General features: G+C 57.3%; 46 protein-coding genes, 1 rRNA gene and 1 pseudogene. 22 read left to right on the top strand and 26 right to left on the bottom strand.

Annotation, left to right across the window (positions count from 1 at the left end; genetic code table 11):
* The 9 genes from KGA83_RS20035 to KGA83_RS19995 all read right to left on the bottom strand — a co-directional run.
* On the bottom strand, nucleotides 1–724 hold a 724-nt coding region (locus KGA83_RS20035), incomplete at its 3' end, for a head maturation protease, ClpP-related (RefSeq protein ID WP_223530633.1).
* Nucleotides 663–2207 carry a phage portal protein gene (locus KGA83_RS20030; protein WP_223530632.1) on the bottom strand — a complete coding sequence of 515 codons (1545 nt, stop codon included), beginning with the start codon at nucleotides 2205–2207 and terminating at the stop codon, nucleotides 663–665. The genes KGA83_RS20030 and KGA83_RS20035, both read right to left, overlap by 62 nt.
* A complete protein-coding gene (locus KGA83_RS20025) occupies nucleotides 2204–2416 on the bottom strand; it encodes a primosomal replication protein PriB/PriC domain protein (protein ID WP_223530631.1) in 213 nt (70 codons plus the stop codon). The genes KGA83_RS20030 and KGA83_RS20025 overlap by 4 nt, the downstream gene beginning before the upstream one ends.
* Complete coding sequence (locus tag KGA83_RS20020; RefSeq protein ID WP_223530630.1) at nucleotides 2407–4488, bottom strand: phage terminase large subunit family protein; 2082 nt, start codon at nucleotides 4486–4488, stop codon at nucleotides 2407–2409. Before KGA83_RS20020 ends, KGA83_RS20025 begins: the two co-directional genes overlap by 10 nt.
* On the bottom strand, nucleotides 4451–5005 hold the full coding sequence (locus KGA83_RS20015; protein WP_223530629.1) for a terminase small subunit: 555 nt from the start codon (nucleotides 5003–5005) through the stop codon (nucleotides 4451–4453). Before KGA83_RS20015 ends, KGA83_RS20020 begins: the two co-directional genes overlap by 38 nt.
* A 162-nt stretch (nucleotides 5006–5167) precedes the next feature.
* A complete protein-coding gene (locus tag KGA83_RS20010) occupies nucleotides 5168–5908 on the bottom strand; it encodes a hypothetical protein (protein ID WP_223530627.1) in 741 nt (246 codons plus the stop codon).
* Between the two features lie 81 nt (nucleotides 5909–5989).
* Complete coding sequence (locus KGA83_RS20005; RefSeq protein ID WP_150755794.1) at nucleotides 5990–6313, bottom strand: phage holin family protein; 324 nt, start codon at nucleotides 6311–6313, stop codon at nucleotides 5990–5992.
* A 449-nt stretch (nucleotides 6314–6762) separates the two neighbouring features.
* Nucleotides 6763–7620, bottom strand: coding sequence for a TauD/TfdA dioxygenase family protein (locus tag KGA83_RS20000; RefSeq protein WP_223530625.1), 858 nt, complete (start codon nucleotides 7618–7620; stop codon nucleotides 6763–6765).
* A 349-nt stretch (nucleotides 7621–7969) separates the two neighbouring features.
* Nucleotides 7970–9007, bottom strand: coding sequence for an AraC family transcriptional regulator (locus KGA83_RS19995; RefSeq protein WP_223530623.1), 1038 nt, complete (start codon nucleotides 9005–9007; stop codon nucleotides 7970–7972).
* 507 nt (nucleotides 9008–9514) lie between these two features.
* Here KGA83_RS19995 and KGA83_RS19990 point away from each other — a divergent pair.
* The gene (locus KGA83_RS19990) at nucleotides 9515–9892 is read left to right on the top strand and encodes a hypothetical protein (protein ID WP_223530622.1); all 378 of its coding nucleotides are present in this window, start codon (nucleotides 9515–9517) and stop codon (nucleotides 9890–9892) included.
* Nucleotides 9893–10186: 294 nt separating this feature from the next.
* Here the strand turns inward: KGA83_RS19990 and KGA83_RS19985 are convergent, their stop codons facing one another.
* The 9 genes from KGA83_RS19985 to KGA83_RS19945 form a co-directional block, all read right to left on the bottom strand.
* Complete coding sequence (locus KGA83_RS19985; protein ID WP_218497425.1) at nucleotides 10187–11638, bottom strand: DUF1254 domain-containing protein; 1452 nt, start codon at nucleotides 11636–11638, stop codon at nucleotides 10187–10189.
* Between the two features lie 557 nt (nucleotides 11639–12195).
* Entirely contained in the window at nucleotides 12196–12585 is a 390-nt protein-coding gene (locus KGA83_RS19980; protein WP_218497427.1) for an antiterminator Q family protein, read from the bottom strand.
* 4 nt (nucleotides 12586–12589) lie between these two features.
* The gene (locus KGA83_RS19975) at nucleotides 12590–12910 is read right to left on the bottom strand and encodes a hypothetical protein (protein WP_223530621.1); all 321 of its coding nucleotides are present in this window, start codon (nucleotides 12908–12910) and stop codon (nucleotides 12590–12592) included.
* A gap of 39 nt (nucleotides 12911–12949) precedes the next feature.
* A complete protein-coding gene (locus KGA83_RS19970; protein ID WP_223530620.1) occupies nucleotides 12950–14227 on the bottom strand; it encodes a tyrosine-type recombinase/integrase in 1278 nt (425 codons plus the stop codon).
* Complete coding sequence (locus KGA83_RS19965) at nucleotides 14224–14433, bottom strand: hypothetical protein (RefSeq protein ID WP_217838397.1); 210 nt, start codon at nucleotides 14431–14433, stop codon at nucleotides 14224–14226. Before KGA83_RS19965 ends, KGA83_RS19970 begins: the two co-directional genes overlap by 4 nt.
* Nucleotides 14434–14462: 29 nt before the next feature.
* Complete coding sequence (locus KGA83_RS19960) at nucleotides 14463–14963, bottom strand: hypothetical protein (protein WP_223530619.1); 501 nt, start codon at nucleotides 14961–14963, stop codon at nucleotides 14463–14465.
* The gene (locus KGA83_RS19955) at nucleotides 14963–15745 is read right to left on the bottom strand and encodes an ATP-binding protein (protein ID WP_223530618.1); all 783 of its coding nucleotides are present in this window, start codon (nucleotides 15743–15745) and stop codon (nucleotides 14963–14965) included. Before KGA83_RS19955 ends, KGA83_RS19960 begins: the two co-directional genes overlap by 1 nt.
* Nucleotides 15726–16577 carry a hypothetical protein gene (locus KGA83_RS19950; RefSeq protein WP_223530617.1) on the bottom strand — a complete coding sequence of 284 codons (852 nt, stop codon included), beginning with the start codon at nucleotides 16575–16577 and terminating at the stop codon, nucleotides 15726–15728. The genes KGA83_RS19955 and KGA83_RS19950 overlap by 20 nt, the downstream gene beginning before the upstream one ends.
* 1 nt (nucleotide 16578) lies before the next feature.
* Nucleotides 16579–17076 carry a YmfL family putative regulatory protein gene (locus tag KGA83_RS19945; protein WP_223464323.1) on the bottom strand — a complete coding sequence of 166 codons (498 nt, stop codon included), beginning with the start codon at nucleotides 17074–17076 and terminating at the stop codon, nucleotides 16579–16581.
* 168 nt (nucleotides 17077–17244) lie between these two features.
* On the opposite strand from KGA83_RS19945, the gene KGA83_RS19935 reads away from it, so the two are divergent.
* The 7 genes from KGA83_RS19935 to KGA83_RS19905 all read left to right on the top strand — a co-directional run bounded on the left by KGA83_RS19935 (nucleotide 17245) and on the right by KGA83_RS19905 (nucleotide 20683).
* Entirely contained in the window at nucleotides 17245–18096 is an 852-nt protein-coding gene (locus KGA83_RS19935; protein WP_317850596.1) for an XRE family transcriptional regulator, read from the top strand.
* 161 nt (nucleotides 18097–18257) lie between these two features.
* Entirely contained in the window at nucleotides 18258–18503 is a 246-nt protein-coding gene (locus tag KGA83_RS19930; protein WP_223530616.1) for a DUF1654 domain-containing protein, read from the top strand.
* A gap of 233 nt (nucleotides 18504–18736) precedes the next feature.
* Nucleotides 18737–19336 carry a tellurite resistance TerB family protein gene (locus tag KGA83_RS19925; RefSeq protein WP_223530615.1) on the top strand — a complete coding sequence of 200 codons (600 nt, stop codon included), beginning with the start codon at nucleotides 18737–18739 and terminating at the stop codon, nucleotides 19334–19336.
* Nucleotides 19333–19536 (top strand): hypothetical protein, encoded by a 204-nt coding sequence (locus KGA83_RS19920; RefSeq protein WP_223530613.1) that lies wholly within the window; start codon nucleotides 19333–19335, stop codon nucleotides 19534–19536. Before KGA83_RS19925 ends, KGA83_RS19920 begins: the two co-directional genes overlap by 4 nt.
* A gap of 65 nt (nucleotides 19537–19601) precedes the next feature.
* A complete protein-coding gene (csrA, locus tag KGA83_RS19915; RefSeq protein ID WP_223530611.1) occupies nucleotides 19602–19802 on the top strand; it encodes a carbon storage regulator CsrA in 201 nt (66 codons plus the stop codon).
* 150 nt (nucleotides 19803–19952) lie between these two features.
* On the top strand, nucleotides 19953–20225 hold the full coding sequence (locus tag KGA83_RS19910) for a hypothetical protein (RefSeq protein WP_223530609.1): 273 nt from the start codon (nucleotides 19953–19955) through the stop codon (nucleotides 20223–20225).
* A complete protein-coding gene (locus KGA83_RS19905) occupies nucleotides 20222–20683 on the top strand; it encodes a hypothetical protein (RefSeq protein WP_223530608.1) in 462 nt (153 codons plus the stop codon). Before KGA83_RS19910 ends, KGA83_RS19905 begins: the two co-directional genes overlap by 4 nt.
* 114 nt (nucleotides 20684–20797) lie before the next feature.
* Here the strand turns inward: KGA83_RS19905 and KGA83_RS19900 are convergent, their stop codons facing one another.
* On the bottom strand, nucleotides 20798–21418 hold the full coding sequence (locus KGA83_RS19900) for a hypothetical protein (RefSeq protein WP_223530606.1): 621 nt from the start codon (nucleotides 21416–21418) through the stop codon (nucleotides 20798–20800).
* A 222-nt stretch (nucleotides 21419–21640) separates the two neighbouring features.
* Nucleotides 21641–22342, bottom strand: a complete 702-nt coding sequence (locus KGA83_RS19895; protein ID WP_223530604.1) for a hypothetical protein — start codon at nucleotides 22340–22342, stop codon at nucleotides 21641–21643.
* 188 nt (nucleotides 22343–22530) lie between these two features.
* Here KGA83_RS19895 and KGA83_RS19890 point away from each other — a divergent pair, with 188 nt between their 5' ends.
* The 6 genes from KGA83_RS19890 to KGA83_RS19865 all read left to right on the top strand — a co-directional run bounded on the left by KGA83_RS19890 (nucleotide 22531) and on the right by KGA83_RS19865 (nucleotide 28098).
* Nucleotides 22531–22809: a hypothetical protein gene (locus KGA83_RS19890; protein WP_223530602.1), complete on the top strand. Its 279-nt coding sequence runs from the start codon at nucleotides 22531–22533 to the stop codon at nucleotides 22807–22809.
* Between the two features lie 43 nt (nucleotides 22810–22852).
* A complete protein-coding gene (locus tag KGA83_RS19885) occupies nucleotides 22853–23095 on the top strand; it encodes a DUF4224 domain-containing protein (protein WP_150756586.1) in 243 nt (80 codons plus the stop codon).
* A 1-nt stretch (nucleotide 23096) separates the two neighbouring features.
* Nucleotides 23097–24146 (top strand): tyrosine-type recombinase/integrase, encoded by a 1050-nt coding sequence (locus KGA83_RS19880; protein WP_223530601.1) that lies wholly within the window; start codon nucleotides 23097–23099, stop codon nucleotides 24144–24146.
* A gap of 952 nt (nucleotides 24147–25098) precedes the next feature.
* Nucleotides 25099–25659 (top strand): YSC84-related protein, encoded by a 561-nt coding sequence (locus tag KGA83_RS19875; RefSeq protein ID WP_115947818.1) that lies wholly within the window; start codon nucleotides 25099–25101, stop codon nucleotides 25657–25659.
* A gap of 240 nt (nucleotides 25660–25899) precedes the next feature.
* Nucleotides 25900–26199: a hypothetical protein gene (locus KGA83_RS19870; RefSeq protein ID WP_115947964.1), complete on the top strand. Its 300-nt coding sequence runs from the start codon at nucleotides 25900–25902 to the stop codon at nucleotides 26197–26199.
* A 159-nt stretch (nucleotides 26200–26358) separates the two neighbouring features.
* Nucleotides 26359–28098: a dipeptidase gene (locus KGA83_RS19865; protein WP_223530599.1), complete on the top strand. Its 1740-nt coding sequence runs from the start codon at nucleotides 26359–26361 to the stop codon at nucleotides 28096–28098.
* Between the two features lie 145 nt (nucleotides 28099–28243).
* Here the strand turns inward: KGA83_RS19865 and KGA83_RS19860 are convergent, their stop codons facing one another.
* Nucleotides 28244–28594, bottom strand: coding sequence for a DUF6124 family protein (locus tag KGA83_RS19860; protein ID WP_115947816.1), 351 nt, complete (start codon nucleotides 28592–28594; stop codon nucleotides 28244–28246).
* 635 nt (nucleotides 28595–29229) lie between these two features.
* Between KGA83_RS19860 and KGA83_RS19855 the strand changes: the two genes are divergently transcribed.
* The 6 genes and pseudogenes from KGA83_RS19855 to KGA83_RS19830 all read left to right on the top strand — a co-directional run.
* On the top strand, nucleotides 29230–30225 hold the full coding sequence (locus tag KGA83_RS19855; protein ID WP_115947815.1) for a TRAP transporter substrate-binding protein: 996 nt from the start codon (nucleotides 29230–29232) through the stop codon (nucleotides 30223–30225).
* Between the two features lie 63 nt (nucleotides 30226–30288).
* The gene (locus KGA83_RS19850; RefSeq protein ID WP_115947814.1) at nucleotides 30289–30921 is read left to right on the top strand and encodes a TRAP transporter small permease; all 633 of its coding nucleotides are present in this window, start codon (nucleotides 30289–30291) and stop codon (nucleotides 30919–30921) included.
* Nucleotides 30918–32201, top strand: a complete 1284-nt coding sequence (dctM, locus tag KGA83_RS19845; protein WP_115947813.1) for a C4-dicarboxylate TRAP transporter large permease protein DctM — start codon at nucleotides 30918–30920, stop codon at nucleotides 32199–32201. Before KGA83_RS19850 ends, dctM begins: the two co-directional genes overlap by 4 nt.
* A gap of 86 nt (nucleotides 32202–32287) precedes the next feature.
* On the top strand, nucleotides 32288–33238 hold the full coding sequence (locus KGA83_RS19840) for a TAXI family TRAP transporter solute-binding subunit (RefSeq protein WP_115947812.1): 951 nt from the start codon (nucleotides 32288–32290) through the stop codon (nucleotides 33236–33238).
* 79 nt (nucleotides 33239–33317) lie between these two features.
* Nucleotides 33318–35345 (top strand): TRAP transporter permease, encoded by a 2028-nt coding sequence (locus KGA83_RS19835; RefSeq protein WP_115947811.1) that lies wholly within the window; start codon nucleotides 33318–33320, stop codon nucleotides 35343–35345.
* Nucleotides 35342–35719 (top strand): annotated as a pseudogene (locus KGA83_RS19830) (DUF1850 domain-containing protein); the annotation flags it as partial. The gene KGA83_RS19835 and the pseudogene KGA83_RS19830, both read left to right, overlap by 4 nt.
* 132 nt (nucleotides 35720–35851) lie before the next feature.
* Here KGA83_RS19830 and KGA83_RS19825 read toward each other — a convergent pair.
* From KGA83_RS19825 to KGA83_RS19815, 3 genes are all read right to left on the bottom strand, one after another.
* Nucleotides 35852–37789: a feruloyl-CoA synthase gene (locus KGA83_RS19825; RefSeq protein WP_223530598.1), complete on the bottom strand. Its 1938-nt coding sequence runs from the start codon at nucleotides 37787–37789 to the stop codon at nucleotides 35852–35854.
* A gap of 89 nt (nucleotides 37790–37878) precedes the next feature.
* Nucleotides 37879–39327, bottom strand: coding sequence for an aldehyde dehydrogenase (locus KGA83_RS19820; protein ID WP_223530596.1), 1449 nt, complete (start codon nucleotides 39325–39327; stop codon nucleotides 37879–37881).
* An 83-nt stretch (nucleotides 39328–39410) separates the two neighbouring features.
* Nucleotides 39411–40241, bottom strand: coding sequence for a p-hydroxycinnamoyl CoA hydratase/lyase (locus KGA83_RS19815; protein ID WP_115947808.1), 831 nt, complete (start codon nucleotides 40239–40241; stop codon nucleotides 39411–39413).
* A 213-nt stretch (nucleotides 40242–40454) separates the two neighbouring features.
* On the opposite strand from KGA83_RS19815, the gene KGA83_RS19810 reads away from it, so the two are divergent.
* Complete coding sequence (locus tag KGA83_RS19810) at nucleotides 40455–40943, top strand: MarR family winged helix-turn-helix transcriptional regulator (RefSeq protein ID WP_115947807.1); 489 nt, start codon at nucleotides 40455–40457, stop codon at nucleotides 40941–40943.
* A gap of 60 nt (nucleotides 40944–41003) precedes the next feature.
* Here KGA83_RS19810 and KGA83_RS19805 read toward each other — a convergent pair whose 3' ends face one another.
* Complete coding sequence (locus KGA83_RS19805; protein WP_223530634.1) at nucleotides 41004–42311, bottom strand: OprD family porin; 1308 nt, start codon at nucleotides 42309–42311, stop codon at nucleotides 41004–41006.
* A gap of 343 nt (nucleotides 42312–42654) precedes the next feature.
* On the opposite strand from KGA83_RS19805, the gene mhpT reads away from it, so the two are divergent.
* A complete protein-coding gene (gene mhpT, locus KGA83_RS19800; RefSeq protein ID WP_115947805.1) occupies nucleotides 42655–43863 on the top strand; it encodes a 3-(3-hydroxy-phenyl)propionate transporter MhpT in 1209 nt (402 codons plus the stop codon).
* Nucleotides 43864–44053: 190 nt separating this feature from the next.
* Here mhpT and rrf read toward each other — a convergent pair.
* Nucleotides 44054–44169 (bottom strand): 5S ribosomal RNA (gene rrf, locus KGA83_RS19795).
* Nucleotides 44170–44171: the final 2 nt, after the last annotated feature.

The raw sequence follows: 44171 nt of genomic DNA, 5'->3' as shown, positions 1-44171 counted from the left end.
GTGCTGGGGTTGGGGTCGGTGCTGGGGTTGGAGCGGAAGCCCGCGGATCGAACAGATTTTTTGCCGAGGTAGGCATATTGGTGAACTCCTGCATTCGTTTTGAAGTGAGTTGAGCAGCCGCCTTGAACGGATTAAGCACCTTGTCAGCGAAACCGGCGGCCACCGCTTCGTTGCCATCCATCCAGGTTTCAGCCTTGAGCAGCACCTGGATGTCCTCGATCGATTTGCCTGACTTGCGCATGTACGCCTGAATCAGCGTGCTCTCGACTTTGTCGAGTAAATCGGCGTACTCGCGCATGGCATCGGCATCACCGACCTGACCACCCCACGGCTTGTGAATCATCATCATGGCGTTGGCCGGCATGTTGATTTCATCGCCGGCCATGGCGACCACGCTGGCCATCGAAGCGGCGAGACCGTCGATGTACACCACGACCCGGGCCGAATGGCCGCGCAGCAGGTTGTACATGGTGGTCCCTTCAAACACGTCACCACCCGGCGAGTGGATGTGCAGGTTGATCTGAGACACATCGCCCATGGCGGCCAGATCGCGGGCGAACTGTTTGGCCGTAATGCCCCACGCGCCAATTTCGTCATACAGCATCACCTCGACCACCCCGCGTTGCAGCGCGGCGCTCAGTGAATACCAGCTTTCGCCGGGTTTATTCGTCGGGGTTATCGAGGCTCTCGGCCTCATCAACGACAGGTTTTTTTGGCTGTTCATCGGTTTGCGTTTTTCCATAAATCTCGTGATAGAAGTCCGAACTGAAGACCAGTCCCTGCTCCCGGTTGGTTTTGATTTCCGAAGCCCGGGAACGCTTGAGTTCCTGCGGATTGCGCTGCCGCGCCCGCGCCACTTCCGACTCGTCGGCAAAGCCGGCCTCGACCAGGATCTTCCAGGCATTGGCCTCATGGATCGGGTTGATCCAAGGCATCACCGGCCCTTGGTAAATCGCGCCAAACACCGTGTCCGGATCGACGTCGGCCGGCACCTGGATCACCCCGCTGGCAATCGCCATGTGCAGCCATTCGCGATAGACCGGGCGGCTCCAGTAGTCGATAAATTCGTGCTGCAGCAGGTCATAACCTGCCTGCCCCTCGACCAGCTCCTGACGCTGTGCGGAATAGGTGCCGTCGTAACTGCGCGCCACACTGGAGTAGGTGCCACGGGTGCCGGCGGCCACGGCCTTGAGCTGACCGTTGCGGAAGCCTTCCAGAAAAGGGTTGGGTCGATTGCTTTCGATCATGCCGACGTCTTCGCCGGGCAGCAGGCCGTCGAACACCATGCCCGGACCGATGGGAATGCTGCGAGCAGCGGCGGCCTGGCCATTCACCGCCGATGGCGTGGTGTAGTCGTCCGGTGTGCCTTTTTTGATGTACATCGCCAGTGCCGCGCTGATACGTGCAGCAACCCGTTCGCTTTCCTCGTAATCCTTGATGTCCGCCAAGCGAATCAGCACCGCATGTAGCAGAGGTTGACCACGGTTTTGACCGATGCGCTTACGGTGCGCGATGTGAATCATCTGTTCGACCGGCACGCGCTTGGTGGTCAACGTCAGCTGGAAACCGGCAGCATGCCCCGGGTGATGCTTGATCAAGTGATAGGCCCGGACTCGTCGCCACTGATTGCGCTCGATCCCCTGCACAATGCCCTTGGCTTCATCGTTGTATTCCCACGGCAGATAATCCGGCTCCAACAACTCCAGGGCGAAGGGCACTACGTTCAAATGCTCATAGCTGGGCACTCGCCCCTTGAGCTTCTGCGCCAAGGCTTCGCCATCGCGCAGCCAGGTACGGCACACCTGTCGCTCCATCTGCGGGCGGGACAGCTCGCCGGACGTTTCCGGGTGCAACGACCATTCGGCCCAGCGGGCCTTGATCTGCGCTGCAAACTCCAAGTGCACTTCCCCGGCGTAGCTCAAGGGAAACGGCTCGACCGCGATGCCCATGCCGCCCACCACGCGCTCTTCCAGGCGATCGAACAAACCAGTAACGATGTCGTGGTCTTCGTCCAGCTTGCGGCATTGCTCGCGCAGGGAACGCGCCGAACGCTGCAGCGAGCGGTCCGCGCTGGCGGATTGTTTCTTGGCCTGGTGCGTGCGAGTCATCTGCGCGGCTTCAAAGGCCATGATCTTGTGACGGGCATGCAGACGTTCAGCCACCAGCCCCGGAAACACCGGGGCCAGCACGCGATCCAGCAGGTTCATCGGAATGTCGCCAGGGCGTACGGCGGCTGCCCCGCCGCCGCTGCCTGTTGCGCTAGCACCCGGCGCTCCCATTCCAGTCGGCCGGCGCGGATTTCTTCCAGGTCATCCATGATCAGCTTGCGACCGTTAAAGAGGATTTCCTTGCCCTGCAGGATGGCCAGCTCGGCCTCCAGATAGCGGTCCACCATGTCTTGAGCGGTTATAGCCATGCGCCTTGTCCTGTATTAAGCCAGCCGCCCGACTCGGCAGGCTGGTCGGGTGAATGTTCAGGCTCTACCTCAGGTACCGACACCGTGGCCGGTGTCAGAGCGGCAACGGTGGCCGGTTTGCTTTTCTGCTCGTGACTCATCGGCACAGTCCAGGTGCCTGACGGCAACTGCTGCGCTAACAGGTCGAGATTCATGCCAAAGCGCTGCTGCGTTATGCGTAACGCCGCCAAGGCGTACACCAGGCAATCGAGCGCTTCGTTTCGTCGCCCTCCTGCGTCCCAGCGCTGGACGCGCTGGTGTTTGACGATCACCCACTTGCGGCGCTCGGCAGTCAGTTGCCGCAACTCGTCCTCGCCGCAAATCATCTCGTTAGCAGGCAGGTGGATACAGCCATGCACAGGCGCACCCGAACCGTCCGGCTGCATCTTGAGGCGGCCATAAATCAGCTCTTTGGCATTGTCGGTACCCACTTCGACCAGATACGCACGTCCGCCTTTGACCTTGGTTTTCTTACGCGGCCAGGTCGCAATCGGCTTGCCGTAGGTCGAGGCACCGAACACAGGAATCACCCACTGGGTGCCGTGCTTGATGCATTCCTCACGTACTTCATCGCAGTAGTGACCACCCTGGTCCCAACACCAACGCTCGACGCCCATCACCGTGCCATCTACCCGGGTGAAGGTCTTGTGGATCTCGATACCGACCTTGGCCCGTAGCTCGATGCTGGCAGGGTCACCTTGAAGCACGAACTTATGGACCAGCCACGCTTCCTCTCCCGCGCCAAACGCCCAGACCCGACCTTCATAGCGGTCATCCTGGGTATCAATACCGCCGAACAGGGCAACAGCTTTAGCCGGCACTTGCGGGTAAATTTCCCGGCGCGCGTGCAGCTGCTGCCATTCCAACTGCTCGCCTTGGTCCTCTTCCCATGCTTCGCCCAGAGTGGTGTTGACGAAGGTTTTGAGCTTCCCCCGATCCTTCTTGATCTTGAGCCATTCCGTGACGACTTCAGCCCAGGTCACAAACTCCGAGTACACCGTCCAGATATGGAAAGTCACCGAACGCGGCGGCTGTATTGATTCGTCTGCAGCGCTGAACCAGGCCATGCCGTCGCGCGTCCAGATCCCGGTCCGCTCACAGATGTAGCGGCCGTTGACGGATGCCGCGACCATTTCGTGGTATTCGAAGGTACAGCCATGGCCGGACTCGCACAGGTACCAGGCCTTCACCACCTGCCCCAGTTCGTCCACGGCCCACTTGATACCGAACGGCGTAGCCGGGTCACCCCACTTCAGATACTGCTCGGTACCGCAGCACGGGCACTTGATGTTGAAACGCAAAAAGTGCGGGGAATCATTGGCCGCCCGCGTGATCTGGCAGCCCTCCCCCGAGGTTTCCTCATTGTCGTCAGCGACAACCACTGTCGTCGGGGTCGATCCGCGTATGGACTTTTTGAACGTGGCACCTTCCAGGCGCTTGTCGCCAAGAATGGTCGGGGCGCCCTCGCCCTCGATGTCCGCGTTGAACTTCGACAGCTCGTCATAAATCACTTCATCCGGGCTTTTCTCCCGGTAGTTTTTCGCCGCCGTGCCACCCAGGCACCACAGCATTTTGGCGTTATCAAAGCGCTTTTCATCCAGCGTGTTATCGCGATGCTTGACCCCATACCAAGGTGCCAAGGCACGCACCACAGGGCTGTCACGAATCATCGTTTCGATGTGCCGCTTCATCATGCCGTCAGCGTCGCCATCGGTTGGGCACCAGACGATGACGTTGCGTTTCTTGTGCTGGACCTTGTAGCCCATGTTGGCCACCAGCATTTTGGTGTAGCCAACCCGCGCCGATTTCAGCACGTTGACTTCACGGATCAGGTCGTTGCCCATTGCGTTGAGAATCGCGACCTGAAAAGGCGCTGTCGTCCAATCGCCTTCCTGATAGGACGACTCGGACGACAGATAGAAATGCTCATCGGCCCATTCAACCGCTGTGCGCGGCGGCTCTTTATAGAGGCCGGCGAGTCCCTTGCGGACACCCTCAACCAGCGCCCTCATCCAAGGTGTCGACAAACTCATCAAGCAACTCCGGCAATAGATCAGCCAAGCCGACCGCATCGTTACGCGTCACGGCGACTTCGCGCTGGATCGCCTCAAGGTGACGCACCTCGATGTCGGGACACTTGCGCTTGACCTTCAAGTGCACGGTGTCGAGGGTTGATCCGAGCTTTGCGCTCAGACGAGACAATGCGAACAAGCAAAAATCAACCGGTACCAGCCTCTTGGCCTTAACTTTGTTTCGCATTTCCTGAGCGTCCGCCTGCTCAGTTGTCAGTCGCAATTTTTGCTGCGCCTGTTTGTATTCAATGAGCGGATCGAGCGGATCACCGTTGTCGTCGACAGGTTGGTCTTTTGTCACCTGATGCTTGAGTCGGTTATCCAGCACAGACCGGACGTCGTAGAACACGTCGCGGCCGATCTTCGCAACGGGCTGAACGCCCCATTTATCAAAGGCCTGAGTCGTGATACCGAGGCTGGTAGCCATGCGCGACTTGTTGAGCCAATGAGGCTCGCGTGAGATGGTCGGATTGGCCATGGACTAAACAACAACCTCGATTCAAAAATGGGTCATATATAGCGAAGCAGCGGGGCCCGAATTACCCCCTAGGCCTCCCCCCTCGGGAGGACCCGTTGAATTCACGCCAAACTCAGCAGGTCAAGTAATAACGGTACAGAAACAGCTTTTTCCTGCTGTCTGTCAGAGCTTGGCGGTGGTCATAGCATCGGCAAATGCACCGCGGAACTCCGCGCTGTAGTTAGCCTTGACGATGTTGTTCGCGATCTTGAAGAACGGGAAGATCGTGCGGTACATCGGCGCGCTCCGGCTGAAGACAAACATCGGCCTGACAGCATCGCCGAACGCCGTCTCTTTGCGCTCCCACACACCAGCCGTTCCCCCGACAACGCCCGAGAAATAACTCCTGGCATTGCCCTTGCGCTGACTGCGCTTGCTGTTGGAGGCGTTGGCCTGATAGCCACGCGAGGTTTCGGCAGCCCCCAAGCCCGACAAGATCCGAGTCATCGTTCCTCGGGAAACGTTGCCATGCTTGTCGAGCACGTTGGGATTAGGGATTGCGAACTGGCTGGACTTCATAAAGCCGCGCGCGATCAGGGCTTTTTCAAAGCGCTTATGCGGTCGTGGCCCGCCCCTGACAGTCTGCTGAAGGTAGGTATCAGCGGGAATGCCCGAGGTCCAAGAGTCCTTGAAAAAGACTTCGGCCGGCTTACTTTTGGTGGCCATTCTGACAAACAAGCTGTTCATCGTAGTCCGAGTTGGCCGATCCAGACGCTGCGCCATGACAGTCAGTTCGCCCTTCTTGACCCGCTGGGCCAAGCGGGTCGCGGTCAGGGCAAGCACATGCGGAATGTGCTTTTTCTCCAGCTCCAGCAGCGCCTCGGACACGGGCAGCAAGTCGGGTGTGATTTTGACTTTGACCATTTAGTTTTCCGCGATAGCCGAGCCGTAGCTGTCTGGCTGCCCGTTGAGCGAGTCATAGCAGGCCATCACTGCTTTACCTCGCTATGAATTACGGGAGTTGATACCAGCTTTCCTGGCCAGAAACTGGGTGTACAAACCGCCGGTTACATCAGCACCGATGACCGCGATTACGATGCCCAGGCCGGCGGCAAGATAAAAGTTGCTCCACAGCGCCATCGCGAGCAGCAGCGTGGCCATGCCCAACAGGCCAGACGCAAGAAAACGCAGCGCTACACGCTGGAGGATCTGCCGAAGACCAAGGTCAGTACCTGATGCTCTCAACATCTCCCCAGATAAACCGGCCATGCTTAACAATACCAACAGCCAAAGAGGCACGTCGGCGAGAGCCTGATGCTCTGTGTTCATCTGTAGTCCTCGAATAGGTCCGGCCTCCATGTCACTGTCATCCGCTCGGAGCAAAGAGCCAGGCATAGGGCCGAAAACGAAAAAGCCCCGCTCGATGGCAGGGCTTATAAAAGGGCACAAAAAACCGACTCAATGGTCGGGCTCTTGAAAGGCGTCTCGCTGCGTTCACAGCAACACACGCTGCTATAAAAGCAGGTCTATTCCGCGCGGAAAAGGTTTTTCCGCAGCGTATGCGAAATTGCACCCAACTTGACCACACGTTTGCATTCGACCTAACCATCAGATGCATGGAATTTGCCCATCATGTTTTAACCATGATGGACAGAAAACAACGCACGTTAGTCCTGCGCGACAGGCGGCAATCGGCCAAAAGCAGCCTGTTGCTTCAGGCAAAAGCGCCCCAAAGGAGACGCTCGAAAGCGTCTATGGGCTCTGGGCCGATTTACTTTTCAGTAGGGTTTGTCGCCGACGATGGCCGCGCGCTCCATCTGGCGGTGGCAGGGCGGATAGTCCATGACTGCGTAGTGCTGGGTACAGCGGTTATCCCAGATCGCCACGCTGTAGGGCTTCCAGCGCCAGCGCACCTGGTACTCGGGATTGTAGGCCTGGCTGATCAGGTACTGCAGCAGGTCGGAACCGCCCCTGTTGTAGTCCTGGCCGTAACGCACGTGCGCCGTGGTGTGGTAATTCACAAAGTGGGTCGCGAAGCCATTAACGAACAGCACCTTCTCGCCGGTTTCGGGATGGGTGCGCACGACAGGGTGCTCGGCATCCGGGTATTGCGCTTTCATCGCCAGGCGCTTTTCCTGCGGCATGGCAGCGGCCCAGGTAGAGTTGAAGCTGTGGCTGGCGATCAGGCCGTCGATTTCTTTCTTGACGTATTCCGGCAGTTTTTCGTAGGCCAAGACCATATTGGCCCACATGGTGTCGCCACCGACGGGCGGGCATTCGATGCAGCGCAGTACGGCACCCATCGGGGGAGCTTCGCGAAAGGTGGCATCGCAATGCCAGGCATTCTCGTAGCGATCCGCTGGCTTCTCCGGGGTCTTGTAAATTTGCACAAGGCCTGGGGCGTCCGGGTGGCTCGGGACCATCGGGTGGCTTTCTAGTTCGCCCATGCGCATCGCGAAGGCTATGTGGTCTTTACGCGAGAGCTTGTCCAGGTCTTGGTCGCGCAGGAACAGCACCTTGTGCTTTAAGAGCGCAGCATAGATTTCCTTGAACAGGTCGTCATCGCGCACTGCGTCGCCTAGGTTCACATCGAGCAGTTCCGCGCCAATGGCACAGGTCAGTTGTTCAACTCGCATTACTTCTCCATTTCGATTGTTTATGGCCGGCCGTGGGCGTGGCAGGTGAAGTCGTGCCTTGATTTACGCCGGCTATTGTTATTGTTGGTCCAATCTGTGCTGATGCTGCGGCGCGGGATACATGTATCCGGCAGATGTTGCTGGCCGCTACCAGCAGAGCAGGGCTCGCGAGCCAATAATAAATTGCACGATGGGGAAGCCATGTGCATCGCGGGACAATTTCTTCGCGTATTGGGACATCGCTAGTAGCTATGACTAAATAGCGGCGTCAGAAACGTCGAGGATGCGAAGGTTCAGGCAATGTTGTTGGCCAGAGGCTTGAGAGCCAACCAGGAACCTGTCTTTCTATTTATTTCGGTGATACGGGCTCGGATGCCGCCTTGCTCTCACGGTAGGAGGCGACCCAATCCGAGGGCGTTTTGCCAAACCGACTGCGGAACCAGCGTGAAAAGTCACCGGCCGAGGAAAAGCCGAGAAGTTCGGCGACCTCATACAATCGGCGCTTGCTGTTGGCTAGATATTCTTCGGCGAGTTCCGCGCGTACAGCATTTATGATCGTTGTGACACTCTCACCCTCGACCGCCAGGTGCCGATTAAGCGTGCGTCGATGCACGCCAAGATGCTGGGCCACCCCATCGACGGAACACAACCCGCTTGGCAACAGCATCTTGACGATCTGGCGCACCCGCTGCGCCGGCTCGTCGCGCAAGTTAGCCAGCAACATGTCCAGCGTTCGCTTCACTTCGCGGTGCAGTGCAGGATCTGCCGCAGGGATTGGCTTATCCAGATCGCACCCGCGGCAAACGATGGCATTGAATTCCTGGGAAAAATCGATAGCTGTTCCCAGCACGCGGTGGTGCACCTCCAGGCTGGCAGGACATTCGTGAGTGAAGCAGACCCTTACCGGCCTGAAGATATAGCCGCTCAGAATGCTCAGCGTCCGCAGCATAATACCGGTCGCTTGTTCAATAGCCTGGCGCCAGACGCCATGATGACCCTGCACAATCACACCCACATGCAGCAGGGCCAGGTCGCTTACATCCTCAAGCCGCAATTGCACACCGGCGTTATGCAGTCGCATATAGCGGAAGCAAGATTGCAAGGCTGCCCGAAGTGTTGGCTCTTCGCGGATAAGCAGCGCTACCATGCCAAAGTTGGAAAGGTGTTTCTTTTCCGCGAGCAGCAATCCGAAGGCCTCTTGGCCGGACAGGCGCGCTGATTCCTCCAGCAGCCACCCCACCGAATCGCTACTGATCATGATATTCGGGTCGTCGAGAGCACTGGCTGGCAGCTTGGCCAGCCGCAACATATGAAAAGGATCGAGCCCTACCGAACGGGCAACCTGTTCATAGTTTGTAAGGCTGGCACTTCGCGTCAGGGTATACACGCTTTACCTCATGTCCCAATATCACCAGATTGTGTCCTGAAAAGTTTAGTGCAGGACACCCCGTCAGGGCTACCTCCAGGCCGACAATAGAAAATAGAAAATAGATGGCGGTAGATAATGGATACGAGCACTGCAATGCGCATCGGTCAGCAATATTTGTAAACACGCTTCGAGCGTCTGCCTTTGGTGATTGCTGCCCGGCGCCGCCACCGGCAGCAATGGGTCGTTTTTAGCCGGTCGCGACAGGCAAAAACCGGCCAAGTGCAGACGTTGGCACGTGAGAGGTCAAACGTCCGAAACGTGGCAGAAGCCTTGGGCATGCTTGATTCAGCAGGTTAGCCAATAAAAGTCTCAGTATGATGCCCCGACTGTCAGGGCCGTTCGATTGCCTCTCAGTCGGGTTGCTTGGTTGTTATAAATTGTCTCGATCAGGGCTAAAGTAGGACTTGGAGTAGTGGCAGGTTGCCGGTATCACTAAGTTTCGATAAATCACATGGAGAGCTGATTTTGAATAAATTTCGCGTCGTGACGTCAAACCCTGAGTGGTACAAGGGCGGCAAAGGAACGATCTTCACGATCCACAACGAATCATTGCCTTTACGCGGCCTGACTTATGAAGTTGAGAGCGACGCATATTCAGTTTGCGATGCGCTCAACCGTGGCGAGCAGCTTTCTGCCGAGTTGAAATTCAAGCATGACAACTTGCCCCAGACGGTCACAATCTTAACGGCGCTAGCGCCAGCTCAGGATGTCCTTTACTACCATGTCCAGGACAAGCTAAGTGGCACCGCCTCTATGTCGCTCGATAATGACTTGCACAAAGCTCAGGCACTCAGAGAAGCAGGCTATTCAGACCCTGTCGTTTATTGGAGAGTCGCCAAGTAACGCTTCCGTGCTGCACTCACCTGCGGCACACCTACTCTTCACTCGACAGCATCACGTCGATCAGCTTCTGCTCACCCAATCGGAACAGGGCAAGCGATTGCATAACGACCGACTTGGGGCGCAAAGAAATCATATGTCGCGACGTACATAAACGTCCGAGAAGGGTCGTTTTTAGCCGGTCGCGACAGGCAAAAACCGACCAATAGCAGCCCTTGATGATTGGCTGCTATTGGCAAAAAAGGCACCACAAGCCGACACCGACCTACGGCGAGTGTCAGCAATGGGCCGCAAGATTTACTTCGTGACCACCAGCGCCGGTGGCTGCCAGCTGCCGTCGCCAGCGGGAAGAATCGAAGGCGGTGCGGTCTTCGGCCAGTAGAGGCGCATTACCAGAAAGACCGTGTCGTCAGGCGCGGGCAACCAGTTTGCCTCCTTAGCCTTACCGGGGGAGTCTTTCTGAATGTACAGCGTCAGTGAACCATCCGTGTTTTTCTTCATTGCCGACAGCATCGGCGAATTGATCAGGTAACGGTTGAGCGGATTCTTGACCAGCAGTTGGCTCTTGCCGTCGTACATGGTCACCGACCAGAAGGCATTGACTGGCGGCAGTTTGCCGGCTGGGAAAGTCAGCGTGTACTTGCGCTTGCTGGTATCGAGAGTCTGGCCGGTGCCGTCGGTGCGCGTGTTGGGATACATCGCCTCGACGGCGTCGTTGCCGTAGAGGCCGCCTTTCGCGGCACCAGCACGCTTTAGCCAGTCGGCCTTGTAGAACGTTTGGTCGCCGAAGTACGCGCCGACGTTCCAGCCGTTGATTATCTTCGTCCCGCTCGCGAGGAACTTGTCGACCTTCTCGTCACCGGCCTTCATCCCGAGCAGGACCGCGGCCTTGTGCTCGAGCGAGAGGTCCTTAAATTCGAAGGTGCGACCAGGGCCTACGCCGATGCTGGCCAGCTTGGCCCGGATCTCCTGGTCGTCAGCCGATGGCGGCACATACTCCATCGCGGCCGACAAGTACTCGAAGAAGTTGGCCTTGATGCCTTCTGTCGTAGCCGGCACGAAATCAATCTTCGGCGCAGTGGGCGGCGCGGGTTGATGGAGGAAGGCGGACAGCGGCTGGACCTTGTAGCCTGCTTGCACCTTCTCGACATTCGGCATGTCCTTGGCATTGTAGAGCTGAGTCCGAATGGCACTCACGGCGAAGGGAGTGGTCGAGGTGAAGACTTTTTTGATACCGGGAGGGGGCGCGCCTTTCCAATCGGGACCGACCACCATGTAGTGGCCTGGCTCGTTGCCGGTAGCACGGCTGCCGATGTAACCGTAGTTGTAAGTGTTGCCGTCGATCATCTGCACCGAGTAGTAACGCTGCTTGTCCACTGCCGGCACCGAGATCACCATCGGCTCCGCGCGCAGGTCCAGCCAGACAAACGAATACGGGGTGTCGCTGTTCGGAGTGATGATGGCCGTGTCTTGGTAGGTGAAGACGCGAGGCTCGTTCTTGATCTGGTTGAACGGCGCCTTGTATTGCGGGCCACCCTTGTCCACAGCATATTCGTGCATAACGGCGTAGTTCATGACCAGCGGTAAGCCGTAAATAAAGCCTTCCTCGGCGATCGCCTTGGTCTGCTCGAGACTCGGCGCGGGTACGCCCTTGGTCACATCCGTCTTGTCTGCCTGCGTGATCGGATCGTTCTTGCTCGCACACCCTGCAAAAAGCGTTGAACCCACTACGACGAGTGCCGCAGCCATTGTCCAGCCCCGGTTAGACTTCCTGTTCATTTCTACCTCGTTAGTTTTGAGCAAGCTGGCACCGTGAGCCTTCATGGCCACGGTGAAATAATTCGAATGCTTGAAACCCTCCCGACTTTTTTCAGTAGTGCCAGGTCATGTGGGCGATCAGGGCTTCAATCCAGGCGTTGTCGAACTCGCCTGATACACGATTGCCAGACAAGGTTTTTTGCTGTTCGACTGGCATGCCCCCACCCAGACCGCGACCCACTGAAATTCAGGTCTGTCTCTTTACTTAGCGACTGAGTAAATCCTGTGGCGAAGCGCCAACTCACACGCCCAGGGAGTGTAGATCACAATAAATGGACTTACCCCTACAAAACCGGACACCAGCTCCCCGTTATTTGTACGTCTTATCGCCACGATGAATACGAGATGCAGCTCAGATTCAGTTCCGTAACATTTACTCGCCGCCGTTAAGGACCATTTGGCTTCGAGAACAGCCAATCTGTTGCATCGACCGGTTGAATCCACAGTCGATTGCTGCCTTTCGCGACAGGCAGCAATCGGCTAATAGATTAAGCAGCTTGCCGCATTGCATCGACAGCACAATCGATCCACGCGATGCCTGCTCTCGCCAATTCCCTCGCCTTCCCTTCACTTATGCCGTAGTGCTTACCAACCCGAACCATGGGCCATTTAGCACCGTAGTAAAGCCAAATAATATCGCCCATTTGTCGATCACGGTGTGAGAGCCGCGCAACTGCGCTATCAATAGCTCCAGCCCATTCATCAGTAATGCAATAGCTTTTGCTCGCCGACACTTGCGGCATTGCCTGGCGCATTAGCGCCAAAGTCGGTGAGATGTAGATGGGGACGCCAGCCCCATCCATCCGCCACCAGCCCCACTGCTCCAGCAGGTATTCGGTATCGCCCAAAGGTCGGCCTGCCGGCTTTCGAATCATCATGTTCTCAATCCCCTGTGAAATTTGTGCCGCCGGCACCGCGACGGTTGTTCATTTGGTAGTACTCGGTCGGCCCGGAGATCGACGCCCCTCGCTGGAGCAGTTCAATTTCGCGCTGAGCCTGCTGCAATTTGAAGCTCAATTGGGTGACTAACTCGTCCGAAGAAAGCACCAACCTACTCCCTCGAATGACCCAACCTGAGCCGTTGCAAGCAGTGCAAACCAGCTCATAAAACAACCCTTTCACTACCGCTTTGCCCTTGCAGGTTGGGCAAGGATCCAGCTCGATCCGCCGCCTCTTAAAGCCATACCCCTGCCCTTTCTGCATGTTTGAATCCTCTTGTAAGATTAATTTCTGTTTTCGGCTTCAGGCCAACCAGCCCGAGGGGTCCAGGGCAACCGGCTTACTCGCGCGTCTTGCTCCTGTCTTGTCCTGCAATGCATCAAAACCCTGTGCGTCGAGCCAGCCGTGCCACCGCTCCAGGGCGTTGCGCTTTACCACCTCGCCCATCGCCTGAAAGTAGGTGCGCTCCAGTTCGGTCAGGGCGTGGTTGAGTAGTAGTTTTCCCACCAGTGAATCGACACCGAGGTTGGCCCAGATGGAAGGCGCCAGTTTGCGCAGGTCGTGACTGGTCCACTCGCCCGCTCCCAATCGGGCAAAAATGGCAAAGGCCTGGCTGCGTGACATCGGGCGCCCCGAACGTGAAGTCGCCGGAAACAGGTACGCCCCGTCGTAACCCTGGGCCCGCTGCTGCGCACGGTAACGTTCCAGAAAAGCCACGGCCTGCGTGGTCAACGGCAACAGGTGGTCGCGCTTGGATTTAGTGTCATCGGCCGGGATGAACCACCCCCCCGCATCCAGGTGGATGTTTTTCCACTTGGCCAGACGGGTTTCGGTGATTCGCGTGGCATGGGTCAGCATCAACACCAGCAGCGTCACGGCCGTCGGTTCCGTGATGAACGCTTCACTCCATTCGGCCAGCAGGTCCACCACGGCGACGTGTCGCAAGCGTGCACCCTTGGGCTTGATTTTGGCCTTGGTGAAGTGACTGAACGACACCCCAAGCAGCGGATTCACGGTGATCTTTTTCAGCGTCAACGCAGCGCCGAACACCACCTTCAGTACGTCCAACACCGACTTGACGTAGGACAGGCTGTACTCGGCCTGCATGTGCCAGACCAAGTGTCGGTCCAAGGTATCGGCATTGAGTTTGCACAAGGGCAAATCACCCAGTGCGGGCAACAACTGGCAGCGGATCGCCGACAACGACGATCCTCGGCGGCTTTTGGACAAACTGTTATCGGTGTTCAGGCGCGCGGCATACCACTCCAACACCTGCCCGACCCGCTCCCAACCATCCACCGTGGCAGCAGCCGACGGATCGGCCAACAACCGGGCCTGCACTACCGGCAAGCTGTCGAGCATGACCCGCGCTGGCACGTCGGGCCAGTTGGCAGCCTTTTTCCATTTGGCGCCCTTGTCGAAACGCACCAGGTGCCAACTGCCTTTGCTGCGGTCGTGACGGTAACGAAAGCGCAGCGGGTGCCGAGGATCCTTCAGCTCGGTAATGGTCGGGTCGATGGCATGCTGTTTGATGACAGCATCAGACAGTTTCACAGTCAGGGTTTTCAAGGGAGCAGTCATTGGTCATCGCCCCTTTTACCAAGCAAGTCGACCACTTCAAATGTCGAGGGCCACATCCAGGCGCCGTAGCGCTCGGCCATTGCCTGATCAACGAACAGCGCCAATGCGTGATCGGGGGTGCTGCCCAAGTCCACTTTGTACGAACAGCAGAACACGGCAAACCGATAGTTTGCCGAATCCGGAATAGCCAGGCGGCGATCAGGCATCTCCAAGCTGATCCCCATGCGCTTGCCCATTAGCCCCCCTTCAGCAGAGATTGCAGGAGCTTGAATTTGTCGAGAGCTTCAGCATTGACCTCGCGCTCTGCCTCAACGGACAACGCCACTTCCTCGATACGCGCGGCGAGCTTTTTCATGCGCTGACCGACTTCCTCGGCAAAGCTGATGACCTCGCCAGACAGCACCGCCAATGTATCCAGAGCGCTACCCTCAGGTTTCTTGGTAGTAGCCATGGCCGGCTTGGTATCTTTCGACATGCTTTGTTCTCTCCGGGGCGTGATGGTGATGGCGGTACGCTGGAAGTGTCCGTTAACGGGTTCGCGAATCAGACCTGCGTCCTTCAACTCACCCAGTCCGCGACGTACGGCCGGAAACTGGGCACCCGTGGTTTCGGCAACCATCAACGAATTGAAAATATCGTGAGCACTCCAGCGCTCCTGGATTGGCACGACTTGAAATACTTTGCGGGCGAGCGACGATTGCCCGGCGAGCATGTTTTGTTGTTTGGCTGCGTTCATCAGAAGCCCTCCTTACCGCGTTGAGATTCCCACTCGAATGCCACGCCAATGCAGCCGTTTTCCCGGATGCGGTCGACACAGCGCGCACCAATGGCGTCGTTCAATTCGGCGGGAGACAGGTTGCTGACGATGATCGTCGGACGACATTGTTCGTAACGACCGTTGATGATGCTGAACAGGGTGGCCAGCTCGAACTCGCTCTGCTTGGTAGCACCGACTTCATCGAGCACCAGCAGGTCCGCGCCGATCACCTCACGCAAGATGTGCGCCTCGGACTCGCCTGAGCGCTCATTGAACGTCGCCCGGATCTCGCCGATGAGCGTGCCCACCGTGCGGTAGATCGCCTTGACCATGCATTCGTTGATCAGGTGATTGGCCGAGGCAATGGCCAGGTGGGTCTTGCCGGTGCCGACCTTCCCCAGCAGCAACATGCAGCGACCTTCCCGGCGATGCTTCGAAAAATTGTCGACGTAGTCGGTACACGCATCCAGGGCGATCTGCTGGGCCGGATTCGACACGACGAAATCGGCAAATGTCTTTTCCGCGAAACGCTTCGGAATCCGGGCGATTGATTGCTGAACTATCCGAAACTGACAGCGTTTGCGCTCGAGCTCTTGCATGTCACGTTTGTTGCTCGCGCAGATGGGACACCCAGACAAGTTGCCACCCTTGAGGATGACCGCCGAATATTCGCCATGATCGAAGCAGCTCGCTGGCTGACGGCCGATGACGCCGAATTTGCGGTCCATGTGAGCGCCGAAGTTAGAGACGGAAGGTGCCATTGGCGTTCTCCTTGGTACCGGCCTTGTAATCGCGAATTTCAAAGCCGGAATGGCGACTGGTCGGAAGTGGTGCGGGGATGACTGCTTTGTCGGGGAAGATCCCCGTCCATCCGTTGCTGATCGAAAGGGCCAGAACGCAATCGGGGGCTGGATGGTTCGCCAAGGCCTTGGCCTGTTGTTCACAGCTCTTGGCGGTGAGGGGTTTGTGGATTTCCTTGCGGTGCTGGCACCAGTCGGCCCAAACCTCGACGCTGACGTTTTCCGGCTTGGCGGTTAGCGGGTCGAACTTTGGCGATTTGCCTGGCGCGTTAGCGCCCTGCTTCTCCTGATTACTGGTTACCTGATTGGTACCCTGATTACTGGTACCCTGATTTGTCGGAAATTTTTCCGACCCTCCTCGGATTTTTTTCCGACCCTGCTCGGATATTTTTCCGACCTTGCTCGGAGATTTTTCCGAGGTAGATCGGATTTTTTTCCGACCCTCACACACCTCAGAGGTCGGATATTTTTCCGACCCGTCCAACTTGCGATTCCACTCTTTGGCCTTTTCGGTCAAACGAAACAAACTGATGTTGGAAGTGTGGGATAGCTCGATCAGCCCGGCGGTCTCGAGCCCTTTGAGAAGTCGGTACGCTGTATCTGGTTTGTCGGTGAGCAAGGGCAATTCCTCCACGATTTTTGCCTTGCTCAAGGCAAAGAAAATCCCCTTATCGGTCTTGATTGGCCTTGCCCAGCTAGGACACTCGTAGACAAACGAAAACAGCAGCGCCTGCTGGGAGTTCAACCCCCACTCCAGTGCTTTCACCTGGTTGATCGTGATCGTGAACTGCATATCAACCCTTCCCGCTTGGCGGTCGGGCTGAGCGTTTCGATTTGTGCAACTCAATCAGTGCGGTCACCTCCTCGTGCCGGGCAGCCAAGTGCTTCGCGTGCAGGGCCAGAATCTCTGCGGCTTCCGCTGCAGTGATTTCGCCGTCCTCCAGCGCCAGGGCAAGAAACTGGTCAACCCGACCGCGCTTCACAGAAGTACGCAACGAGCGCTGGTGCATGTCTACATTGTCCAGATCGCCAACCTCAGGCAGACGAACAAATACGCCGCCGTACATCGCGCAGATGTAGTCCGGCAAGAAGGTGGTTTTGGTTTCAGTCTCAAGTGTGCAGACCTCATCGTCGGTGAGAGGCTTGACGCCTGCCGACTCGTAAATCCGGTTTTTGAAGCGCTTGAGATTCTCTTCGCCAAGAAAGTCAGAGGCGTATGCAAGTCCGCCAGGGAATGCATTGGCAGAGGCAATGACTGCTTTGCGACGGGTGTCTAGCACTGGCGATTTCATCGTCTAGTTTTCTCTCGGCGCCGTTGCGCTAAAAATGGCTTCAGTTAGTCGCTGTGATGTCCGTTAGGTACTCAGCTCGGCCCAAGGAAATGAAGGACAAAGGGTTTCTTTCTTGAATACACCGTTGGTCAAGGCTTCAGCCCGTTTGGCAACCACCGGAGACATCCCGTGCTTTTCACGAACCCAACCGGAAACGGTGCTTTGATCCACCTTGAGCTTCTCTGCGGTGGCCTCCTGCGTCCCGAAGAAAGCAACAAGGTCTTTAAATATGGTGTTCATATCGCCCCTAATTATGTGAATACCCATATCGTAGATCATAGGCATACCACTTTGCAACGATATGGGTTCGCCAGTAATAATCGGAAGATGGAATATAAAGAACGAATCAAGGCCGCTCGACGACACGCCGGATTTACTCAGGCCCAACTAGCGAAGCTTGTTGGCATCGATCAAGCGTCTATTTCTGACCTTGAGAGAGGCAGATCACAGCGCTCCTCCTATAACGCCTCCATTGCGAAAGCGTGCGGAGTTTCGGCCATATGGATTGAGAGTGGGTCTGGCCCGATGGTTTCAGAAACCACCGAACAGTCCAACGTAAAGGATGCTGTCCAGCCTCAGATGCTTTATCGATATCCAGTGATCAGCTGGGTATCAGCGGGTTCCTGGGAGGAAGCTGTCCAGCCTTACCCGGATGGTTTTTCTGACAGGTATGAAATATCTGACTACGACTCCAAAGGACCTGCGTTTTGGCTTGAGGTTAAAGGTGATTCGATGACCGCACCTGCAGGCGTAAGCGTCCCTGAAGGGATGATGATCCTAGTAGACACCGAGGCAGATGTGAAACCCGGCAAGTTGGTTATTGCCAAACTGCCCGCGAGCAACGAGGCGACTTTTAAGAAGCTGGTGGAGGATGGCGGTGTACGTTATCTGAAGCCGCTGAACCCAGCTTATAAAATGGTCGAGTGTGATGAAAATTGCCGCATCATTGGCGTAGCAGTACGTATGACCGGAAAGCTTTAGAGCGACACTCATGCACCGCCATTCATGTGATAAACCAGCCCGCACTAAGCGGGCTTTTTTTTGCTTCGGCTCAAAAGAGTACAAGCGTGCTCTTTCCGGATTGTTGCTTTCCCCTCAACAAAATACTGTCTATCCACACAGAAAAAAACAAAGGAAGACAGATGAGCAATGGCAGCAACTCCCTCACGTTGAACACCTATGAACAAGTCGGCCGACGCATTCAACGCATGGTGTCCGATCCAAACGTGCAAAAGGTTCAGACAATTACGATCGCCAGGCGTGAAGACGAGTCACCCGATGCATGGGAGCGTGTCATCCAAGAGTTTGAGGAAACAGGTGGGATAACTGTCGAGCGGTTAGAAGACGACAGCGTGAGAATTGGCTGGCAGAGATACGTCGACCTATAAGCGAAGCCCGCGATTTGCGGGCTTTTTATCGCCGACTGTAAATTTTATGGGTTTACCCATTGACACGAATTATGTGTACACCTATATTTTATCCATATCGACACATAATCGACTCAGCAGCGAAAGCCGCGCCGCTCTTTAACAGTCAGCGCAACGAACAACAGTCCGCATTGCCTCTCCCGGCGACCGGCGAGCAGACAGGCCCGAAAGTCTGTCAACGACAGGAACAGCCTGTGCGGCTGCTCGATGGTGAAACGCCAGAACCGTGGAATGACCTGGCAAGCAATGCGCCGCGCTCCTCCGGCGGCAATAGGACGGACAGCATCACTGCTGCACCTTGGCGACAGGGTGCATCGGGATGTAATCCCACCAGAGGAAACACCATGTTCGGAATGAAAAAACTCTTCGGAAAACAAGTCGGCAACGCCCAGGCCGAAATGAAGAAGGTCGTTAACCGCGACTTGATGCAGGCCATTGTCGGTGGCGGCCTATTGGTCGCTGCGGCTGATGGTGAGATTGAAGCCAGCGAGGTTTCCAAGCTGGATGAGTTGATTCGCTCTAACCCGAATTTGACGCACTTCGGCAGCGAGATCACCGAAACCATCAATCGTTTTACAGGCCAGTTGAACGCCAACTTTCAAGTAGGTCGATTGGCGATCAAGCGGGAACTGGCCGACATCAAAAACGTTCCAACGGACGCGGAGGAAGCCTTCGTTAACATTCTTGCCGTTGCCCAGGCTGACGGCCAGATCGAATCAGCAGAGTTGGTGGTGCTGAAAGAAATAGGCATGCACTTCGGTCTGCGTCTGGCTGACTACGGTATCGAGGCGTGAAGTACGCGACAAAGGTTCTGCTGATCCTGCTGGCACTGATCGTGGGCTGCATGTTGCTGAGCGGGCTTGCCTCGCGGGCCACTTGCTCTTACTACGGCTTCCAGACAGATCGAAAGACTCGCTACGCCGCCTTTGTTGGCTGCATGGTGAAGCTCGACGGTGCGTGGTTCCCTCGTAATGAAATCCGCGTAATGCAGTGATGTTTCACTGATGCCGCTTCTTGCAAGGCGGCATTGGGAAACCCACTCACGCAAGGAAATGGACAATGCTGATTTTGACTCGCAAAGAAGGCGAAAGCATCAACATAGGCAACAACATCACAATCACAGTGCTGGGCGTTAGCGGGAAACAGGTACGTATCGGAACTAGCGCACCAAAGGATGTCCAGGTGCATCGAGAAGAAATCACGCAGCGCATTCAGGCGGGTTTGTCGAAGTCCGCGATGGCAACACCTTCGATCTCTTAAGCAGGTCTTTGTGACGCAAACAATGGCCCGGTTCCGATCGGGCTTTTTTACGCCTGCAATTTATCAAACAGCCCCCTTCCTTTCCCGGTGGCCATCAGCAGGTGGTCGGAGTGCTGATTAATACACCTAACCTACTCCGAGGGATCAACCATGCATCCATCTTTTCAAGAGCGCATCGATGAAGTCGGTGAACTGCTGCAACGAACAAAGACCGCCCGCTCCGGGTTCTACAGTCGTATTGATCGACGAGCCCCATCCAAACCGGTGCGCTACCAAGTCGCCGGCGGAAGCTTCGGCATGTATCAGATTAAAGACCTCACCACCGGCAAGACTCGCGCTTTCCGCAACGACTACAAAGCAGCTCACGACCTTGCCATGCAGTTTGAAGCCAAGGCCAATCGCCAGATTACGGTCGCGCTATGAAAAAGCGAAAGCCCAACAACATGCGTACCCGGATAGAGCGATCGAGCCGAGCACTGCTCAACGCCAATCACGTCGCGGTGGTCCACATCGACCCCAGCGGACGCCAAGGGATGATGAACTGGAAGAACTACAAGAGCATCCCTCCAGGACAACGCATGGCCGAAGCAGTCTGCGACTTTGCCCATCGCTGGACGATCTATGTCAGCGTCCAATGTCGAGATCATCGCGGCAACCGCTACACCAAATCGGTAGAGGTCGCGCCTCAAGGTAACTATCTGGCCGCCCACCTCGAAGACGTGATCGAGGACACCTACAAAGCCCTGGTCGCCGAGAGCAATCCGAATCACAGGGTCGCGTCGGGCTGGATCGCCATACCCGCCGAGATATCGCTGACTGAAGAGCAGGCGGCCCGGATGTTCGACGCCGTGGGTGTCTGGAGTCAGCAGAGGACAGCATGAGACGCATCAACAACCGGGTGCGCCAGCGCCGACGACAGACATGGCTGGATCTACCACCCCACGAAATTGAAGAGGTAGGCCATAGCCAAGATCAGATACGCGTTATGAAGAATGCTAGACCTGTAGCATCAACCCACCTGGTTCCTGGCCCGGAAAAATCTCAAGGACAAGTTTATCCACAATTGACTTCGCTTCTGAATGAATAAGACCGATGTCGACACTCCACTTCATATTATAAAATTTCTTCTCAGAAGAAACATACAGACGAATTGGATAAACACGCGGATTCATAGCCTCCCAATGGGAAATTATCATATTGTAAACTGCCATCCTCCCCTGAAATGGTTTTTTAGAAAGGTCATAATTAGCCTCATCCAGATACTCGTCAAAGTGCTCTAGAGTGTTTCGAACTTTATGATTTAAAAGCTCCTTGATATTTAACGATGAAATGAATTCTGAAAGCTCTTTAGCTCTCTCTTTTCGCAGTTTGAACCTAACACCATTCTCCCCATTAGCTTTTACATCAGAAGTCGCAACAAGTTTTTTAATATTTGCAGCATCAGATAAAAGCGAAGCAATTGTAGAGTGAAGTTTCGGATTAACTTCTAAAATATAACCACTCTCGGGAAGAGTTGCATCCCTGAAAATCTTTTCACACTTTTCAAAAATCGAGAGCGATAGCCACCACAGCTCATGATAGTAAAGCGTTGCCAGTTTCGTATGAGCTAGTTCCATTCCTTAATATTCCTCTTCCGTTTGAGCCTCGTATAGGGCCTTACACCACTTCTAACTAATTTCCCTACAAAATACCAGCAAAATAGCGCAGACCCTACCGCGCCGCACCACAAACGTTCGCTTCTCGTTACAGGACATTGGCGAAGGACCGTCGCTCCGTCACGAGAAGAACTGCGCACTCATTCTTCTGTGAGGTAATAGAGAAGGACCTTAACCCACCTTCTATACATCAAACCCGATCAGACGGGCTCTAGCGGCAACTCTCAGCAGATCAACCGTCTTGTTTATTTGCTTTTCGGCTGGTTTATATTCGCCTAGATCATTGTCCTTTAGATTTTGCCATTTCATCATGGCGTTAGTCGACTCAATTTCCGCACGTTCATCAAACCTTCCGCGTATCAAAAGCCTCACATAATTATCTATAAAATCACAAAATACATGCTCAAGCCTGTATAGCTCTGCAAACTGCGTCTTGAAAACGCCCCCCCAGATCTCGGAACACTCTAAATCCAGTGGTTCAATCTCTGCCCGCACAGCTTGAATCTCACTCAGCCGACTTTGATAAATTTTCACCAAGTAATTATCTGAGCCTCCATCACCAATCCACGAATTATTCTCAATTTGAATAACCGATGACTCAGCAAAGTGCCAAGTTTTCAAAAGCTCATCATTGTATTTTCTCAAAACAACAACGAGCTTTCGAGCGAGCTCGTGATCAGATTCTGCCTTAGCTTGCTTGCGCCAAGAATTCATTGTTACCAAAGCAATGATAACGGCAACTATCGTGGCAAAAGCCCCTGCTATATCAAACAAGTCGTGCACATTGGCGATTTTAAAAAAATCAGGTGAGCCGCTCATCTTTCCCCAGATTATTCCCGCTCCGAATAGCAGCCCGCAAACACACCAAATCATCCTGTCTTTCATATTTCCATCTACTTGAACCGATGTGCCGATGTTACCAGCCCATCAACGGTATGCACGAGGTATCCCTATGGCCAGCCCGTGCATAGCCGCAATACTCGCACCTTGACCCCTGCCCCTCGGATTACCAGCTGTAACCCACACCATACAACTCAACCAGCCTGCCGGTGAACGGCGGGTGAGGAATCCTCATGACCAAAGAAAACGTGTACGACGAACAAATTAGCCCTCTGGTCCACAAGATCATCGCCATCTGCAAAGAGTATGAAATTGCCCTGCTGCTTTCCGCTCAGCTTGAAGACGAGGATGAGCGAGAGCTGTTCCGCACCACCATCCTGCCCGGTACGGATGAGGTGTCATGCGAGAAGTTTGTCCATGCGCTGAACGTCATCCGCCCGCCAAGCCGCCCCGCGATGCACATGACCACTACTCATGCCGACGGCAGCCAGACGCTGACAGCAATCATCTGAACCCTCCCCACCTTCTGCCGCCACGCGCGGCATGGAGCATCCCATGGAATCCGAAATTCTTTCGGACGAAGAACTAGCGATTATCACCGGCTACAAGGCCAGGGCTTCCCAGCGACGCTGGCTGATCGACCACCAATGGGTCTTCATCGAAAGCCGAGGCAAGCGCCCGTTGGTTGGTCGGCACTATGTCCGCATGAAGTTGGGCATGGTGTCACCTACCGCTCTCAACCCGCCCTCCACTCCCGCGGCGCCAGCATGGACGCCAGACTTCTCACGAGTGAACTGATATGCGCCCCCGCAATGCCGAAACACGCAACTTACCGCCAAGGATGTATCAGTGGACACGTCCCCGGAAAAGCGGAAAAACCTGGATTGCTTACTACTACTTGGATATGGCGGGAAAGGCGATACCGCTAGGCAAAGACTTGGACAAGGCCAGGGTCAAATGGGCTGAACTCGAAGCCAAGGAGGCGCCTCTCGATCTTCGAACCATGAAGGGAATCTTTGATAGGTATATTCGCGATATTGTCCCCAAAAAAGCAGCGCGCACCCAGAAGGACAACCTGTCAGAGATTAAGCAACTGCGACCAATGTTCGACAGCGCACCTATCGATGCCATAACACCTGCAGCAATTGCCGGTTACAGGGATGCACGCTCGGCAAAAGTGCGAGCAAATCGCGAAATCGCCACCCTCTCCCACGTATTCAACATGGCACGAGAATGGGGTCTAACCACAAAGGAAAACCCGTGCCAAGGAGTCCGTAAAAACAAGGAAACCCCGCGCGATTACTACGCAAACGATGCGGTCTGGAAGGCGGTGTACCAGAAGGCAGGTCAAGAGCTGAAAGATGCCATGGACCTGGCTTACCTGACCGGTCAACGGCCAGCGGACGTACTAGTAATGCGCAAGGATGACATCGAGGGAGGATTCCTGATGGTTCAGCAAAACAAAACCAGTAAAAAACTTCGAATACAGACTACTACTGACGGCTCTGCAAACAGCCTGGGCTTGCTGATCGCCCAGATCGCCAAGCGTAATGCGCAGCATCTGTCGAGTTATCTGATAGTTAGTCAAAGAGGAAAACGGATGACCGCTACCATGCTGCGTAAGCGATGGGATGAGGCAAGAGAGAAGGCGAAGCAGGCGGCACTTGATAATAGTGACACGCACTTAGCGAGCCGGGTCGCAGAGTTTCAATTCCGAGACATCCGACCTAAAGCAGCATCAGAGATCACGGATATTGGTGAGGCCAGCTTGCTGCTAGGACATACCAAAGGCGACATTACTGAGCGCGTTTACCGTCGTGTCGGCGCCATTGCTAAGCCCTCAAAATAGCCCAAAAAGTGTTACAAAACCATAATACGACCCCTTGTAAAACGCGGCCTGTAGAGGTGGCAAAAAAAATTCGTATTAGAACGAAAAGGAGCTGCACACCGCAGAATAAAGGGACTTGCATATCGGACTTGAAAACCGTCGACTGTAACAGGTCCATGAGTTCGAATCCCATCGCCTCCGCCATCTTTATACGACAAAGCCCTGATTATTCAGGGCTTTGTCGTTTCTGGGGTTTGGTGAAAATCTCGCCGCTCGACAAGCGTTCCATAATTTTCTCAAGAAAATTGCAGCTTCCGCTAAATTGACCAGCCCGACAGCGATCAGCTCTTCGTGTCAGCCCTGTCATATCGTTGTCACATCCACCCAGCACAATGGGATCAGCCAAATGGATTTGGCCCATCTACAGAGAGCCCGGCCGACGCCGGGCTTTTTCATTGCTACGACATGCTTTTCACGAAACGCTCACAAGATGGAGCGCAGATTGGATGAACAAAAGGATTTGACCCCAAACAGAAGGCCCGTCATTGCGCGGGCCTTTTGCTGCCTGCTGCGTTTTTCTCTGACGAATATGAGGCGGCCATGCGCCTGCGAGACGATCCCAGCCCCGCCCTACTCAGCCGACTCAATCAGAACATCAATGCTGCGGATGCCAACAGCACTTCGACTTTGCGTTCAGGCCGGTGTTATCGGCCACCACCCGAAATCACGGTGTGAAAATACTGGACGCCAGAGGCCAGAAGCAAAACTGACAGCGAACCCGGTCATTACGCAGTGGTCATAACAGCTGAAGGCATCGCAAATGATCAGTGGCCCCGAGCCAACTTCATTCAAGAGCGATGCCTGCAATTCACACACTTCAGGGTGCGCCGGATAACCTCAGCGGATTCGGTTCCTGCCTGACGCAGGCGCTTGCCACTGCTCTCATCCAATGCTCCCTCGGCGGAGTAGGCAAATGACTCAATCAATGCGGTTCTTCCTGTCGATCTTCCTCGTGACGGCATCATTGGCATCGGCCAGTTTCCTGAACACTGCAGGAGCGGCCACCGCCGAGGACCTGAGTGCAGACTCTCGACAAGCGTTGCAAACGCTCTACAAGACCAATCCTTTTTCCGAAACCATCTCGCACAAAGCCAAAGCGGCGCTTGTTTTCCCGAACATCATCAAGGCCGGTCTTGTATTCGGCGGCAGCTATGGCGAAGGCGTACTGATGAAAGGCTCGAAAGTCGAGAGTTACTACAACTCCGTCAGCGGTTCATGGGGGCTGCAGGCCGGCGCCCAGTCGTATGGCTATGTGGTTTTCCTGATGACCGATAATGCCGTGAAGTATCTGGCCGACACCAAGGGCTGGGAAATCGGTGTAGGGCCAACGGTTGTTTTAGTGAATGCAGGGGTTGCGAAGAACCTGTCCAGCTCGACGCTCAAAGACGACGCCTACGCGTTCATCTTCGACCAGCAAGGGCTGATGGTGGGGGTCAGCATCGAGGGAACGAAGATTTCTCAGATCAAGCGCTAGCGTCAGCCGTTTGATTGACCATCGGGAGCGTGATGGCGGCCTACGCCAATCCGGATGGGTTTTCCCGTTCAGGCCAGGCTGCCCTCACGCCTGGCGCACGGACTCAGCTGATGATTGGGAAGTAGACGAAAGGTGCGGCAGGATCGGTGCCGCAAGGATAGGCTCAGAGAAAGAGTGTGCCCCGGCCCTGATGTGGCCATGTACGATCTCGAATACGCCTCTTGCTACAGGGGAACCGGGATGACGGGAAAAACTGCGCGTCAATGGTCGTCATGGATCCTGCTTTCCCTGCTCGCCATTGATCTGGCACTGACAGCGGGATGTTCAGGCAAAGCCACCACGGCTCGCTATTCAGCTCCAAACACGGGTTCAACCTGCTATGCAAAAGCCCTTCCCACTGTCGGCGAAGGCGGCATCGCCTGGGCGGACACCCTGGACATGGCTCGCCAGAAATCCCTGGATAATTGCATCCGCTATGCGGGCCGATCCGGCGGCACGCCGAATACCTGCCAAGTGGTGATGGCGGAATGTAAACATTGATAGAGCGGGTTTTCGTTTCTGCGCCGCTTTTGCATTTCTGTGCGACAGATCCCACTTCAGGGGCTCCCGTTTCACACGCTCGTGGTGGTAGTTTGCAAATGTTTCTGATCAAACGATCAGATATTTCTTACAAACCGCCTGCAAAGGAATGCCCCAGCAATGGATTTTTCACTCAAGCACCTGGCTGCGACCACCCTCATGCTCGCCAGCCTTTCATCGTTCACCACCGCAGCCCACGCCAACAACACGCCACAACAGAGCGCGATCATCCTCAAGACCTTCAGTGATGCGTCGGTCAAGGATTTCAGACAGTTCCTGGGCGACTTGTCCAAGAGCGATATCGCCAAAACCGACAACCTCGGTCCGGCCATCCGTGCATTCCTCGACAACAAGACGCTTGGCGCCGGGCAGCAAAACGAAATTCATCGCCTGCTTGGCCTCTACGCCCGGGTGAAATACGGCAGTGCGGCCACCGAAACCTTGAAGGAGCTGGTGGCCATTCCAACCGTGCGCGTGGACGGTGTTGCCCAGCACGACAATCCCGAATTTCTCAAGATTGCCGAGAAGATCAAGGGTCTCGCCCTGGCGTTCAACCTGAACTTTCGCAACGTCGATAACCGTGTCTATGAAATCTCCCTGGAAGGCGCTGGCGATGAAGTCGTGGGCATTCACGCCCATGCCGATGTGGTGCCGGTGACGCCCGAGAACTGGGTGCTGCAGGACGGCACCCGCCTCGATCCGTTCAAGGTCACCCTGATCGGTGATCGCATGTATGGCCGCGGCACTGAAGATGACAAGAACGGCATCGTGGTCGCGCTCTACGCCATGAAGATCATTAAAGAAGAGCAGTTGCCGCTGGCCAGACACTTCAAGCTGCTGGTCGACACCACCGAAGAGACCACGGGTGACGCCATCCCCTACTACTTCGAACGCAACCCGACCCCCAACTATAATCTGGCGCTGGATGGCGGCTACCCGGTGGTGATCGCCGAGAAAGGCTACGGCACTGTCATGGCCGGCTTTGCCAACCGTAAAGCCGAAGGCCAGGGCGCAGAAATCACCTCGATGACCGGGGGTCTGGCCACCAACCAGATTCCGTCGACATCGGTCGCGACCCTGGTGACCGACAAGCCCGCCGAACTGGCCGCCAGCCTGCAAAAGGCCGGCACCGACTATGCCAAGCGCAACGGTGGCAATTTCGAGGTCACCGCCAAGGTCGATGGCAAGGACGTCAAACTGACGGTCACCGGTGTGTCTGCGCACTCCTCCGAGCCCGAGTCCGGCGTCAACCCGGTGGCGAGGATGCTCGACTTCATCAATAGCCTCGACGGCAAGGTCGCGCTCAAGCACAACCAGATCACGGACGCCGCCCGCTACGCCGCCGACAACTGGGGGCTGGATTACCTGGGTGGCAAGTTGGGGGTCGGTTTTGCCGACGAGTTCATGGGCCCGCTGACCACTTCCCCGACCTATGTCGGGATGGATGACAAAGCCTTCAAGCTCGCGATCAACCTGCGCGTGCCGAAGGGAAAATCCCCGGAAGTGCTCAAGGCCGAAATCGCCGCAAAGCTGGACGCCTGGAGCAGGAAAACCGGCATCACACCAACCTTCAACCTGTCGATTGCCGAACCGATGTACCGCAACCCCGAGGGTGAATGGGTCAAGGCCCTGCTCGCGGTGGCCAGCGACAACCTCGGCATGGAACACAAGTTCGGCACCTCCGCCGGTGCCACGTCGGTGCATGAACTGCCCAACGGCGTGCAATTCGGCCTGGCCATGCCGGACGTCAAATACACCGGCCACAACGACAACGAGTTCAAGACCACCGAGCAGTTCCTGCTGGACCTGCAGATCGTGACCGAGATGATGGGCCGCATCGGGCAATTGCCGAAGCTTTGATGCTCTATCGGGCCCGCCCTACTGGCGGGTCTACTTCCAGAACGGCAGTGAAACCCCGGAAGATCGCAGCCTGCGGCAGCTCCTACGCATTACGCGATCCCCGTAGGAGCTGCCGCAGGCTGCGATCTTTTGATCTTTTTTACCCTCACCCAGGCGGGTCGATTTGATCCAGCACCCGGTTCGCCGTGATCTCCGCCAGCATCACGCTGTTGGAAATGCCCAGCAACGCATTGCGCGACCCACCGTCCAGATGATCCACCAACTGATGGACCATCACATCGACCGACGCGAGGGTCTCGACCAGATAAACCATCAAGGTTTCGGGACTCGCCTGCGGGTCCACGGTGAACAAACTGCAGGGTGTGCGCGGTGTGGCTTTGATATCGGCAATCGAGGGGATGTGATAATCGAGGGCGGCTTCGTTGAGCCTGGTTGAGTCGGGTTCATGTGGGGAGACCGGATCGGCGTCCGGCGGGTTTGGCGTTACCTTGAACATATTTCTGTCTCCAAAAAATGGAGCCATCACCGACTTGCGACTAAACAAGGGGGTGGCAGCTGTACGCAGGTTAGTCGACCGGGGAGACACGAAACCGGCGCGCCCGAAAGCGCCCTGCGCACAGCTACCATGAAGTGCAGGCATGAAATGACCTGACTGTCTGGATACAAATACGCTTCGTGAAACCAACGGGCGACTAAACCCGATCACTGATGGGCAGTGACACGAATCAAGTTACCGATGGCCTCCAGGGCGCACAAGCCGGCGGATTCTGGCGTAACCGTAGGCAACGGCGCAAGGTCTTGTAGCTTGCATGAAGTAACCTTAAACGCCTTTAAACAGACGCTCTCAACGGGATTTTGAAAAGGACGGTCACGAACTCAAGGCCAGTGTCGAAGGGCAATGATTGGCTAGATCCACAGCCAAAAGCAGTCATCCATTCAAGCCTCCAGTCAGCGGCAAAAAAAGCCAATGAAGTCAGGTTTGAGAGTCTGGTTATCTACCAGCAGCTTTTTACCTTCCCGGTTATCGCCCTCCAACGGATGGTTTTCTGCCTAGACTTGTTCTTGTCCCGACATACAAATGCGCTCAAGGCATCGAGCCATATGGAAAACAAAAACAAGAGGAGCCCCCCGATGTTCAGATCTCTATACGCAGTACTCGCCTGCGCTCTTGCGTTAAGCACAATGAACGCGGCCATGGCAGCAGATCCGGTGATTATCAAGTTCTCGCACGTCGTCGCTGAACAGACGCCCAAGGGCCAAGGCGCCTTGCTGTTCAAGAAACTGGTAGAGGAGCGCTTGCCTGGCAAGGTCAAGGTCGAGGTCTATCCCAACTCCTCGCTATTTGGTGACGGCAAGGAGATGGAGGCCCTGTTGCTGGGAGATGTGCAGATGATTGCGCCGTCCCTGGCCAAGTTCGAACAGTACACAAAGACCCTCCAGCTGTTCGATCTGCCCTTCCTGTTCAATGACATCGCCGCGGTCAACCGCTTCCAGTTGAGCCCGCAGGGCCAGGGGCTGCTCAAGTCCATGGAAAGTAAAAACATCACCGGCCTGGCCTACTGGCACAACGGGATGAAGCAACTGTCGGCCAACAAGCCACTGCGCGTCCCCGCCGATGCCCGTGGCCTGAAGTTCCGGGTGCAGGCGTCTGCCGTGCTCGAAGAACAGTTCAAGGCAGTGCACGCCAATCCGCGCAAGATGAGTTTTGCCGAGGTTTATCAGGGGCTGCAGACCGGAGTGGTCAACGGCGCGGAGAACCCATACTCGAATATCTACAGCCAGAAAATGCACGAAGTGCAGAAGTACATCACCGAATCGAACCACGGTGTGCTGGATTACATGCTGATCACCAACACCAAATTCTGGAACGGCCTGCCACCAGACATTCGCAGCGAACTGGACAAGATTGTCGTGGAAGTCACAGCTCAAGTGAACAAGGAAGCGGAGCAACTCAATGAGAGTGACAAGCAACGCATCATCGCGGCCAAAACGACTGAAATCATCATCCTGACACCGCAAGAACGCGAGCAATGGCGAGAAGCGATGAAACCGGTATGGAAGATGTTCGAAGGCGAAATCGGCCCTGAACTGATCTCCGTAGCCGAAGCCGCCAACAAGGCTCAATGATCGCGAGGCAGGTGCTGCCGGGGGCGGCGCCTGCCAGTCGTCACTCGACGTGAGATGCCATCCATGAAAGCGCTTCGGCGAATCTGGGAACACTTCGAGGAGGGCTTTATCGTCTTCCTTCTGGCCGCCATGACCCTGGTCACATTCGTTTACGTGATCCTCAACAATTTCTACAGCCTTTTCTACTGGCTTGCCGATCGTTGGCCAGGTGCAAGCGCCCCCCTGTTCGCCATTGGCGACGAAATCATGGGGATGGCTCAGGCGATGACCTGGAGCACGGCCCTGACCAAGGCCCTGTTTGGCTGGCTGATTTTTTTCGGACTGGCCTATGGCGTGCGCACGGCCGGGCATATCGGTGTTGACGCGCTCGTCAGGCTGACCAGCCGATCGGTGCAAAAGTACATCGGTATTGTGGCCTGCCTGTGCTGCCTGGCCTATGCAGGACTGCTCAGCGTAGCCAGCTTCGAATGGATCGAGACCCTGATGAATGCAGGGATCGGTGCCGAGGATCTGGGCCATTTCGGTATCATGCAATGGCATATCGGGCTGATCGTACCTTTGGGTTTTGCCCTGATTTTCATCCGCTTCGCTGAAATTCTCCTGCGCATCCTGCACAACCGCCAGACCGGCCTGGGCCTGGCCGACGAAGCCGCTGACGCGTTGAAACTCGCCGAGCACGAGGATGACAAGTCATGACCATTGCTTTCTTGTTCGCGGCCCTGTTCGTCCTGATGTTCATCGGCGTTCCCATCGCCATTTCCCTCGGTCTGGCCGGTTCCTTGACCATCATGTTCTTCAGTCCCGACTCGGTACGCTCGCTGGCGATCAAGCTGTTCGAGACCTCGGAGCACTACACGCTGCTGGCCATTCCGTTTTTCCTGCTCGCCGGCGCTTTCATGACCACCGGTGGCGTTGCTCGCCGGTTGATCGACTTCGCCAATGCCTGTGTCGGGCATATTCGCGGCGGCCTGGCCATCGCCGCGGTGTTGGCCTGCATGCTGTTCGCCGCTCTCTCCGGCTCCAGTCCCGCGACGGTGGCTGCCGTCGGTTCAATCGCCATTGCCGGCATGGTCCGCTCCGGTTATCCGCAAGCCTTTGGCGCAGGGATCATCTGCAACGCCGGGACGCTGGGTATCCTGATCCCGCCTTCGATCGTGATGGTGGTCTATGCCGCGGCCACCGAAACCTCCGTCGGCAAGCTGTTCATGGCCGGTGTGGTGCCAGGTCTGTTGTTGGGAACAGCGCTGATGGTGGCGATCTATATCGTCGCCATCAAGAAAAACCTGCCCGCCTTGCCGCGCGCGACATGCCGGGAGCTGCTGGGTACGGCACGCCAGGCAATATGGGGCCTGTTGCTGATGATCATCATCCTGGGCGGCATCTATTCCGGGATGTTCACCCCGACCGAGGCGGCGGCCGTGGCGGCCGTTTATTCGGCGTTCATCGCCTTGTTCGTCTACAAGGACCTGACGTTTCGTGATACGCCAAAAGTCCTGCTGGAGTCTGCCAAGCTGAGTATCATGCTGATGTTCATCATCGCCAACGCCATGCTTTTCGCGCACGTGCTGACCACCGAACAGCTCCCGCAGCAGATTACAACCTGGGTGATTGACGCAGGCCTGACACCCATGACTTTTCTGCTGGTGGTCAACATTGTGCTGCTGGTTGCCGGCGCGTTCATGGAACCGTCGGCCATCATTCTGATCCTGGCGCCGATCCTCTTCCCCATCGCCATGAAACTGGGCATCGACCCGATTCACCTCGGCATCATCATGGTGGTCAACCTCGAAATCGGCCTGATCACGCCGCCGGTGGGCCTGAATCTGTTCGTCACCTCGGCAGTGACCGGTATGTCATTACCCGCCACCATCAAAGCGGCGATGCCCTGGTTGATGATTTTGCTGCTGTTCCTGGTGCTGATTACCTATGTGCCCTGGATTTCGCTGGTACTGCCTGCCTGGCTGGGCATGAGTTGATGTCGCTTGCCCGCCACCTGCTGCGCCGGAATCGACTAGAGTGGAATAACTCTGCATAAAGCCATAACAAGACGGAGAAGCTCCCCATGCGAGTAAAAAGACGCTTCGCCCTGCTGGTCGCCGCCACGTTGGCCATCAGCACCGCCGCTCAGGCCGCGCCGGTGTTCATCAACATCCTGACCGGCGGAACCAGCGGGGTTTACTACCCGATTGGTGTTGGTTTGTCGCAGATCTACAGCGATGGCATTCCCGGCTCGAAGATCTCGGTCCAGGCCACCAAGGCCTCGGTGGAGAACCTGAACCTGCTGCAAGCCGGTCGAGGCGAGTTGGCGCTGGCACTGGGTGACTCGGTTGCCGATGCCAAAAACGGCGTGCAAGACGCTGGTTTCAAGACACCGCTGACCAAGTTGCGTGCCATTGGCGGGGCCTACCCCAATTACATTCAGATCGTGGCCAGCAAGGAATCGGGGATCAAGACTCTCGCGGATCTCAAAGGCAAGACCATCTCGGTCGGGGCGCCCAAGTCGGGTACCGAACTGAACGCGCGAGCGATCTTCAAAGCAGCGGGGCTGACCTATGAAGACATGGGTAAAGTGCAATACCTGCCCTTTGCCGAGTCGGTCGAGCTGATCAAGAACAGACAACTGGATGCGACATTGCAATCTTCCGGGTTGGGCATGGCGGCCATTCGCGACCTGTCCTCTGTCATGCCACTGAACTACATCGCCATCCCGTCTGAGGTGGTAGCGAAAATCGGCAACCCGGCCTATCAGAGTGCCATGATTCCGGCCAACACTTATGACGGACAAACCGAAGCCGTGCCCACGGTTGCTATCACCAACATTCTGGTGACCCGCGCCGACATGCCCGATGAAGTAGTCTATGAAATGACCAGACTGTTGTTCGAAAACCTGACACGTCTGGGTAACTCACATTCGGCAGCCAAGGACATCAAGCTGGAAACAGCAGCAAAAAACCTGCCGATCGCGCTGCATCCAGGCGCCGAACGCTACTACAGGGAAAAGGGCGCGCTGTAATCGCGCGAGGCGCAGTAGGCCGGGTTGCCACTGCGTCATCGAATCTCCCTATCCAGTGCGGTCATGAGGCAGGCAACCAATGAGTGACGAGCATCACGGCATTTACGCGAACCCGCGGGACTGGCCAAAAGCCCTGTTTTACGTAGCGTTGCTGTTTTCGATATTTCAGATCGTCACCGCGGCCTTTTCACCCATCTCAAGCCAGGTGCTACGCGCAGTGCACGTCGGTTTCCTGCTCTGGGTGGTCTTTCTCAGTTACCCCGCCCACGGCAAGGCCCGTCCCTGGCAACCGCTGGCCTGGCTGCTCAGCCTGGCAGGCATCGTCACCGCCTTGTATCAATGGGTGTTCGAGGCGGACCTGATCCAGCGCTCCGGCGACCTGACGCCGGCAGACACCGTGATGGGTGTCCTGCTGATCGCCCTGGTCTTCGAAGCCGCCCGACGGGTGATGGGGACTGCATTGCCGATCATCTGTGGCCTGTTCCTGGCCTACGGCTTGTTCGGTGAGTATCTACCCGGCGAACTGGCCCATCGGGGCTATGGTTTCGACCAGATCATCAATCAACTGTCTTTTGGTACCGAAGGGTTGTATGGGACACCGACCTATGTATCGGCCACCTACATCTTTTTGTTTGTCCTGTTCGGCGCTTTCCTGGAAGAAGCCGGCATGATCAAGCTGTTTACCGACTTCGCCATGGGATTGTTCGGCCACAAGCTCGGGGGGCCGGCCAAGGTCGCCGTCGCCTCGTCGGCCTTGATGGGGACCATTACCGGCTCGGGGATTGCCAACGTCGTGACAACGGGGCAATTCACCATTCCACTGATGAAGCGCTTTGGCTATCGGCCCGCGTTTGCCGGCGGAGTGGAAGCCACCTCCAGCATGGGCAGCCAGATAATGCCGCCGGTGATGGGCGCGGTAGCCTTCATCATGGCCGAAACCATCAATGTGCCGTACGTGGAAATTGCCAAGGCTGCAGTGATACCCGCCATCCTCTATTTCGGCTCAGTGTTCTGGATGGTTCATCTGGAAGCCAAGCGCTCCAACCTCAAGGGATTGCCCAAGGACCAGTGCCCCAGCGCATCAGGCGCGGTTAAGGAAAGCTGGTATCTGCTGATTCCCCTGCTGGTGTTGGTTTACCTGCTGTTTTCCGGGCGCACCCCGCTGTTCTCCGGCATGGTCGGATTGGCATTGACCGCCATCGTGATTCTCGGCTCGGCGATCATTCTCAGGGTGCAAAACTTCGGCCTGCGTTGTGCGTTCTGGGTTGCACTGGGCGTGCTGTGTACAGGCTTTTTTCAACTCGGAATCGCGGTGATTTTTGCGGTCATTGCGGTGCTGATGTTGATGTGCTGGTTCATCAAGGGCGGTCGGGAAACGCTGATTATCTGCCTGCACGCACTGGTCGAAGGCGCACGCCATGCGGTTCCGGTAGGGATCGCCTGTGCGCTGGTGGGCGTGATCATCGGTATGGTTACGCTCACAGGCGTCGCCTCGACGTTTGCCGGTTACATATTGGCCATTGGCCGGGACAACCTGCTGTTGTCACTGATACTGACGATGGTCACCTGCCTGGTGCTGGGCATGGGCATTCCGACCATACCCAACTACATCATCACCAGTTCGATCGCAGCACCTGCCCTGTTGGAACTGGGTGTGCCATTGATCGTGTCGCACATGTTCGTGTTCTATTTCGGCATCCTCGCCGACCTGACACCACCGGTCGCCCTCGCCTGCTTTGCCGCAGCCCCGATCGCCAAAGAAAGCGGATTCAAGATCAGCCTGTGGGCAGTACGCATTGCGCTGGCCGGTTTCGTCATTCCGTTCATGGCTGTCTATAACCCGGCGCTGATGCTGCAAGGTGACAATTTGTGGATGACTGCCTACATGCTGATCAAGACCATTCTGGCGGTCGGTCTGTGGGGAGTGGCGTCCACCGGTTATCTGCAACAGAAAATGGCCGTCTGGGAGCGCTTGTTGAGTCTTGGTGCGGGGGGCCTGTTGGTCGTGGCGCTGCCGCTGACCGATGAAATCGGCTTCGCACTTGGGATTCTGGTGATACTTCAGCACGTCTGGCGGTCCAGGCACGCAGGGATGGCCAATGCATGATCGGCCTGTGCCTGGGCCTGGCCGGCGGCGTCTGGGCCCAATTGCCGGTGTCCCATTTCACGCTGGCGTGGAATCACAGCATCGAAAAGACTCGCTGGGAAGAAGACTATCGCGTCACCCGCAAAGGCCTGGTTCTGGAAGAAGCCAGGGTCCGAGGTAACGGTGCGGGAATGGAGATACCTGATGATGCCCGACTGGAAAACGGCAGTTGGCACTTCCAGCGCCGTTTACCGCCCCTGCAACCCCTGAAACTGGGGCGAACCCCTGAGGCTGGCGACTACCAGCTGTGCGTTGACGGGACGTGCCAATTCATGAGCCGATGGGTCGGACCGCCCACCAGCAGCCAGCCTTTTATACAGCTGTGGAGTTGCGAGGCAGTCAGAGAATCGCCACAGGGCAATGCTCAACCACGCCCCGCGGCTGAAGAACTCCGCCAGTCTGTCACATCGACGGTTCAACTCACCGTCGTCGACGCAAAATCAGTGCCGGAACCCGTCAACACGCTGTCAACCGCCAGCGGATCGACTCCCGCGCGAGCCAGTACTTTGCGCCCGACCTTGATGCCCAGGTCGATCGGCGCGCAGGATCGCCGGATCGAGCCCGCGATACAGCGCCTCGACCTGCTCCGCACGCCACTGCAATACCGCACGCTGGTTGAGCGAACCCTTGTCGGTGATTTCACCCCGGTCGATGGACGCCGGCTCAGCGAGCAAGGCGATCCACTCCAGGCGACTGGCATTGCCCGTGGCGTCGCGATTGAGTCGCTGCAACCAGGCGGCGAACCATTCGCGCACCGGCGCGCTGGCCAACACCTCGGTATCGCTGGCACTGGCCGCCAGCCCTGACAGCCGCCGACATTCAATCATCCGTGGAAATACCAGCGCGCCCAGGCATTCACGATCCGGCGCGGTCACCACCAGATCCTGGACACAGGGCGACCCTTCGAGCACCGCACGGCTGCGCAAAGGCCCGACGCTGACGAACACCCCGGATGACAACTTGAAATCTTCGGCGATGCGCCCGTCGAACATCAGCCCCAATTGCGGATCGCGCGGGTCGGCGAGCTTGAGCGCATCGCCGGAACAGTAGAAGCCCTGCGGGTCGAACGCATCGCGCGTCTGCTGCGGTGACCGCCAGTAGCCGGGCATGATGTGCGGCCCACGAAAGCGCCCTTCCAGTTTGCCGTCCACCGGCACCAGGCGCACCTCGCAACCGGGTGCCGGCAAGCCGACATAACCGGCCATGGACAACGGCCCGGTGGTGAAGGTGCAAGACGGCGAAGCCTCGGTCATGCCGAGCCCGGCCATCATGCGGATACGTTCACCGCAGTGCTGTTCGGCGACTCGGTCGAGCCGATCCCAGACACTTTGCGACAGACCGGCCGCGGCAAAGAAGAACAGACTGATGCGTTTGAAAAAAACCTCCCGCAGCTCCGCGTCCTGCTCCAGTGCCGAGGCCAGCTCTTCCCAGCCCTTGGGCACGGTCAGGTAGGCGGTGGGCGACACTTCCTTGAGGTTACGCAGGGTCTGCGCGAAACCCTGCGCCGTGGGCTTGCCGTCGTCCAGGTAAAAGCTGCCACCGTTGTAGAGCACGATGCCAACGTTATGGCTACCACCGAAGGTGTGGTTCCACGGCAGCCAGTCCACCAGCACCGGCGGTTCTTCGCCGAACACCGGAAACGTCTGCAACAGCATCTGCTGGTTGGCGCACAGCATGCGCTGGGTGGTGATCACCGCCTTGGGCAGCTTGGTCGAGCCGGAGGTGAACAGGAACTTGGCGATGCTGTCCGGCCCCGTGCTGGCAAACGCGGCATCGGCCTCGGCCCCGCCCGGCTGCTCGAGCAGGCTGGCAAAGCTGACCTGACGACGCCCCGCTACTTCGCCCCGGACGGTAATCATGGGCGTTTCAGTGGGTAGCACCGCCTCGATGGCACGCTGGTAGGTCGCGGCATCACTGACAAACACCAGGCCGGGTTGCAGCAGGTCGCAGACGTGACGCAGCTTGGCGAAATCCTGGGACAGCAGCGAATAGGCCGGCGACACCGGGCAGTAGGGAATGCCCGCATACAGGGCGCCGAAGGCGAGCTGCAAATGCTCGATGTCATTGCCCGAGAGCAGCACCAGCGGTTTCTCTGCGGACAGGCCGTAACTCAGTAAGCTCTGGGCAATCGCCCGGACACTGTCGAGCATCTCGGCGTAACTGACCCGGCGCCAGTTACCGTCGGCCTGGCGGGCGGCGATAAAGGTCTGCTCTGGACGCACACGGGCCCAATGCACCAAACGGTTGAGCAACCGCGGCGGATACTCGGCCAATGGCTCCAGGGAACGCATGTGCAATGCGCCCTGCTGTTCTGTCACCTCGACCGCTGCGCGACCGATGGACACATGACGGTAGCGCGGCGCGCTGGCCTCGGTGTGGGGTTGCGATCTGAATTCGGAACTCACGTGCTTGTTCTCCATCAAGGCACGCTACCACCAGGCCGCTCGAATGGGCATGGTGGTGGCTGCCGCCTTTTTATTGTTATTTCTGCGGTTCAGATCGGGTAATGCCGCGGTCCATGCTGCAAGGTGACCCAGCGCAACTGGGTGAAATGCTCGATGGACGCCTTGCCGCCAAAGCTGCCGTAGCCGCTGGACTTGACCCCGCCGAAGGGCATTTGCGCTTCGTCGTGCACGGTCGGGCCATTGATATGGCAGATGCCCGACTCGACTCGTTGGGCCAGCGCCAGGGCGCGCCCGGTGTCACGACTGAAGATCGCCGCCGACAACCCGAACTCGGAATCGTTGGCCAGACGCAACAACGCTTCATCACCCTCAGCGCGCAACAACACCGCCACCGGGCCGAAAGACTCTTCGCGATACAGACGCATGGTCTCGTTGACGCCGTCGAGCAGGGTCGGCTGCAAAATGCTGCCGTCCAGTTGTCCGCCGACCACCAGCCGCGCGCCCTTGCCCAGGGCATCGTCGATCAACCCCTTGATGCGCGTTCCGGCACTGGCATCCACCAGCGAACCGAGTACCGAGTCCGCCAGCGCGGGATCACCGGCGCGCAGTGTCTCGACCTTGGCCGCCAGCCTGGTGACAAAAGCATCGGCGACCTTGGCATCGACGATCAGTCGCTCGGTGGACATGCAGATCTGCCCCTGATTGAAGTACGCGCCGAAAGCGGCTGCCTCCACCGCCGCATCCAGGTCGGCATCATCGAGCACCAGCAACGGCGCCTTGCCGCCCAGCTCCAGCAAGGCCGGCTTGAGATGGCGTGCCGAGAGCTCGCCGACGATGCGCCCGACATGGGTCGAACCTGTGAAGTTGACCCGTCGCACCGCCGGGTTGGCGATCAGCCGCTCGACAATCGCCGGGGCATCCGCCGGGGCATTGCTGATGACATTGACCACGCCATCCCCCAAGCCGGCATCCTGCAAGACCTGGCCGATCAGGCGGTGCACCGCCGGGCTCAGTTCGGAGGCCTTGAGCACCACGGTGTTGCCGCACGCCAGCGGCATGGCGATGGCGCGGGTGGCGAGAATCACCGGGGCATTCCACGGGGCGATACCGAGCACCACACCGCAGGGTTGACGCAGGGCCATGGCAAAACTGCCCGGTACATCCGAGGGGATGACTTCACCATTGATCTGGGTGGTCATCGACGCCGCTTCACGCAGCATGTTGGCTGCCAGCCGCACGTTAAATCCGTACCAGTTGGCCATGGCCCCGGTCTCGCCGGCGGCGGCGATGAATTCCGCGCTGCGCGCCTGCAACTGCTCGGCGGCCTTGAGCAAACGGCTGCGACGTTCATTGGGCGCCAGGGCGGCCCAGGCGGAAAACGCTGCCTGGGCCGCAGCCACCGCGGCATCAGCATCTTCCAGGGTGGCGGCGGCCACCCGCGATACCACTTCACCGGTCACCGGGTTGCGGCGTTCGAAGGTCCGACCGTCGCGAGCAGGGAGCGACTGGCCGCCAATCAGCAGGGGCACGTCGAGCATGGTGATTCCTCTTTATTGTCTTTATCGGGAATGCATTCGAGCGATGTGAAGCGCCGGGGCGGACATGCACCCGGCGATCAGACTCAGCGTTTGTAGGTCTGCAGACCGGGCTTGATGCTCTTGTCATCGAGGAATTGCTTCATGCCCTGCTCGCGGCCACCTTCGGTGTCGAGCAGGCGCGACTGGTCAAGCTTGGCGTACAGGTAGTCCTCATTCTGCTCCCAGGTCAGCTCGCGGCAGCGCTTGAAGCCATGCTTGGCCGCACGCAGCACCACCGGGTTTTTCTCCAGCAGGTTGCGCGCCAGATCCACGGTGACTTCGCGCAGTTGCGCCAGCGGCACGCTTTCGTTGACCAGGCCCATCTCGGCAGCCTTCTGCCCTCCGAAGGTCTTGCCGGTCATGATGTAGTACAGCGACTGACGATGGCCCACGGTGTCGGCCATGGCCTTGCTCACCAGGTTGCCCGGCGGGATGCCCCAATTGATTTCCGAGAGGCCGAAGGTCGCTTCGTCGGCGCAGATCGCCAGGTCACAGGCCACCAACGGGCTGAAGCCGCCACCGAAACACCAGCCGTTGACCATGGCGATGGTTGGCTTGGCATACATGCGCAGCAGTTTCCATTGCCATTGCGACGCTTCGCGGCGGATTTTTTCCTGGAGGATCTCCGGGCCCGCGTCCACTTCGCGGAAATACTCCTTGAGGTCCATACCCGCGGTCCAGGCATCGCCGGCACCGGTCAGCACCAGCACGCCGGCCGCCGGATCCTGCTCCAGGGTTTCCAATACATCGATCATTTCCCGGTTGAGTGTCGGGCTCATGGCGTTGCGTTTTTCCGGGCGATTGAGAATGACCCAGGCGATGCCTTCTTCGATCTCGACCTTGACGGTTGTCCAGCGACCTTCGTAGTTGCTCATGGCGATGCTCTCTTGTTCTTGGCTTGAAGATGACTGGAAATTAAAGGACCCATTTAGTTATGTCAATTAACTATTAATCGAATTAACCATTTTTTATCCACCCTGAAATATCCTCCGATCCCATCGCCATGAACGACGGGCATAGCCATCAGCGGCCAACCCCGGCAAACTGGATACGTTTGTTAACCTCCAACTGTTCAGGATTCACCCGCAATGGCCAAGCCTTCTCTCCTCGCCGATCAGAGCGAGTCCCCGTCCGCCACCGCCGAGATGCAGGCACCGCTGGATTCGGCACTGGATGACCTGATCGGCTACGCGATGCGGCGCGCCCAGCTCAAACTGTTCCAGAACCTGATCGGTCGCCTGTCAGCCCACGACCTGCGCCCCGCGCAGTTTTCGGCCCTGGCGATCATCGAGCAGAACCCAGGGTTGATGCAGGCCGACCTGGCCCGGGCCCTGGCCATCGAGCCGCCGCAGGTGGTGCCGCTGCTCAATAAGCTGGAAAGCCGCGCGCTGGCGGTGCGGGTGCGCTGCAAGCCGGACAAACGCTCTTACGGAATTTTCCTGAGCAAGACCGGCGAAACCTTGCTCAAGGAGCTCAAGCAGATCGCCGCGCAAAGCGATTTCGACTCCACTTCAACGCTGACCGGCGAAGAGCGCGAGGAGTTGCTGCGCTTGCTGAGAAAGGTTTACCAGGACTGAACGCGTAATGCCGGCACACCTGCGAGGGGTGGCCGGCAAGGAACATCGAGCAACCCGGCACTACCAGATCGGCAAGGTGTAAAGCACCTGGAACCGGGTCTGGTTTTCATCACGAAACGCCGTACCGCTCGGGAAGTCATTGCGATAGATCGCCTTGCGCGCCAACAGCCCGACGTTTTTCAGCGGGCCGCTCTGAATCACATAACCCAGTTCCATCTGGAACTCGCGCTCCTTGCGGTCCTCGGCGTTGAAGGCGGCCAGTTCGATATTGTCGCCGCGCACGTAACGCAACCGCCCCTTCAAACCGGGCACCCCGGATGCGACGAAGTCATAGTCATAGATCGCTTGCCAGGTGCGCTCCCTGGCGTTGAGAAAATCCGAAGCCATGGTCTGTTCGCTCATGCCCATCAACTCCGTGCCAGAGATGTACGGCGTCGCCGTATCGCCACTGGAATGCATGTAGCCAAGGCTCACTCGGTGCCCGCCGAGGCGGTAGCCGAACAATGCCGAGAGGTTACGATTGTCCACCCTGCCCGCCTTGGCGCTGCCATCCTCGCGGCTGAAAAAACTGCGCAAGTCACTGGTGAACACGCCTTCGCCGAGCGATAGGTTGTGCAGCAATGCCAGAGTGTCCTGTTGGTACAGGTCGGCCACCTCGGCATGGTAGGCGCGCAGACTGAGTTCTTTGTTGACCTGATAATCGCCCCCTGCGTACGCCAGATGCGAGGTGGTGGCGGCGCCGTTGAATCGCCGGTTTGGCGTGGCGATGCTCATGGCCTGATAGTCCGTGGAATCGCGCTTGTTGATGCGGTCGATGTAGCCGGTGTTCAGGGTCAGGCCATCGATGTCCCTGGAACTGAGCGTGGTGCCGCGGAAGGTTTGTGGCAGCAGTCGCGACGGACTGGCAAAGGCAAACGGCAGGAAGATCGAGACATCGCCACTCTTGATCGTAGTCTGGGCAAACCGCAGCTTGGCCGTCGGAGCCAGCCGCGAATAGTCATCCGCCGCGCGCTTGTCGCTTGCCGACACCGGCAGCAGTTCAGTGCCGCTGCGATCCGGAGCGGAGTCGAGCTTGACCCCCAGCAGTCCCCGCACGTCCAGTCCAAAGCCCACAGTCCCTTCGGTAAACCCCGACTCCATGCCCAGGATGAAACCCTGAGCCCATTCCCGCGCGGCAGTCTTGGCGCCGTCGTCCTGGTATTCACGGTCCAGGTAGTAATTGCGCAGGGTCAAGTTCGCGTGACTGTCCTCGATAAATCCTTCGGCCCGCAACTGAGAGGGCAGAACGCTCACGCCTAGCAGCGCCACGACCCACCCGGGATGGGTACTGCAGACACAGGAGAGCGACGCTACTGAACCGGTGTTCATGGGGCGTTTTGGCATGTTCGATGTCCACTTTTTATTGTTTTTCTGGTGCCGGACCCGCACGGGACTGCCGGCTTCACGATCAGAGAATGGAAACAGCCAAGGGGCGTCGTCAATCGCAGATGATCGATTATCGAACATTAATATTATTATCTATTTTTAAAAATTATCTCCAACAAATCCATAACAAACTGTTTTTTATCGATTTATTCTTTATTTACGCTGATTTTACGACACCATTCTTTTTTTAGTTATCTTTGTTATCTTAATCGCCGGCGGTCATTGACGGCGCTCCCAACGCACGGAGGGCTCGACTGCATAACAAAAACAACAATGAGGTTCACCCATGGACAGTCCATCGCGTCGCTCGACGCTGACAATCGCTTTGTGCTTTATCGTTGCGCTGATCGAGGGGTTCGATCTGCAGGCTGCCGGCACCGCTGCCGCAGGATTGCGCCAGAGCTTTGCCCTGGACCCGAAGATGATGGGCTGGGTGTTCAGCGCCGGGATCATTGGCCTGCTACCTGGCGCGTTTTTTGGCGGCTGGGTTGCCGATCGTATCGGCCGCAAGAAAATCCTCGTCGGCGCCGTGTTGCTGTTCGGTGTCTTTTCCCTTTGCACCGCCTATGTCGAGAGCTATTCCAGCCTGCTGCTGGTGCGCTTCATGACCGGCCTGGGCCTGGGCGCCGCACTGCCCAACCTGATTGCCCTGTGTGCCGAGGCCGTGGGCGAGCGCCATCGCGGCACCGCCATCAGCGTCATGTACTGCGGCGTGCCCCTGGGTGGCGCGCTGGCGGCAGTGGTGGCAATGTTTTCCAGTGAACACTGGCAAACCACCTTTATCATCGGCGGCCTGACGCCCTTGCTGGTGGTGCCGCTGATGGCCCTGCTGCTGCCCGAATCCACTGCGTTCCGCCAGCACCACGCCACGACCGTCAGCCCACGGTCGTCTACCGCCCAGGCGCTGTTCGGCGAAGGACGCGCACGCAGCACGCTGGCCTTGTGGTTGAGCTACTTCTTCACCCTGACCGTGATGTACATGCTGCTCAACTGGCTGCCCTCGCTGTTGCTGGAACAGGGTTTCACCAAGCCCCAGGCAGGCATGGTGCAGATGCTGTTCAACCTGGGCGGCGCCATTGGTTCGCTGCTTGGCGGGGTGATGCTGGACCGCTGCAACGGCCTGAAAGTGATCCTGTTCGTGTACGCAGGAGTGTTGGCGGCACTGGCCGGGGTCGGCCTGTCGGTGGGTATCGTGCCAATGGCAATCGCGGGGTTTGCCGTCGGGCTGTTCGTCATGGCTGCACAGCTTGTGCTGTATGCACTGGCACCCCCTTCCTACCCGACTTCGGTGCGCGCCACCGGCGTCGGCGCGGCCGTGGCCATCGGCCGGCTCGGCTCGGTGGCAGGTCCCCTGGCCGCCGGCCAGATCCTTGCCACCGGGGCCGGCACCACTGGCGTGCTGCTGGCAACTTCACCGGGGTTGGTGATCGCCGCGCTGTCGATCCTGACCGTGATCGCCCGCACCGGAGCGATCGCCGAGTCTCGACCGAATTGATCTTGTAGGAGCGAGCATGCTCGCGATGGTCGTTAACGATAACGCGTGTTTACTGGCTAAACGCGGCGCTCTTAAGTCCATCGCGAGCAAGCTCGCTCCTACCAGTTACCGGCGAGCCGATACGCCGGTGGTATCAGGCGCAAAAACAAAACCCCTACCTGCGTACGCAGATAGGGGTTTCGGAATTTAATCTTGACGATGACCTACTCTCACATGGGGAAACCCCACACTACCATCGGCGATGCATCGTTTCACTGCTGAGTTCGGGATGGGATCAGGTGGTTCCAATGCTCTATGGTCGTCAAGAA

The sequence above is a fragment of the Pseudomonas sp. GL-R-19 genome (assembly GCF_019956375.1).
Lineage (GTDB): Bacteria > Pseudomonadota > Gammaproteobacteria > Pseudomonadales > Pseudomonadaceae > Aquipseudomonas.
The sequence above is the reverse complement of the archived record's forward strand: the minus strand, read 5'-3'. Positions and strand labels throughout refer to the sequence as shown.

What these genes read in the sequence shown, in the direction of transcription:
- KGA83_RS20030 (WP_223530632.1), bottom strand. Translation starts at nt 2,207, where the DNA reads ATGAACCTGCTGGATCGCGTGCTGGCCCCGGTGTTTCCGGGGCTGGTG.
- KGA83_RS20025 (WP_223530631.1), bottom strand. Translation starts at nt 2,416, where the DNA reads ATGGCTATAACCGCTCAAGACATGGTGGACCGCTATCTGGAGGCCGAG.
- KGA83_RS20020 (WP_223530630.1), bottom strand. Translation starts at nt 4,488, where the DNA reads ATGAGTTTGTCGACACCTTGGATGAGGGCGCTGGTTGAGGGTGTCCGC.
- KGA83_RS20015 (WP_223530629.1), bottom strand. Translation starts at nt 5,005, where the DNA reads ATGGCCAATCCGACCATCTCACGCGAGCCTCATTGGCTCAACAAGTCG.
- KGA83_RS20010 (WP_223530627.1), bottom strand. Translation starts at nt 5,908, where the DNA reads ATGGTCAAAGTCAAAATCACACCCGACTTGCTGCCCGTGTCCGAGGCG.
- KGA83_RS20005 (WP_150755794.1), bottom strand. Translation starts at nt 6,313, where the DNA reads ATGAACACAGAGCATCAGGCTCTCGCCGACGTGCCTCTTTGGCTGTTG.
- KGA83_RS20000 (WP_223530625.1), bottom strand. Translation starts at nt 7,620, where the DNA reads ATGCGAGTTGAACAACTGACCTGTGCCATTGGCGCGGAACTGCTCGAT.
- KGA83_RS19985 (WP_218497425.1), bottom strand. Translation starts at nt 11,638, where the DNA reads ATGGCTGCGGCACTCGTCGTAGTGGGTTCAACGCTTTTTGCAGGGTGT.
- KGA83_RS19980 (WP_218497427.1), bottom strand. Translation starts at nt 12,585, where the DNA reads ATGATGATTCGAAAGCCGGCAGGCCGACCTTTGGGCGATACCGAATAC.
- KGA83_RS19975 (WP_223530621.1), bottom strand. Translation starts at nt 12,910, where the DNA reads ATGCAGAAAGGGCAGGGGTATGGCTTTAAGAGGCGGCGGATCGAGCTG.
- KGA83_RS19970 (WP_223530620.1), bottom strand. Translation starts at nt 14,227, where the DNA reads ATGACTGCTCCCTTGAAAACCCTGACTGTGAAACTGTCTGATGCTGTC.
- KGA83_RS19965 (WP_217838397.1), bottom strand. Translation starts at nt 14,433, where the DNA reads ATGCCTGATCGCCGCCTGGCTATTCCGGATTCGGCAAACTATCGGTTT.
- KGA83_RS19960 (WP_223530619.1), bottom strand. Translation starts at nt 14,963, where the DNA reads ATGAACGCAGCCAAACAACAAAACATGCTCGCCGGGCAATCGTCGCTC.
- KGA83_RS19955 (WP_223530618.1), bottom strand. Translation starts at nt 15,745, where the DNA reads ATGGCACCTTCCGTCTCTAACTTCGGCGCTCACATGGACCGCAAATTC.
- KGA83_RS19950 (WP_223530617.1), bottom strand. Translation starts at nt 16,577, where the DNA reads ATGCAGTTCACGATCACGATCAACCAGGTGAAAGCACTGGAGTGGGGG.
- KGA83_RS19945 (WP_223464323.1), bottom strand. Translation starts at nt 17,076, where the DNA reads ATGAAATCGCCAGTGCTAGACACCCGTCGCAAAGCAGTCATTGCCTCT.
- KGA83_RS19930 (WP_223530616.1), top strand. Translation starts at nt 18,258, where the DNA reads ATGAGCAATGGCAGCAACTCCCTCACGTTGAACACCTATGAACAAGTC.
- csrA (WP_223530611.1), top strand. Translation starts at nt 19,602, where the DNA reads ATGCTGATTTTGACTCGCAAAGAAGGCGAAAGCATCAACATAGGCAAC.
- KGA83_RS19910 (WP_223530609.1), top strand. Translation starts at nt 19,953, where the DNA reads ATGCATCCATCTTTTCAAGAGCGCATCGATGAAGTCGGTGAACTGCTG.
- KGA83_RS19905 (WP_223530608.1), top strand. Translation starts at nt 20,222, where the DNA reads ATGAAAAAGCGAAAGCCCAACAACATGCGTACCCGGATAGAGCGATCG.
- KGA83_RS19900 (WP_223530606.1), bottom strand. Translation starts at nt 21,418, where the DNA reads ATGGAACTAGCTCATACGAAACTGGCAACGCTTTACTATCATGAGCTG.
- KGA83_RS19895 (WP_223530604.1), bottom strand. Translation starts at nt 22,342, where the DNA reads ATGAAAGACAGGATGATTTGGTGTGTTTGCGGGCTGCTATTCGGAGCG.
- KGA83_RS19890 (WP_223530602.1), top strand. Translation starts at nt 22,531, where the DNA reads ATGACCAAAGAAAACGTGTACGACGAACAAATTAGCCCTCTGGTCCAC.
- KGA83_RS19885 (WP_150756586.1), top strand. Translation starts at nt 22,853, where the DNA reads ATGGAATCCGAAATTCTTTCGGACGAAGAACTAGCGATTATCACCGGC.
- KGA83_RS19880 (WP_223530601.1), top strand. Translation starts at nt 23,097, where the DNA reads ATGCGCCCCCGCAATGCCGAAACACGCAACTTACCGCCAAGGATGTAT.
- KGA83_RS19875 (WP_115947818.1), top strand. Translation starts at nt 25,099, where the DNA reads ATGACTCAATCAATGCGGTTCTTCCTGTCGATCTTCCTCGTGACGGCA.
- KGA83_RS19870 (WP_115947964.1), top strand. Translation starts at nt 25,900, where the DNA reads ATGACGGGAAAAACTGCGCGTCAATGGTCGTCATGGATCCTGCTTTCC.
- KGA83_RS19865 (WP_223530599.1), top strand. Translation starts at nt 26,359, where the DNA reads ATGGATTTTTCACTCAAGCACCTGGCTGCGACCACCCTCATGCTCGCC.
- KGA83_RS19860 (WP_115947816.1), bottom strand. Translation starts at nt 28,594, where the DNA reads ATGTTCAAGGTAACGCCAAACCCGCCGGACGCCGATCCGGTCTCCCCA.
- KGA83_RS19855 (WP_115947815.1), top strand. Translation starts at nt 29,230, where the DNA reads ATGTTCAGATCTCTATACGCAGTACTCGCCTGCGCTCTTGCGTTAAGC.
- KGA83_RS19850 (WP_115947814.1), top strand. Translation starts at nt 30,289, where the DNA reads ATGAAAGCGCTTCGGCGAATCTGGGAACACTTCGAGGAGGGCTTTATC.
- dctM (WP_115947813.1), top strand. Translation starts at nt 30,918, where the DNA reads ATGACCATTGCTTTCTTGTTCGCGGCCCTGTTCGTCCTGATGTTCATC.
- KGA83_RS19840 (WP_115947812.1), top strand. Translation starts at nt 32,288, where the DNA reads ATGCGAGTAAAAAGACGCTTCGCCCTGCTGGTCGCCGCCACGTTGGCC.
- KGA83_RS19835 (WP_115947811.1), top strand. Translation starts at nt 33,318, where the DNA reads ATGAGTGACGAGCATCACGGCATTTACGCGAACCCGCGGGACTGGCCA.
- KGA83_RS19820 (WP_223530596.1), bottom strand. Translation starts at nt 39,327, where the DNA reads ATGCTCGACGTGCCCCTGCTGATTGGCGGCCAGTCGCTCCCTGCTCGC.
- KGA83_RS19815 (WP_115947808.1), bottom strand. Translation starts at nt 40,241, where the DNA reads ATGAGCAACTACGAAGGTCGCTGGACAACCGTCAAGGTCGAGATCGAA.
- KGA83_RS19810 (WP_115947807.1), top strand. Translation starts at nt 40,455, where the DNA reads ATGGCCAAGCCTTCTCTCCTCGCCGATCAGAGCGAGTCCCCGTCCGCC.
- KGA83_RS19805 (WP_223530634.1), bottom strand. Translation starts at nt 42,311, where the DNA reads ATGAACACCGGTTCAGTAGCGTCGCTCTCCTGTGTCTGCAGTACCCAT.
- mhpT (WP_115947805.1), top strand. Translation starts at nt 42,655, where the DNA reads ATGGACAGTCCATCGCGTCGCTCGACGCTGACAATCGCTTTGTGCTTT.